This window comes from Pseudolysinimonas sp. (assembly GCF_044239695.1).
Classification (GTDB): domain Bacteria; phylum Actinomycetota; class Actinomycetes; order Actinomycetales; family Microbacteriaceae; genus Pseudolysinimonas_A.
This window is the reverse complement of the sequence record NZ_JBIIAW010000001.1, coordinates 1-56,377: the sequence shown is the minus strand read 5'-3', so window position 1 is coordinate 56,377 and position 56,377 is coordinate 1. Positions and strand designations below refer to the sequence as shown.

Annotated in this window: 58 protein-coding genes (1 of these 58 cut by a window edge); 35 read left to right on the top strand and 23 right to left on the bottom strand. The window is 71.2% G+C overall.

What is annotated here, in order from left to right; translation table 11 throughout:
• The 8 genes in view from ACILQS_RS00290 to ACILQS_RS00255 are tightly spaced (at most 36 nt apart) and all read left to right on the top strand, a layout consistent with a single transcriptional unit that may run on beyond the window.
• A protein-coding gene (locus tag ACILQS_RS00290; protein WP_395638093.1) for a serine hydrolase domain-containing protein crosses the window boundary here: on the top strand, positions 1-266 show its 3' end. The gene continues 853 nt to the left of window position 1, outside the view; 266 of the gene's 1,119 nt are visible here — the last part of the coding sequence; its start codon lies off the left edge, out of view; its stop codon occupies positions 264-266.
• Entirely contained in the window at positions 263-925 is a 663-nt protein-coding gene (locus ACILQS_RS00285) for an SGNH/GDSL hydrolase family protein (protein WP_395638092.1), read from the top strand. The genes ACILQS_RS00290 and ACILQS_RS00285 overlap by 4 nt, the downstream gene beginning before the upstream one ends.
• Positions 922-1,482: a nucleoside/nucleotide kinase family protein gene (locus tag ACILQS_RS00280; protein ID WP_395638091.1), complete on the top strand. Its 561-nt coding sequence runs from the start codon at positions 922-924 to the stop codon at positions 1,480-1,482. The genes ACILQS_RS00285 and ACILQS_RS00280 overlap by 4 nt, the downstream gene beginning before the upstream one ends.
• 36 nt (positions 1,483-1,518) lie before the next feature.
• On the top strand, positions 1,519-1,764 hold the full coding sequence (gene purS, locus ACILQS_RS00275; protein ID WP_395638090.1) for a phosphoribosylformylglycinamidine synthase subunit PurS: 246 nt from the start codon (positions 1,519-1,521) through the stop codon (positions 1,762-1,764).
• Complete coding sequence (gene purQ / locus ACILQS_RS00270; RefSeq protein WP_395638089.1) at positions 1,765-2,463, top strand: phosphoribosylformylglycinamidine synthase subunit PurQ; 699 nt, start codon at positions 1,765-1,767, stop codon at positions 2,461-2,463. It begins immediately after the preceding gene.
• Positions 2,460-2,915 (top strand): DUF3817 domain-containing protein, encoded by a 456-nt coding sequence (locus ACILQS_RS00265; RefSeq protein WP_395638088.1) that lies wholly within the window; start codon positions 2,460-2,462, stop codon positions 2,913-2,915. Before purQ ends, ACILQS_RS00265 begins: the two co-directional genes overlap by 4 nt.
• A gap of 11 nt (positions 2,916-2,926) precedes the next feature.
• Positions 2,927-3,532 (top strand): dihydrofolate reductase family protein, encoded by a 606-nt coding sequence (locus ACILQS_RS00260; RefSeq protein ID WP_395638087.1) that lies wholly within the window; start codon positions 2,927-2,929, stop codon positions 3,530-3,532.
• 9 nt (positions 3,533-3,541) lie between these two features.
• On the top strand, positions 3,542-4,714 hold the full coding sequence (locus ACILQS_RS00255; RefSeq protein ID WP_395638086.1) for an MFS transporter: 1,173 nt from the start codon (positions 3,542-3,544) through the stop codon (positions 4,712-4,714).
• Positions 4,715-4,744: 30 nt separating this feature from the next.
• On the opposite strand, the gene ACILQS_RS00250 is transcribed toward ACILQS_RS00255, so the two are convergent.
• From ACILQS_RS00250 to ACILQS_RS00240, 3 genes are read right to left on the bottom strand one after another with little or no spacing between them, the layout of a single operon-like run.
• Positions 4,745-5,554, bottom strand: a complete 810-nt coding sequence (locus tag ACILQS_RS00250; RefSeq protein WP_395638085.1) for an ABC transporter permease — start codon at positions 5,552-5,554, stop codon at positions 4,745-4,747.
• Entirely contained in the window at positions 5,554-6,468 is a 915-nt protein-coding gene (locus ACILQS_RS00245) for an ATP-binding cassette domain-containing protein (RefSeq protein WP_395638084.1), read from the bottom strand. Before ACILQS_RS00245 ends, ACILQS_RS00250 begins: the two co-directional genes overlap by 1 nt.
• Before the next feature lie 41 nt (positions 6,469-6,509).
• Entirely contained in the window at positions 6,510-7,739 is a 1,230-nt protein-coding gene (locus ACILQS_RS00240) for a mechanosensitive ion channel family protein (protein ID WP_395638083.1), read from the bottom strand.
• A gap of 70 nt (positions 7,740-7,809) precedes the next feature.
• On the opposite strand from ACILQS_RS00240, the gene ACILQS_RS00235 reads away from it, so the two are divergent.
• A complete protein-coding gene (locus tag ACILQS_RS00235) occupies positions 7,810-9,192 on the top strand; it encodes a DUF2254 domain-containing protein (RefSeq protein ID WP_395638082.1) in 1,383 nt (460 codons plus the stop codon).
• 6 nt (positions 9,193-9,198) lie between these two features.
• Here the strand turns inward: ACILQS_RS00235 and ACILQS_RS00230 are convergent, their stop codons facing one another.
• Entirely contained in the window at positions 9,199-9,597 is a 399-nt protein-coding gene (locus ACILQS_RS00230; protein WP_395638081.1) for a hypothetical protein, read from the bottom strand.
• 44 nt (positions 9,598-9,641) lie between these two features.
• Between ACILQS_RS00230 and purL the strand changes: the two genes are divergently transcribed.
• A complete protein-coding gene (gene purL, locus ACILQS_RS00225) occupies positions 9,642-11,927 on the top strand; it encodes a phosphoribosylformylglycinamidine synthase subunit PurL (protein ID WP_395638080.1) in 2,286 nt (761 codons plus the stop codon).
• 104 nt (positions 11,928-12,031) lie between these two features.
• Here purL and ACILQS_RS00220 read toward each other — a convergent pair whose 3' ends face one another.
• The 3 genes from ACILQS_RS00220 to ACILQS_RS00210 are packed head-to-tail and all read right to left on the bottom strand — an operon-like array spanning position 12,032 to position 13,930.
• Positions 12,032-12,976 (bottom strand): SDR family NAD(P)-dependent oxidoreductase, encoded by a 945-nt coding sequence (locus ACILQS_RS00220; protein ID WP_395638079.1) that lies wholly within the window; start codon positions 12,974-12,976, stop codon positions 12,032-12,034.
• Positions 12,973-13,293, bottom strand: a complete 321-nt coding sequence (locus ACILQS_RS00215; protein WP_395638078.1) for a chorismate mutase — start codon at positions 13,291-13,293, stop codon at positions 12,973-12,975. The genes ACILQS_RS00220 and ACILQS_RS00215 overlap by 4 nt, the downstream gene beginning before the upstream one ends.
• Before the next feature lie 10 nt (positions 13,294-13,303).
• The gene (locus tag ACILQS_RS00210; RefSeq protein WP_395638077.1) at positions 13,304-13,930 is read right to left on the bottom strand and encodes a GNAT family N-acetyltransferase; all 627 of its coding nucleotides are present in this window, start codon (positions 13,928-13,930) and stop codon (positions 13,304-13,306) included.
• A 32-nt stretch (positions 13,931-13,962) separates the two neighbouring features.
• Between ACILQS_RS00210 and ACILQS_RS00205 the strand changes: the two genes are divergently transcribed.
• From ACILQS_RS00205 to ACILQS_RS00185, 5 genes are all read left to right on the top strand, one after another.
• The gene (locus ACILQS_RS00205) at positions 13,963-14,601 is read left to right on the top strand and encodes a hypothetical protein (protein WP_395638076.1); all 639 of its coding nucleotides are present in this window, start codon (positions 13,963-13,965) and stop codon (positions 14,599-14,601) included.
• A 14-nt stretch (positions 14,602-14,615) separates the two neighbouring features.
• The gene (locus ACILQS_RS00200; RefSeq protein ID WP_395638075.1) at positions 14,616-15,050 is read left to right on the top strand and encodes a helix-turn-helix domain-containing protein; all 435 of its coding nucleotides are present in this window, start codon (positions 14,616-14,618) and stop codon (positions 15,048-15,050) included.
• A gap of 13 nt (positions 15,051-15,063) precedes the next feature.
• On the top strand, positions 15,064-15,477 hold the full coding sequence (locus ACILQS_RS00195; protein WP_395638074.1) for a VOC family protein: 414 nt from the start codon (positions 15,064-15,066) through the stop codon (positions 15,475-15,477).
• A 79-nt stretch (positions 15,478-15,556) separates the two neighbouring features.
• Positions 15,557-16,303 (top strand): sugar phosphate isomerase/epimerase family protein, encoded by a 747-nt coding sequence (locus ACILQS_RS00190; RefSeq protein ID WP_395638073.1) that lies wholly within the window; start codon positions 15,557-15,559, stop codon positions 16,301-16,303.
• Positions 16,300-17,397 (top strand): Gfo/Idh/MocA family protein, encoded by a 1,098-nt coding sequence (locus ACILQS_RS00185; protein WP_395638072.1) that lies wholly within the window; start codon positions 16,300-16,302, stop codon positions 17,395-17,397. Before ACILQS_RS00190 ends, ACILQS_RS00185 begins: the two co-directional genes overlap by 4 nt.
• A gap of 21 nt (positions 17,398-17,418) precedes the next feature.
• Here ACILQS_RS00185 and ACILQS_RS00180 read toward each other — a convergent pair whose 3' ends face one another.
• From ACILQS_RS00180 to ACILQS_RS00165, 4 genes are read right to left on the bottom strand one after another with little or no spacing between them, the layout of a single operon-like run.
• Entirely contained in the window at positions 17,419-18,678 is a 1,260-nt protein-coding gene (locus ACILQS_RS00180; RefSeq protein WP_395638071.1) for a hypothetical protein, read from the bottom strand.
• Positions 18,675-21,590: a glycoside hydrolase family 2 TIM barrel-domain containing protein gene (locus tag ACILQS_RS00175; protein ID WP_395638070.1), complete on the bottom strand. Its 2,916-nt coding sequence runs from the start codon at positions 21,588-21,590 to the stop codon at positions 18,675-18,677. Before ACILQS_RS00175 ends, ACILQS_RS00180 begins: the two co-directional genes overlap by 4 nt.
• On the bottom strand, positions 21,587-24,604 hold the full coding sequence (locus ACILQS_RS00170) for an alpha-mannosidase (RefSeq protein WP_395638069.1): 3,018 nt from the start codon (positions 24,602-24,604) through the stop codon (positions 21,587-21,589). Before ACILQS_RS00170 ends, ACILQS_RS00175 begins: the two co-directional genes overlap by 4 nt.
• A gap of 9 nt (positions 24,605-24,613) precedes the next feature.
• Positions 24,614-26,614: an alpha-galactosidase gene (locus tag ACILQS_RS00165; RefSeq protein ID WP_395638068.1), complete on the bottom strand. Its 2,001-nt coding sequence runs from the start codon at positions 26,612-26,614 to the stop codon at positions 24,614-24,616.
• A 79-nt stretch (positions 26,615-26,693) separates the two neighbouring features.
• Here ACILQS_RS00165 and ACILQS_RS00160 point away from each other — a divergent pair, with 79 nt between their 5' ends.
• A complete protein-coding gene (locus ACILQS_RS00160) occupies positions 26,694-27,776 on the top strand; it encodes a Gfo/Idh/MocA family protein (RefSeq protein WP_395638067.1) in 1,083 nt (360 codons plus the stop codon).
• Positions 27,773-28,531, top strand: coding sequence for a ThuA domain-containing protein (locus ACILQS_RS00155; protein WP_395638066.1), 759 nt, complete (start codon positions 27,773-27,775; stop codon positions 28,529-28,531). The genes ACILQS_RS00160 and ACILQS_RS00155 overlap by 4 nt, the downstream gene beginning before the upstream one ends.
• 7 nt (positions 28,532-28,538) lie before the next feature.
• Here ACILQS_RS00155 and ACILQS_RS00150 read toward each other — a convergent pair whose 3' ends face one another.
• The 3 genes from ACILQS_RS00150 to ACILQS_RS00140 are packed head-to-tail and all read right to left on the bottom strand — an operon-like array spanning position 28,539 to position 31,647.
• Positions 28,539-29,384 carry a carbohydrate ABC transporter permease gene (locus ACILQS_RS00150; RefSeq protein ID WP_395638065.1) on the bottom strand — a complete coding sequence of 282 codons (846 nt, stop codon included), beginning with the start codon at positions 29,382-29,384 and terminating at the stop codon, positions 28,539-28,541.
• Positions 29,384-30,286 carry a carbohydrate ABC transporter permease gene (locus ACILQS_RS00145; RefSeq protein WP_395638064.1) on the bottom strand — a complete coding sequence of 301 codons (903 nt, stop codon included), beginning with the start codon at positions 30,284-30,286 and terminating at the stop codon, positions 29,384-29,386. The genes ACILQS_RS00150 and ACILQS_RS00145 overlap by 1 nt, the downstream gene beginning before the upstream one ends.
• Before the next feature lie 35 nt (positions 30,287-30,321).
• A complete protein-coding gene (locus ACILQS_RS00140; protein WP_395638063.1) occupies positions 30,322-31,647 on the bottom strand; it encodes an ABC transporter substrate-binding protein in 1,326 nt (441 codons plus the stop codon).
• A 418-nt stretch (positions 31,648-32,065) separates the two neighbouring features.
• Here ACILQS_RS00140 and ACILQS_RS00135 point away from each other — a divergent pair, with 418 nt between their 5' ends.
• From ACILQS_RS00135 to ACILQS_RS00115, 5 genes are read left to right on the top strand one after another with little or no spacing between them, the layout of a single operon-like run.
• Positions 32,066-33,268, top strand: a complete 1,203-nt coding sequence (locus ACILQS_RS00135) for a mandelate racemase/muconate lactonizing enzyme family protein (RefSeq protein ID WP_395638062.1) — start codon at positions 32,066-32,068, stop codon at positions 33,266-33,268.
• A 19-nt stretch (positions 33,269-33,287) separates the two neighbouring features.
• Positions 33,288-34,058, top strand: a complete 771-nt coding sequence (locus tag ACILQS_RS00130; RefSeq protein ID WP_395638061.1) for a FadR/GntR family transcriptional regulator — start codon at positions 33,288-33,290, stop codon at positions 34,056-34,058.
• Positions 34,042-34,935, top strand: a complete 894-nt coding sequence (locus tag ACILQS_RS00125) for a hypothetical protein (RefSeq protein WP_395638060.1) — start codon at positions 34,042-34,044, stop codon at positions 34,933-34,935. Before ACILQS_RS00130 ends, ACILQS_RS00125 begins: the two co-directional genes overlap by 17 nt.
• A complete protein-coding gene (locus tag ACILQS_RS00120) occupies positions 34,932-35,654 on the top strand; it encodes an SDR family NAD(P)-dependent oxidoreductase (RefSeq protein WP_395638059.1) in 723 nt (240 codons plus the stop codon). Before ACILQS_RS00125 ends, ACILQS_RS00120 begins: the two co-directional genes overlap by 4 nt.
• The gene (locus ACILQS_RS00115) at positions 35,654-36,514 is read left to right on the top strand and encodes an SMP-30/gluconolactonase/LRE family protein (protein ID WP_395638058.1); all 861 of its coding nucleotides are present in this window, start codon (positions 35,654-35,656) and stop codon (positions 36,512-36,514) included. Before ACILQS_RS00120 ends, ACILQS_RS00115 begins: the two co-directional genes overlap by 1 nt.
• Here ACILQS_RS00115 and ACILQS_RS00110 read toward each other — a convergent pair.
• From ACILQS_RS00110 to ACILQS_RS00095, 4 genes are read right to left on the bottom strand one after another with little or no spacing between them, the layout of a single operon-like run.
• Positions 36,486-36,854, bottom strand: a complete 369-nt coding sequence (locus ACILQS_RS00110) for a hypothetical protein (RefSeq protein ID WP_395638057.1) — start codon at positions 36,852-36,854, stop codon at positions 36,486-36,488. The two genes, ACILQS_RS00115 and ACILQS_RS00110, sit on opposite strands and share 29 nt — an antisense overlap.
• Before the next feature lie 5 nt (positions 36,855-36,859).
• Positions 36,860-38,146 carry an adenylosuccinate synthase gene (locus tag ACILQS_RS00105; RefSeq protein ID WP_395638056.1) on the bottom strand — a complete coding sequence of 429 codons (1,287 nt, stop codon included), beginning with the start codon at positions 38,144-38,146 and terminating at the stop codon, positions 36,860-36,862.
• A gap of 43 nt (positions 38,147-38,189) precedes the next feature.
• On the bottom strand, positions 38,190-38,822 hold the full coding sequence (locus tag ACILQS_RS00100; protein ID WP_395638055.1) for a TrmH family RNA methyltransferase: 633 nt from the start codon (positions 38,820-38,822) through the stop codon (positions 38,190-38,192).
• Positions 38,823-38,841: 19 nt separating this feature from the next.
• Positions 38,842-39,504: an SDR family oxidoreductase gene (locus tag ACILQS_RS00095; RefSeq protein WP_395638054.1), complete on the bottom strand. Its 663-nt coding sequence runs from the start codon at positions 39,502-39,504 to the stop codon at positions 38,842-38,844.
• 65 nt (positions 39,505-39,569) lie between these two features.
• Between ACILQS_RS00095 and ACILQS_RS00090 the strand changes: the two genes are divergently transcribed.
• Both ACILQS_RS00090 and ACILQS_RS00085 read left to right on the top strand, forming a co-directional pair.
• Positions 39,570-40,343, top strand: coding sequence for an HAD-IIA family hydrolase (locus ACILQS_RS00090; RefSeq protein ID WP_395638053.1), 774 nt, complete (start codon positions 39,570-39,572; stop codon positions 40,341-40,343).
• Complete coding sequence (locus ACILQS_RS00085; RefSeq protein ID WP_395638052.1) at positions 40,340-41,194, top strand: DNA-methyltransferase; 855 nt, start codon at positions 40,340-40,342, stop codon at positions 41,192-41,194. The genes ACILQS_RS00090 and ACILQS_RS00085 overlap by 4 nt, the downstream gene beginning before the upstream one ends.
• Before the next feature lie 93 nt (positions 41,195-41,287).
• On the opposite strand, the gene ACILQS_RS00080 is transcribed toward ACILQS_RS00085, so the two are convergent.
• Both ACILQS_RS00080 and pyrE read right to left on the bottom strand, forming a co-directional pair.
• Positions 41,288-42,400: a hypothetical protein gene (locus tag ACILQS_RS00080; RefSeq protein WP_395638051.1), complete on the bottom strand. Its 1,113-nt coding sequence runs from the start codon at positions 42,398-42,400 to the stop codon at positions 41,288-41,290.
• Positions 42,397-42,951, bottom strand: coding sequence for an orotate phosphoribosyltransferase (gene pyrE / locus ACILQS_RS00075; protein ID WP_395638050.1), 555 nt, complete (start codon positions 42,949-42,951; stop codon positions 42,397-42,399). Before pyrE ends, ACILQS_RS00080 begins: the two co-directional genes overlap by 4 nt.
• A gap of 18 nt (positions 42,952-42,969) precedes the next feature.
• On the opposite strand from pyrE, the gene ACILQS_RS00070 reads away from it, so the two are divergent.
• From ACILQS_RS00070 to ACILQS_RS00060, 3 genes are all read left to right on the top strand, one after another.
• A complete protein-coding gene (locus tag ACILQS_RS00070) occupies positions 42,970-43,806 on the top strand; it encodes an exodeoxyribonuclease III (RefSeq protein WP_395638049.1) in 837 nt (278 codons plus the stop codon).
• Between the two features lie 118 nt (positions 43,807-43,924).
• Positions 43,925-44,296 carry an ArsR/SmtB family transcription factor gene (locus ACILQS_RS00065; RefSeq protein ID WP_395638048.1) on the top strand — a complete coding sequence of 124 codons (372 nt, stop codon included), beginning with the start codon at positions 43,925-43,927 and terminating at the stop codon, positions 44,294-44,296.
• Between the two features lie 3 nt (positions 44,297-44,299).
• The gene (locus tag ACILQS_RS00060) at positions 44,300-44,974 is read left to right on the top strand and encodes an SRPBCC domain-containing protein (RefSeq protein WP_395638047.1); all 675 of its coding nucleotides are present in this window, start codon (positions 44,300-44,302) and stop codon (positions 44,972-44,974) included.
• On the opposite strand, the gene ACILQS_RS00055 is transcribed toward ACILQS_RS00060, so the two are convergent.
• The gene (locus tag ACILQS_RS00055; protein ID WP_395638046.1) at positions 44,971-45,894 is read right to left on the bottom strand and encodes an AEC family transporter; all 924 of its coding nucleotides are present in this window, start codon (positions 45,892-45,894) and stop codon (positions 44,971-44,973) included. The two genes, ACILQS_RS00060 and ACILQS_RS00055, sit on opposite strands and share 4 nt — an antisense overlap.
• 4 nt (positions 45,895-45,898) lie before the next feature.
• Positions 45,899-46,609 carry a DNA alkylation repair protein gene (locus ACILQS_RS00050; RefSeq protein ID WP_395638045.1) on the bottom strand — a complete coding sequence of 237 codons (711 nt, stop codon included), beginning with the start codon at positions 46,607-46,609 and terminating at the stop codon, positions 45,899-45,901.
• 58 nt (positions 46,610-46,667) lie between these two features.
• Here ACILQS_RS00050 and ACILQS_RS00045 point away from each other — a divergent pair, with 58 nt between their 5' ends.
• Entirely contained in the window at positions 46,668-48,026 is a 1,359-nt protein-coding gene (locus ACILQS_RS00045) for a DUF6421 family protein (protein WP_395638044.1), read from the top strand.
• Here ACILQS_RS00045 and secA2 read toward each other — a convergent pair whose 3' ends face one another.
• Positions 48,027-50,327, bottom strand: a complete 2,301-nt coding sequence (gene secA2, locus ACILQS_RS00040; protein ID WP_395638043.1) for an accessory Sec system translocase SecA2 — start codon at positions 50,325-50,327, stop codon at positions 48,027-48,029.
• A 109-nt stretch (positions 50,328-50,436) separates the two neighbouring features.
• Here secA2 and ACILQS_RS00035 point away from each other — a divergent pair, with 109 nt between their 5' ends.
• The 7 genes from ACILQS_RS00035 to ACILQS_RS00005 all read left to right on the top strand — a co-directional run.
• Positions 50,437-51,678, top strand: coding sequence for a sensor histidine kinase (locus ACILQS_RS00035; protein ID WP_395638042.1), 1,242 nt, complete (start codon positions 50,437-50,439; stop codon positions 51,676-51,678).
• Complete coding sequence (locus tag ACILQS_RS00030) at positions 51,675-52,337, top strand: response regulator (protein WP_395638041.1); 663 nt, start codon at positions 51,675-51,677, stop codon at positions 52,335-52,337. The genes ACILQS_RS00035 and ACILQS_RS00030 overlap by 4 nt, the downstream gene beginning before the upstream one ends.
• An 87-nt stretch (positions 52,338-52,424) precedes the next feature.
• The gene (locus ACILQS_RS00025) at positions 52,425-53,327 is read left to right on the top strand and encodes an ABC transporter ATP-binding protein (RefSeq protein ID WP_395638040.1); all 903 of its coding nucleotides are present in this window, start codon (positions 52,425-52,427) and stop codon (positions 53,325-53,327) included.
• The gene (locus ACILQS_RS00020) at positions 53,324-54,415 is read left to right on the top strand and encodes an ABC transporter permease (protein ID WP_395638039.1); all 1,092 of its coding nucleotides are present in this window, start codon (positions 53,324-53,326) and stop codon (positions 54,413-54,415) included. The genes ACILQS_RS00025 and ACILQS_RS00020 overlap by 4 nt, the downstream gene beginning before the upstream one ends.
• An 8-nt stretch (positions 54,416-54,423) precedes the next feature.
• The gene (locus ACILQS_RS00015; protein WP_395638038.1) at positions 54,424-55,452 is read left to right on the top strand and encodes an LLM class F420-dependent oxidoreductase; all 1,029 of its coding nucleotides are present in this window, start codon (positions 54,424-54,426) and stop codon (positions 55,450-55,452) included.
• A gap of 56 nt (positions 55,453-55,508) precedes the next feature.
• Entirely contained in the window at positions 55,509-55,721 is a 213-nt protein-coding gene (locus ACILQS_RS00010; protein WP_395638037.1) for a DUF1232 domain-containing protein, read from the top strand.
• On the top strand, positions 55,718-56,377 hold a 660-nt coding region (locus ACILQS_RS00005), incomplete at its 3' end, for a threonine aldolase family protein (RefSeq protein WP_395638036.1). The genes ACILQS_RS00010 and ACILQS_RS00005, both read left to right, overlap by 4 nt.

Genomic DNA, 56,377 nt, shown 5'->3' with positions numbered 1-56,377 from the left:
ATTTCGCGGTCGGCGCCGCCGACGAGGGCACGGGCGAGTTCTACGCCGCCGGGATGGACATCGAGGTCGACGGCGACCTCAACCACAACGGCCGATTCGGCGGGTACACCTCGACCTTCACGATCTCCGCCGACCGCGAGACGACGATCGCCGTGATGTGCAACGGACACGCCGCCGACCGCTTCGGGCTCGATGCCGCGCTCTGGGAGATCTGGGATCCGGCCGAAGCCGCGACCCCCGCGCCGACCGAGGAGGTCGCTCCGTGAGCCGCGCCCGCGCCCTCCTGTTCGCCCCGGTGATCCTCGCGCAGGCGTCGCGTCTGCGCCGCACGACCCCGCTGCTCGCGGCACCCGACGGCGACCGCACGGGCGGCAAGGGCAAGCTGCGTCTCGTGGTCGTCGGCGACTCGACCGCGGTCGGCACCGGAGCGGACAGTCTTGATGACGCCCTGCCCGGACGCCTCGGGAAGCTGCTCGGCGCGCGGTGGCGGGCGGTGGGACGCAACGGCGCCACCGCCGCCGACGTGCTGCGCGACCACATCGACGACGCCGCGGGCGGTCCGGCCGACGTCGCCGTCGTCGTCGTCGGCTGGAACGACGCGATGAAGCTCCGCTCCGGCCGGGCCTTCGCGCGTGATCTCGGCCTGCTCATCGATCGGCTGGTCGCGGCGAGCCCGAGGGGACGGGTCGTCGTCGTCGCCCCGCCCGCGTTCGAAGCCTTCGAGGTTCTTCCCCGGCCGCTTCGTACGGCGCTCGGCGCCCACGCGGCCGGCCTCACGAGAATCGCCGCCCGCGTCGCCGACGAGCACGAGGTCGACTTCGCCCCCGGCTTCGACGGGGTCTCCGTCTCGTCCGACCGCTTCCATCCCGATCGCGCCGGATACACGGCGATGGCCGCCGGCATCGCCGCCGCCCTCCAGGCGTGACCCGCACCCTTCTCGGCATCACCGGCGCCCCGGGCGCGGGGAAGAGCACGTACGCCGACGCCGAACGGAGTCGCCTCGGGCCCACCGCCGCGATCTTGCCGATGGACGGCTTCCACCTGCCGCAGGCCGAGCTGGTGCGACTCGGGCGCCGCGACCGCATGGGCGCTCCCGACACGTTCGACGTCGACGGATTCGTCGCGACGCTGGAGGCCCTGCGGCGACCGGGCGTCGTGCGCGCACCCGGGTTCGACCGCGCGATCGAGGAACCCGTGCCCGGCGCGGTCGTGATCGGCGCCGACATCCAGGTCGTTCTCGTCGAGGGCAACTACCTGCTGCACGACCGCGACGGCTGGGAACGCGTGCGACCGCTGCTCGACCGGGTGGTGTTCCTCGCCCCCGACGACGCCGTGCGGCGCGAGCGGCTGATCGCCCGGCACATCGCCTTCGGCAAGTCGCGCGCCGAGGCGGAGACGTGGGTCGCACGCTCCGACGACCCGAACGCCGAACTCGTCGCCGTGACCGCCGCCCGTGCCGACGAGGTGCTGCGCGTAAGCTGAACCCGCATCCCACCCGTCTTGTTGCGAGGAGTTCCGTTGCCCACGATCGTCGTCGAGGTCATGCCCAAGGCGGAGCTTCTCGACCCGGCGGGCAAGGCCGTCGCCGGAGCCCTGCGCCGCGAAGGCGGCCACCCGTTCAGCGACGTGCGCATCGGCAAGCGCTTCGAGCTCACGGTCGACGGCGAGGTGACGGATGCCGTGCTCGCCCACGCGCAGAAGCTCGCCGACGAGATGCTCAGCAACTCCGTCATCGAAGACGTCGTCAAGGTCACGGTGGCCTGAGTGAAGATCGGCGTCGTCACCTTCCCCGGTTCGCTCGACGACCGCGACGCCCAGCGCGCGGCGCGCATCGCCGGTGCCGAGCCGGTCGCCCTGTGGCACGGCGACCACGACCTCCAGGGCGTCGACGCGATCGTGCTCCCGGGCGGCTTCTCGTACGGCGACTACCTGCGCTGCGGGGCCATCGCCGCCCGCAGCCCGATCATGCGCGAGGTCGTCGAGGCGGCGAACTCCGGCATGCCCGTGCTCGGTATCTGCAACGGATTCCAGGTTCTCGTCGAGGCCCACCTCCTGCCGGGCGGGCTCATCCGCAACGACCACGGCGACTTCGTCTGCCGTGATCAGGGCCTCCGGGTCGAGAACGCCGAGACCGCGTGGACGAACGGGTTCCAGCAGGGTCAAGAGATCACGGTCCCGCTGAAGAATGGCGAGGGCGGATTCATCGCCGACGCCGAGACGCTCGCGCGGCTCGAGGGCGACGGCCTGGTCGCCTTCCGGTACACCGGACTCAACCCGAACGGCTCGCTCAACGACATCGCGGGGCTGACGAACGAGCGCGGCAACGTCGTCGGGCTCATGCCCCACCCCGAGCACGCCGTCGAGCCGGGCTTCGGCCCCGACACCGACGTCGCGATGCGCTCCGGGGTCGACGGTCTCACCTTCTTCACGAGCGTCCTCCAGCACGCCCTCGCCCGCGCATGACCCCGAAGCTGCTCTTCCGCCTCGTCGCCGTCGCCGAGGCGATCACCTGGACGCTCCTCATCGCCGGGCTCGTGCTGCGCGCCACCACCGGCTGGGCGCTCGGCGTGACGATCGGCGGCGGCATCCACGGGTTCGTCTTCCTCGCCTACGCGGGGGTCGCCCTGCTCGTCGGGATCGACCGGCGGTGGAGCCCGGGGCTCGTGGTGCTCGCGGTGGCGAGCGCGATCGTGCCCTACGCGACCATCCCGATGGATGTCGTCCTCGACCGTCGCGGCAAGCTCGACGGCGCGTGGCGTACCGACGCGGATGCGGCTCACCCCGATCGCACTCCGCTCGACGCGATCGCACGCTGGTTCGTGCGACGGCCGGCCGTGCTCGTGGCGGTCTTCGCCGTGCTGCTCGTCGCGATCTTCGTGGCCCTGCTCGCCGCAGGCCCACCCGGCGGGCGCTAGGAGAAGCACCCGTGGGACGCCTCGCGGTCACCATGTTCTCGACGCTCGACGGCGTCATGCAGGCTCCCGGCCAGCTGACCGAGGACCCGTCGGGCGGCTTCCCGTTCGGCGGCTGGCAGGCCCCGTACGCGGAAGCGGAATCCGGCGGCGTGATCCTCGAGCAGATCCTGGGGGCGGATGCGCTCCTCCTCGGCCGCACGACCTACGACATCTGGGTGCGGCACTGGCCGAACGCCGCCGAAGGCGACCCGGTCGGGGCGCACTTCAACGGCATCCCGAAGTTCGTCGCCTCCCACACCCTCCCCGACGAGACGGCGTGGCGGGGGACGACGGTCGTGCGCGACGTGCCGCGCGAGGTCGCCGCCCTGAAGCAGAACTTCGGTGAGATCCGGGTGTGGGGCAGCGGGGAGCTGCTGACGACGCTGTTGGCGCACGGCCTCGTCGACGTCCTCGACCTCTGGATCTACCCGGTCGTGCTCGGATCGGGCCGGCGGGTGTTCCGGGATGGTGTCGTGCCCGCCGCATTCGACGCCGTCGCGCCGCCACGCGGGTTCGCCAACGGCAGCGTGCTGCTCAGCTACCGGAACGCGAAACCGCCGCGGTTCGGGAACATGTAGCTTCGTCCCGTGACCGACGACTCCCGCGCGACGCGGGGGTGGCGTCTCGCGGCCCTGTCGGTCGGTCAGGTCGTCAGCTGGGGCGTGCTCTACTACGCACTGATCGTCGCATCGCCGGTGATCGCCCGCGACACCGGATGGCCCGTCGCCCTCGTCACGGCTCTCTTCTCGGCGGGGCTCGTCGTCTCCGCTCTCACCGGCGTGGTCACCGGACGCCTACTGGATGCCCGCGGCCCCCGGTCGGTGATGACCCTCGGGTCGGTCGTCGGGGTCGCCGGGTTCGTCGTCGTCGCACTCGCGCCGAACCCGGTCGCATTCGGCCTCGGCTGGCTCGTCGTCGGAACCGCGCAGTCGGCGATCCTCTACCAGGCGGCGTTCACCGTCATCACCCGCCGCTACGGGGCACGGCGTCAGGGTCCGATGACGATCCTCACCCTCGCCGGGGGACTCGCCTCGACGGTGTTCGCTCCCGTCGTCGCCGGGCTGCTGACGGTGCTCGACTGGCGGGCGACGTTCCTCGTGCTCGCCGGCATCCTCGCCGTCGTCACGATCCCGCTGCACGCGCTGTCGCTCGAGCGATCGTGGCCGGTGCACGGCCCGCACCACCACGTCGGCGACGAGCACTCGGTGCGCTCGGTGCTGCGCACGCGCTCGTTCTGGTTCCTCGAGGTGAGCATGATCGCCGTGACGGTCGCGCTGTACAGCGTGACGTTGGCCGCCATCCCGCTGTTCACCGAGAAGGGGATGTCGTTCGAGCTCGCGGCCGTCGGCCTCGGGCTGCTCGGTGCGGGGCAGGTGATCGGGCGCCTGCTGTTCGTGCTGCTGCCGACGGCCTCGCGGGCCTGGGTTCCGGTGGCGATCGTCGCCGCGCTGTCCGCCCTGCTGCTCGTCGTCCTCGCGCTGACCCCGGGTCCGGCCGCGGTGCTGATCGGCGTCGGCGTTCTCGCCGGAGCGGTGCGGGGTGCCCAGACCCTCGTGCAGGGTTCGGCGGTCGCCGACCGCTGGGGCACCCGCAACTACGGGGCCATCAACGGGGTGTTCGCCGCCCCGATCACGATCACCGCCGCGCTGACTCCCGCAATCGGGCCCCTGGTCGCAACCGGCCTGGGGAGTTACGCGGCCATGGCGCTCGTCATGGCCGCGGTCGCGGGCGTCGCGGTGCTCGCCTCCCGCTGGTCATGAGGCGCGCACCCAGGCCTGACGCACGAGGGTCTAGGTGAGATCCCGGCGCCAGGTCGTGACCGCGCCGATCGCGCCGAACAGCACCGCGTAGGCCGCGAGCACGAGCCCGCCCTGCCACCACTCCAGCGGAGCGGGGCCCGCACCGGCACCCGAGAACACCGTGAAGAAGCTCGCCCCGACCAGGGCGTCCCCCGCCGCGCCGGGCAGGAAACGGCCGATCTCGCCGAGCCAGTCGGCGAACGCCGCCGCCGTGCGCAGGATCGGCTCGACGAACTGGGTGAAGGCGAGGATCGTGATGATCGACCCGATCTGGCTCGGGATGAGCACCCCGAGTCCGACGCCGACGAGACCCCAGAGCGCCATCGCCAGCACGATCCGGCCGAGCAGCAGCCAGGTGTCGCCGTCGTCGAGCAAGGTCTGCTGGCCGCTCGCGGCGAGCACCGGTGCGCCGACACCGACGGATCCCAACAGGCCGACGACGCCGTAGAAGGCACCGACGAGCAGACCGGCGACGGCCTTCGCCGCGAGCACGACCGCCCGGTGGGGGGTCGCGAGGAACGCCGTCGCGAGGGTGCGGTGGCGCACCTCCGCCGTGATCGACAGTGCGCCGAAGATGATCGGGAAGACGTACCCGGTCGCGGTGGTCATGCCGTAGACCAGCGGGGCGAGGAAGTCGTCGGGGATCGGCAGGCCGGCCTCTTCGGGACTGATGCTCAGGAAGAAGCCGATCGCCGCCGCGGCGAGGGCGACGTAGCCGAACAGGATGATCGCGAGCACCCACCACAGACGGGTGGAGACGATCTTGCCGACCTCCGACGAGAGTGCGTTGAAGAAGCTCATCAGGCCCGCCCTCCTTCGACGCCGCGATCCGGATCGGCGACGAGCGCGAGGAACTCGTCCTCGAGTCCGGCGCCCGACGCCGCGAGGGCGCTCAGCGCGACCCCGGCGGCGAGGGCGATACGACCCACCTCGACGGGTTCGATCGCCACCATGAGACCCTCGGCGTTCGCCTGCCAGGTGAGACCCGCTTTCGCGAGAGCGTCGGCGAGAGCGGCCCGGTCGGGAGCGTCGACGACGCTGCCCGTGGTCGCGGCGCCTTCGAGTGCCGCGAGCCCGCCCACGTAGCGCAGCCGGCCGCCGGCGATGACGACCACGTCATCCACCGTCTGCCGCACTTCGCTCAGCAGGTGCGAGCTGACCAGGATGGTGCGGCCCTCGTCGGCGAGCGCGCGCAGGAAGGAACGGATCCAGCGGATGCCCTCGGGGTCGAGTCCGTTGATGGGCTCGTCGAGCACGAGCACGCCGGGATCGCCGAGGAGGGCCGTGGCGAGCCCTAGTCGCTGGCGCATGCCGAGCGAGTAGCCGCCCACCCGGCGGTCGGCGTACGGGGTCATGCCGGTCTGCTCGAGCACCGCCCCCACGCGCTCGCGCGGGATGCCCGCGGCCTTCGCGACGACGGAGAGGTGAGCGCGTCCGGATCGTCCGGGGTGGAACGAGGCCTCGAGCGAGGCCCCGACGCTGAGCATCGGCTGCCGGATGTCGGCGTACGCCTGACCGCCGATCGTCGCGCGGCCGCTCGTGGCACTGACCAGGCCGAGCAACATGCGCAGCGTCGTCGTCTTGCCGGCGCCGTTCGGGCCGAGGAATCCGGTGACCCGTCCCGGTGCGACGGTGAAGTCCAGGTCGGAGACGGCGGCGACGGCGCCGAAGCGCTTCGTCACCCCGTCGAAGACGAGTGTCTGTCCCTGCGTCATCTCTCAACTCCCAGATGGTCGGTGGCGCGTTCCTCTCGACGCTACCGAGCCTGGTCGCGCGGCGACTCCCCCTCAGGGAGGAGTTCCGGGGCGACCGCGACCGCGCCGGTGTCCGCCGGCCGCTGGATCGGCACCGACTGCGTGAAGCTCTGCCCGCGTCGCTCGGCGCCCTCCGACCCGCTGAACACGCCTTCGTGCGGCTCCGTCGTCGCGCGCCGCCGGGTGCGCGCCGCGGGGTCGATCATCGAGACGCGCGTGCGCGGCAGGGCGTCCTGGTGCGTGTCGTGCAACCACTCGACCATCGCCTCGCGCACGTTGCAACGCAGGTCCCAGAGGGCTCCCGCGTTCTGGGCGGTGACCAGGATGCGCACCCGTACGAGCCCGCCGGTCGCGTCGGTGATCTGCAGCACCGACGAGCGGCGGTCCCAGAGCGGATCGGCGTCGAGCACCTCGGCCAGGTGCTCCCTCATCTTCGACGGGCTGACGGTCCAGTCCAGGTCGAGTTCGACGCTGCCGAGCAGCTCGCTCCCGCGGCGCGTCCAGTTCTGGAACGGGGTGGAGGTGAAATAGGTCGACGGCAGCACGAGCCGGCGGTCGTCCCAGACGTGCACGACGACGTAGGTGAGGGTGATCTCCTCGATGCGACCCCATTCGCCATCGGCGATCACGACGTCGTCGACCCGGATCGCGTCGGAGAACGCGAGCTGCAGTCCGGCGAAGACGTTCGCGAGGGTGCCCTGCGCCGCGATGCCCGCGACGACGCTCAGCACTCCCGCCGAGGCGAGCAGACTCGCGCCCACCGCCTGCACTTCGGGGAAGGTCAGCAGGATGGCGCCGATCGCCAGGATGCCGATCACCACGTAGATGACGCGCCTCAGGATGCCGACCTGCGTGTGCACGCGGCGGGCGACGCGGTTGTCGGCGACGTCGGTGCGATAGCCCGCGAGGACCCGGGCGAACAGCACGCCGACGATTCCGGCCAGCAGCCAGGCGCCAGCCGCGATCAGCGCGACCGCGAGCACGTGCAGGATGCCGCCCCGCCAGTCCGCGAGATCCGTGGGCAGCCACAGCACGACCACGATCGCGAGGGCGCCGAGCAGCACGAGCGCCCGGAACGGACGCCGCATCCGTCCCAGTAGCTTCGGCTCCCAGCCGCGTCGGCGGGCGACGAGCCGGATCGGGATCGCCACGATCGCGACAGCGACGACGGCGACCACGAGGGCGGCCGCGGTTCCCAGGGCGAATTCGCCCCACTCGTTCAGTTCGGGCACGTCGGGCTCCCTCTGCTCCCTCACCACGCTAGCTCGGGGCCCGCTGAGAGCGCGCGGCTAGCATTGCCCGATGGCTCACAGCGACCGGCGTGCCCGTGGCGACCGGCTCCGGTTCGCCTCGCTGCGGGAGAGCCTCGCCGCCCGACTGTGGCCGACCCCGGTCGCCGCGATCGTGGTCGCGGTCGCACTCGGCGTCGTGGTCCCGATCGCTGACGCAGCCCTCGACGACCGCATCCCCGGCTGGTTCGCGGCGCTCCTGTTCTCCGGCGGCCCCGACGCGGCACGCGCCGTTCTCGCCGCGATCGCCGGGTCCCTCGTGTCGGCGACGACCCTCACCTTCTCGCTGACCGTGGTCGCCCTGCAGCTCGCGAGCAGCCAGGCTTCGCCCCGGGTTCTCCGGCTCTTCGCGCGCGATCGTGTCGTGCACCGCACGCTCGCCGTCTTCCTGGCGACCTTCGCTTTCGCGCTCACGGTGCTGCGCACGGTGCGCGACGCCGACGACGAGGGCGACGCCGCCGTGCCGCGGTTCGCGATCACCCTCGCGTTCCTGCTGACCGTCGCGAGCGTCATCATGCTGGTGCTGTTCCTCGCCCACCTCGCCCGGCAGCTGCGCATCGAGACGGTGATGCGCGACGTGCACCGCGAGACGAGCGCGACGATCGATCTGCTCCGTGGCACCGGGGAGACCCCGGAGGACGACGCCGGCGCGGAGCCCCCGCCGCGGCCGGAGTCGGCGAGATCCGCCGACGCGACCGCCTCCGGCTTCCTCACCGGCACCGACCGGGAGCGGCTCGTCGACCTCGCCGTCGAGCACGATCTCGTGATCGAGGAGGTGCGTGCCGTCGGCACCAACGTCGTGGCCGGCACGCCGCTCGCCTTCTGGTGGTTCCGCGATCCACTCCGGCGGGGCGGCGTCGCGGACGCCGAAGCGCGAGACCTGGCTCGGGCGATCACGTTGGCGTTCGGGATCGCCTACGAACGCACCCCCACGCAGGACATCGGCTTCGGGCTGCGCCAGTTGCTCGACATCGCCACGCGGGCCGTGTCGCCGGGCATCAACGATCCGACCACGGCGGTGCACGCACTCGGACACGTCGCGGCCGTGCTGAGCGACCTCGCGCGGCTCCCCGAGCAGGCGCCCGTGCTCGTCGACGACGACGGCATCACCCGCCTGCTCGTGCAGCGCCATGAGTTCGCCGCACTGCTGGAAACCGGCATCGCCCAGCTGCGGCATTACGGGGCGGCGGATCCGGATGTCGCCGCACGGCTGTACGGCGCCCTGCGCGAGGTCGGCTATGCCTGCCGACGCGACGCCGACCGTTCCGCCGTCGAGGAGCAGCTCAGCCGTCTCGACGCGACCGTCGCCGCGCGGGACTTCGACTCCGTCGAGCGGGAGCGGTTCGCTCGCATGTCGGCGGATGCCCGGAGCGCGCTCGCGGGCATCTGGCGCTGAACGCCCTTAGACGACCGCCGTCAGCGCGACCGTCAGGGTCGCCGCGAGCAGCACGATCGTCGTCGGCAGCCAGATCGCCCGCTCGATGCGGCTGCGCGTGATCGTGTTGAGCACGACGGCGATCGCGAGCAGACCCACGACCACCCAGACGGCGACGGGCAACCAGGAATCCGGCAGCGGCGCCCACACCGGGATGCCGCCGTGCCGGGCGACGACGAGCGCGACCCCCGACCACACCACGGCGGCCACGACGCTGGAGAGGCGGAACTGCCGGGGCAGCACGCCCGGCGCCTGACCCCCGTACGCCGCTCGACCCCACGGGGCGCCTGCGGCGAGCGCGAGCTGGAAGACGACCAGCCCGGCGAAGAGGACGAGCGCGACGATGGCGGCGGCGAGGGTGAGCACGCTTGATCCTGCCAGCCTTTCGCGCGCCGGTAAGCTCATCCCCGATGATCGACTCGGTTGAGAACGCCGCCACCACTCCCGAGCGCGAGCAGCCCTACGCCGCTCTCGGACTCAAAGCCGACGAGTACCAGCGGATCCGCGACATCCTCGGCCGCCGCCCCACGTCGGGCGAGCTCGCCATGTACTCCGTGATGTGGAGCGAGCACTGCTCCTACAAGTCGAGCAAGGTGCACCTGCGCCAGTTCGGGGCGAAGGTCTCCGACGAGATGACGAAGAACCTCATGGTCGGCATGGGCGAGAACGCCGGCGTCGTCGACATCGGCGAGGGCTGGGCCGTCACTTTCAAGATCGAGTCCCACAACCACCCGTCGTACATCGAGCCCTTCCAGGGTGCGGCGACCGGCGTCGGTGGGATCGTGCGCGACATCATCTCGATGGGCGCGCGCCCGGTTGCGGTCATGGACGCCCTCCGCTTCGGCGCGATCGACCATCGCGACACCGCCCGCGTCGTGCCCGGCGTCGTCAGCGGCATCTCGTTCTACGCCAACTGCCTCGGCCTGCCGAACATCGGCGGCGAGACCTGGTTCGACCCGGTGTACCAGGCGAACCCCCTCGTCAACGCCCTCGCGGTCGGGGTGCTCCGCCACGAGGACCTGCACCTCGCCAACGCTCGCGGTGCGGGCAACAAGGTCGTGCTGTTCGGTGCCCGCACCGGCGGCGACGGCATCGGCGGCGCCTCCATCCTCGCCTCCGACACGTTCGCCGAGGGCGGCCCCACGAAGCGCCCTGCCGTGCAGGTCGGCGACCCGTTCGCCGAGAAGGTGCTCATCGAGTGCTGCCTCGAACTGTTCGCGGGCGACCTCGTCGAAGGCATCCAGGATCTGGGCGCCGCCGGCATCTCGTGCGCCACCTCCGAGCTCGCCAGCAACGGCGACGGCGGCATGGCGATCGAGCTGGATGCCGTGCTCCTGCGCGATTCGACGCTCACCGCCGAGGAGATCCTCATGTCGGAGAGCCAGGAGCGCATGATGGCGATCGTCACGCCGGAGAAGCTCGCGGGCTTCCTCGCCGTGACCGCCAAGTGGGATGTCGAGACGAGCGTGCTCGGCGAGGTCAACGACTCCGGACGCCTCACCATCACCTGGCGCGGCGAGACGATCGTGGATGTCGACCCCCGCACCGTCGCCGTCGACGGCCCCGTCTACGAGCGGCCGATCGTGCGGCCGACCTGGATCGACGCGCTCAACGCGGACACGGCATCCATGCTCCCCCGCCCCGCCTCGGGCGATGCGCTCCGGGCCGACCTGCTTCGCCTGGTGGGAAGTGCCAACCTCGCCGACAAGAGCTGGATCACCAACCAGTACGACAAGTACGTGCTCGGCAACACCGCGCTCTCCTACCCCGACGACGGGGGCATGGTGCGGGTCGACGAGACGAGCGGCCTCGGCTTCGCCGTCGCGACGGATGCCAACGGCCGCTACTGCTACCTCGACCCGTACCAGGGCGCGCAGCTCGCCCTCGCCGAGGCGTACCGCAACGTCGCCGTCACCGGAGCGACCCCGGTCGCGGTCTCGGACTGTCTGAACTTCGGCAGCCCCGAGAACCCCGAGGTGATGTGGCAGTTCGAGCGCGCGGTCACCGGTCTCGCCGACGGCTGCCTCGAAATCGGCATCCCGGTCACCGGCGGCAACGTCTCGTTCTACAACCAGACGGGCGACGTGCCGATCCACCCGACGCCTGTGGTCGCCGTGCTCGGCGTCATCGACGACGTCGCCCGCCGCGTGCCGTCGGGCTGGCAGGACGCCGGCGACAACCTCTACCTGCTCGGCACGACCGCGCTCGAGCTGGACGGCTCCGCCTGGGCCGGAGTCGTGCACGGCCACCTCGGCGGGCGCCCGCCGACCGTCGACCTGACCCGCGAGCGGGAACTGGGCTCGCTGCTGGCCGCCGCCGCGCACGAGGGCCTGCTCAACGCGGCGCACGACCTGGCCGACGGCGGTCTCGCGACGGCGCTGACCGACGCCGTGCTGCGCTTCGGCGTCGGCGCCCGGGTGTTCCTCGACGAACTCCGGGAGCGCGACGGGGTCGACCTCGCGACGGCACTGTTCTCGGAGTCGACCGGCCGCGTGCTCGTCGCGGTGCCGCGTGAGGAGGACGTCAAGTTCATGCGCCTCTGCGAGGGTCGCGGCTACCCGGTGTTGCGCATCGGCGTCACCGACACCGGTGGCGCGCTCGAACTGCAGGACCACTTCACGATCCCGCTCGACGAACTCCAGTCGTCCTCACGGTCGACCCTCGCCGACCACTTCGGCCCCGTCGTCGGCTACTGACCTTCACCGTGGGTTGAGTGCCGCGCGCAGCGCGGTGTATCGAAACCGTCGCCGAGTAGCCCGCGGGTGTGGTTTCGATACACCGGACGCAGTGCGTCCGGCACTCAACCCGCGGTGGGGACAGGGAACTCGACGCCCGACCACTCTTCGGCGAGCGTCCACAGCTTCGCGCCGAACTCCGGCGACGACGACGACGTGACGGGCGCCTGCACGACGGGGGTGCCCCGCATCCCGAGCATCTGCCCGGGGCCGTAGAACTCGCCCGAGTCCGCCGCCGGATCGATGGCAGCCCGCACGACGGGCCACGCCCCGTGGTCCTTGCCCTGGGCGACCGGCGCCGACAGGTAGCCGCCGAGACGCTGCCAGCCCTTCGAGTTGGTGATGACACCCGGGCGCTTCTCGGAGAGTTCGTTGACCGCGTACCCCGGATGCGCGAGCAGCGACTTTCGGGCATCCCCGGCGGCCCGCAGGCGCCGGTCGAGTTCGAACGCGAAACCGTGCACGGCGTGCTTGGAGAACGCGTACGCCCGGAACGGCCGGTACGTCCGTTCCGACATCAGGTCGTCGGCATCCAGCTTCGTCATCATCGTGGAGAGCGACCCGAGGCCGACGACGCGGTCCCGCAGCACCGGGAACAGCAGCGCGGTGAGCGCGAAGTGCCCGACGAAGTTGCCGCCGACCTCGAGTTCGAGCCCGTCCTTCGTCGTCTTGCGGCGCGCGGAGGCGACGACCAGTCCCGCGTTGTTGACCAGCACGTCGACGCCACCGAGACCCTGGATGTCGGCCGCCGTCTGCCGCACGGAGTCGAGCGACGTGAGGTCGAACGGCACGTGCAGCACCTCGGCGCCCGGCACCCGGGAGCGGATGGAGGCGATCGCCTCCTGCGCCTTCGGGGCGTAGCGGGCCGCGATCACCAGCCGGGCTCCGGTCGCGGCGAGCTGCTCGCAGGCCCAGTAGCCGATGCCGGTGCTGCCCCCGGTGACGACGATCGTGCGGCCGGCCTGCGAGGGCAGCTGCCGGGGATCCCAGGTCGCGATCGCGCCGCTCACGGCGTCGTCGAGATCGTGCCGGTGCTCGCGATCTGCTCGTGGTGATGGATGACCTCGGCCACGACGAAGTTGAACCACTTCTCGGCGAACGCGGGGTCGAGCTGGGCCTCGAGAGCGAGGGCCTTCAGCCGCGCGGTCTGCACGCGCTCGCGCTCCGGGTCCGACGGCGGGAGGCCGCGCTTCGCCTTGAGGCGCCCCACGCGCTGCGTCGCCTTGAACCGCTCCGCGAGCAGGTGGGTGAGCGCGGCGTCGATGTTGTCGATGCTCTGGCGCAGCTCGGCGAGTTCCGCGCGCGTCTCGTCGTCCATCTCGGCCATGCCCGAAATCCTACGCAAGCACGGGAGGCACGGCGTTCGCCAGCCGCGCCTCAAGTCCCGCGCGCACGGCCGGCCACTCGTCGATGAGGATCGAGTAGACCGCCGACCCGCGCCAGGTGCCGTCCGCGCGGCGGCGGTCGCGGCGCTGCACGCCCTCGAACGTCGCGCCGAGCTTCGTGATCGCCGCTCGGGACCGCTCGTTGCGGTCGTCGGCCTGCAGCTTCACCCGCCCGAACCCGTGGTCGAAGGCCCTGCCGAGCATCAGCAGCTTCGCTTCGGGATTGACCGGCCCCGCCCACACGCGCGGATCCCAGGCGGTCCACCCGATGTGCGCACTCTCGTTCTCGAGGTCGAGGTCGGCGAGACTCGACGCCCCGACGATCGTTCCGGCGTCGGGACCGGCCGCGAGACGCGCGACGTAGGTGACGCCTTGCTCGTGCGGGAAGTAGCGCGGCGCCCACTCGGCGAAGGCGGCCTCGTCGGCCGGCAGACCCGCCGGCCCGCCGCCGTACCCGCCGGCGAACACCTCGGGGCGCCCGAGCGCCGTCCAGAGGCCGGGGAGGTGCTCGACGGTGAAGGGTTCGAGGCGGATGAAGCGGCCGTCGAGGGGGCGACGATCGGGACGGGTGGCGCTCACCGTCCCATCCTTCCAGCCGCTACGGTGTGGCCATGTCCCGGTTCAACGCCCCCGCGTGGCGCGTCGTCGGCTCGTTCGTCTCCTGGTTCGCGTTCGCCTTCTTCTTCGGCGGGCTGTACCAGACGGCGGGGGTCGTCATCGGTCTCGGCGGGTACTGCGCGTCGGGCGGCCCGTACGTCATCGAGACCGAGTGCCCCGAGGCTGTCGTCGTCTTCGCCCCGGTCGGAATCTTCGGGATGCTGGCGGCCGCCGGCATCTCGGTGGTGATCGCCCGCGGGTTCGGCCTCTCGCTCCTGGCCTGGGCCTGGCCGATCCTCTTCGTCGGGCTCGGCGCTCAGTTCATCCTCGGTGCCGTCACCGGCGTCGGGGTCATCGGCAACATCCTCGTCGGGGTCATGTTCATCGTCATGGGGGTGGTGCCGGTGTGGTTCATCGTCAGCAGCAAAGCCCTCGTCGCGACGCTCGTCGGCTCGGTGAACGTCGCCGGGCAGCGTTTCGCGTACGACGGCACGCCCCGCCGCGTCTTCGGGCTCACCCCGGCGGCGCCCGACGAGGAGACGGTGCCGACGCCTGTCGACGGGGTCATCTCGCTGGGACTCTGGCTCGTCTCGGCCGGCCTCGGCGCGTGGCTGTCGGTGCTGGCGTTCACCGCCGTCGGCTCCGCCGGATAGCTACGCTTCCACGCATGACGCCAGAGGAGCTCGCCGACCTCGCGCATCTGCGTCGCGCCCGCGACCTCATCGATCGCGACTACGCCCGGCCGCTCGACGTCCCCGAGATGGCGCGGCGCGCGCTCATGTCGCCGTCTCACTTCGCCCGCCGCTTCCGCGCGGCCTACGGCGAATCGCCCTACTCGTATCTGATGACGCGACGCATCGAGCGTGCCCAGGAGCTTCTGCGCCGAGGGGGCCTGTCGGTGACCGAGGTCTGCCTCGCCGTCGGGGCCACCTCGCTCGGCTCGTTCAGCTCGCGGTTCACCGAGATCGTCGGGATGTCGCCCTCCGCCTACCGCGCGCTCGACCACGCGGGATGGAAGGCGCTCCCGCCGAAGACCGCCATGGTGATCTCACGGCCGAGCAGACTCAGCAGGATCCGAGAAGCGGCGGATGTCGCGCCCTGAGTAGCTTCGACCCATGACGATCACCATCTCGCATTTCCCGGTTCTCGCCCCCGACGTCGACGCCGCCGTCGCCTTCTACCGCGACGCGCTCGGCCTCGAGGTCGTGAACGACGTCCCCTACGGCGAGTTCCGCTGGGTCACCCTCGCGACCCCGGGCTCCACCGTCGGGCAGATCGTGATCAGCCAGCCGCATGCCGGACGCTCTCAGCAGGAGGGCGACCAGATCGCCGCACTTGTGAGCCTGGGCGCGTTCGGCCCGATCGTGTTCGATACCGACGATCTCGACGCCGCCTTCGAGAAGGCGCAGTCGTCGGGTCTCGGCGAGGTGCTGCAGGAGCCGATGGATCAGGGCTGGGGCGTGCGGGACTGCGCGTTCCGCGACCCCGCCGGCAACATGATCCGTCTCGGCGAGAAGCAGCCCGCCTGACCGCGGGGGCGGGTCAGGCTATTGGTATGATCTAAGGATCCACCCGGGCTGTCGAGCCGGGCCTGTCGACGGAGACGCCATGACGCGAATGCCCCTGTCTGTTCAGCTCTACACGCTGCGCGACGACCTGGCGGCCGATCCCGACGCGACGCTCGGCAAGGTGGCGGCGATCGGGCTGACGGCGGTCGAGCCGTTCGGGCTCGCCGAGTCGGTCGAGCTGCTCGCCGGGCCGCTCGCGCGCCACGGGCTCTCTGCCCCCACCGCCCACGCCGGCCTCGTCGACGGCGACCTCGACGCCGTCCTGACCGCCGCCGATCGCCTCGGCACCCGGCTCGTGATCGAACCGTTCATCCCGGTGGAGGAGTGGACCTCGCGCGACGACATCGCGCGTCTCGCTGACCGCCTCAACGCGGTGGCGGCCCGCTTCGCGCCGCACGGAATCGAGGTCGGCTACCACAACCACGCGTGGGAGCTCGAGCACCGTCTGGACGGCCAACCGGTGCTGCTGACCCTCGCCGAGCACCTCGACGACGCCGTGCGGATCGAACTCGACACCTACTGGGCCGCGGTCGGCGGCAGCGACCCCGTCGCCCTGCTCGAGCAGCTCGGCGCACGAGTGGCCGCCATCCACGTGAAGGACGGCCCGATCAGTCACGACACCCACGCCCAGCTGCCGGCGGGCGAGGGTGCGATGCCACTCGCGGCCGTTCTCGGTGCCGCCCCGGAGGCCCGCCGCATCCTCGAGTTCGACGAGTACGCCGGCGATCTCTACCAGGGTCTGGCGCTCGGCAAGGCGAACCTCGAGCGGATCGAGGGCGCGGCGTGAGCGGGCCGGTCGGCGTCGGCGTCATCGGAGCCGGCGTCATCAGCACGCAGTACCTGCCCAACCTCCGCGACGCGGCGGATGTCGACGTGCGCATGCTCGCGGACCTGGACGCCGACCGTGCCGCCGCGCGCGCCGCGGAGTTCGGTGTCCCGGAGAGCGGCACGGTGGAGCAGTTGCTGGCGCGGGACGACATCGACATCGTCGTCAATCTGACGATCCCGGCGGCGCACGTGCCGGTCGGGATCGCGGCGATCGCGGCCGGCAAGCACGTGTTCAGCGAGAAGCCGTTCGGTCTCGATCGCGATTCGGGGCGTGAGCTGCTCGCCGCCGCGGATGCTGCCGGGCTGCGGGCGGCCTGCGCACCCGACACGATCCTCGGTGCCGGGCTGCAGACCGCCCGTCGCCTGATCGAGTCGGGCGCGATCGGCACCCCGCTCACCGGGCTGAGCCTGTTCCAGGTCGCCGGGCCGGAGAGCTGGCACCCGAGCCCCGAGTTCCTCTACGCGCGGGGCGGCGGTCCGCTCTTCGACATGGGTCCCTACTACCTGAGCTGGCTCGTGCAGCTCTTCGGTCCGGCAACCCGGGTGATCGCCCGCGGCTCGCGCTCCCGCGCCGAACGCATCATCGGGTCGGGCCCGCGCGAAGGGACGGTGTTCCCGGTAGAGGTGCCGACGCACGTCGCGGGGATCGTCGACTTCGCGAGCGGGGCGAGCGCGCAGGTCACCTTCAGTTTCCAGTCGCCCCTGGAACGCGCGGGCGTGCTCGAGGTGTCGGGGACCGAAGGGGCGCTCGTGCTGCCCGACCCCAACAACTTCGACGGCGACTCGACGCTGTGGCGCGGCTCCGGCGAGTCGGCGCCGGTCCCGTCGACGGGAGCGACCATGACGCGCGGACACGGGGTGGTCGAACTGGCCCGGGCCATCCGCGCCGGTCGGCCGGAGCGCGCCTCCGGGCTCCTCGCCTTCCACGTGCTCGACCTCATGTGCGCACTCGAGGAGTCCGCCGCGCACGGGGAGGCCGTCGACATCCCGAGCACTGTCGAGGTGCCGCCGGCGCTGCCCGAGGACTGGGACCCGTTCGCCGCGACCCTCTGAGCGCCGGCTGACCCCGGCGGTCTACGGGCGCCGGTCGAACTCGACGCGGAAGTCGCTCACGTACACGTGGTCGTCACCGGCCATGTCCTTGAAGAACAGGCGCGCGTCGCGACCGAGCCGCAGTGAGGTGCGCCGCGCCGCGAGATCCTCCGGGCTGTCGGTCGGCTGCAGCGACGGGTACCAGAGGGTGTGACCGGGGCGGTGCACGATGCGCACCGGGGTCGACCAGTCCTGAGCGTTCGCCCCGTCGCCGAGGTGGCGGTTCGGGTTGATCGAGAGGTAGAGGCTGTCGCCCACCCAGAACGGGCCGTCGACCCGTCCCATGAGCATCACCCAGACGCCGAGGTGCTCGTTCCAGCTCACCGACGGACCCCAGTAGTACAGCTCGTCCCCCTGCGACACGGCCCCACCGCCCTCGCCGGTCGGGATGCGCAGACTCGCGATGGGCTGCCCGACCCCGTCCCAGGCGGCGGCGAAGGCGGTGCCGTCCCAGCGCCGCGCCGCGCCGGTGGGGTCGTCCAGTTCGGCGAGCGGGATCCGCGCCACCGAGATGCACTGCGCGGCAGCCTCGGCATCCCGATCCCAGGTGTCGGCCGACCAGGCCGTCGGGTAGGCGTACTCGCCGAAGAAGACGTAGAGGTGGTCGCCGTCGGCCACCGCGCTCGGGTCGCCCACCCCGCCAGGGAAGCAGTAGTTGCGATTGACGGGAAGGCGGATCATCCGCTCGTCGCGGTCCTCGAGCAGGATGCCGCGATCGGCCCAGCTCTCGCCGCCGTCGGTCGAGTGCATGATGCCGATGCGCGGCGCCGCCTGAACCGAGCCGTCGCCCTGGAGACCGGGCGGCCAGTCGGTGTCGCTCAGGCCTTCGCCGGTCTCCGGGTCGAACGGCAACGTCTCGGGGTAGTTCTCGTTGTGGTACAGCGCGTAGAGGGTGCGGCCGGAGGCGTCGGCGGGATCCTGGTAGACCGTCTCGAACCACACCGCGCCGTGCAGGCCCGGCGTCCCCCGAGGCGCGTTCGGCGGAAGCTCCGGGGTGCGGAACTCATCCGGACGCCGCTCGAACGCCTCGGCCACGGTCGCCCCGTCGGCGTACTTCAGGTGCGATCCGTCACCCCACACCGGATCCTCGCCGTACTTGCCCGGAAAGATGCGGAAGGTCTCGCCGATCCAGGCGGTCGCCATGTTGCAGTCGACGAAGGAGCCGAAGGTGAGCCGGTCGACGGGATGCAGGCGCACCACGATGCCGTCGACGCCGGTATCGATCTCGGTGGGTTCGGTCACTCGGGGCTCCTCGGGTCGGACAGCGAGAACAGCAGCGACCCGGTGACGCGCCGAGCCCGCAACCGGTACGGCGGCAGGACGCCCGGCCCGCACGCGGCCGTACCGACCCCGGCCTGCACGAGGTCGACGGTGACGTGCGTCCGGCCGTCGCCACGGAGCTGATCGTCGTGGTCGGCCGCCGCGAGTTCGGCCGCCGACCACGGTCGAGCGGTGATCGCCACGGGGTCGAGCGGACGCACCTCGAGGGCGGGTCCCGACGATCCCGAGAGGCGGGCCCAGTGGATGCCGCCGCGCGATCCGCTCTCCTGCGGGCGCACCGTGCGCTCGGGGAGGTCGGCGACCGCGGCGGTGTACCACCCCGCGGTCGCCGCCTGGCCGGTGTCGGGGTAGGCGGCACCGGGGCCGAGGCCGCACCAGTCGAGCGTGCGGCCGTCACCGCGGAGGGCGAAGGCGAGGCCCACGCGCGCCCAATGCGAACTCCAGCGCGGCCACGTCCCGCGCGGGTCGACGTCGAGGACGAGACGGATGCCGTCGCGGTGCGGGCTCCACGTCCAACGGGCCTCGACCCGGGCATCCGTAGCGGGCCCGCCGATGACGGTCTCGACGACGATGCGGTCGTCGCTGCGCTCCAGCCGGGTCAGTCGCGACCGGAGATCGTGCAGCCCGAGCCGCTCCCAGCGTTCGGCGTACGACGGGGCGTTGGGCTCCTCCCAGCCGCGGTGCCGGTCGTTGTCGGTGGGCACCCGGGCGAGTTCGAGCCGCCAGTCCTCGAGGGCGAGATCGCCGAAGGCCCGCGGGGCACCTGTCGCGGGATCGAGGTCCAGGTCACCGAGAGCCGTCGCGCGACGCGGAGCGGGCCGTCGCACGGCCTCGCCATCCTCGCAGCGCGCCTCGGTGACCCTCGCCACCACCCATCCGGCGTCGGCCCAGGGCTCGTCGCGGGCGAGCGTCGCGTCGACGACGAGCACCTCGCCGGCACCCGGCCGCTCCGGGAGGGCGATCTCGCCCTCTCCGCGCGCGGCGAGGGGCGCGAAGTCGAGGGCTCCGGACGCGCGCGTCCCGCCGGCGGTCTCGATGCGCCAGGCCAGCCCGAAGCGGGAGGAGTCGGCGTGGTCGAGGCGGGAGCGCACCTGCAGCATCCCCCCGGCGATCCGCAGGTCGAGGGGGGCGAAGACCGCGGCGAGGTCGGCGAGTTGCGGGCGCGGCGTGCGATCGGCGGCGACGAGTCCGTCGATCACGAAGTTGCCGTCGTGCACCGTCTCGCCGAAGTCGCCGCCGTATCGGGTGGCGACACCACCATCGGGGGTGTCGATGTGGATGCCGTGCTCGAGCCACTCCCAGACGAAGCCGCCCATCAGCCGGGGGTGCGCGTCGAACAGCCGCTGGTACTCGGAGAGACCTCCGGGGCCGGTGCCCATCGCGTGCGCGTACTCGCAGAGCACGAACGGCATCGCGCGACGCCGCGCATCCAGCTCGGGATCGCCGAGGGCGGGCTCCGTTCCGGCTCCGATCGCCGCGACCTCGTCGGGGTGCGCGTACATCCGCGACCAGACGTCGACGTGGGCGCAGGCCTGGTCGCCCTCGTAGTGCAGCAACCGGGTCGCGTCGCGCCCGCGGATCTCGTCCGCCATCGCCGCGAGGTTGCGTCCGACGCCCGCCTCGTTGCCGAGCGACCAGAGGACGATGCTCGGGTGGTTCTTGTCGCGCTCGACCATGCGTGCGGCACGGTCGCGGATCGCGGCTTCCCAGGCCGGGTCGTCGGTCGGGTTGCGGCGCCAGGCGACCTCTCCGAAGCCGTGCGTCTCGAGGTCGCACTCGTCGATGACCCAGAACCCGAGCTCGTCGGCCAGGTCGAGCAGCAGCGGGTCGGGCGGGTAGTGGGAGGTGCGGATGGCGTTGATGTTGGAGCGCTTCATCAGGGCGAGCTCGGCCTCGACGACGTCGCGCGGCACGTGCCGTCCGAAGCGCGGGTGGTGCTCGTGACGGTTGACGCCGCGCAGCTGCACGGGCATCCCGTTCACTTCGAAGACGCCGTCGCGGATGCCGACGGTGCGGAAGCCGGTGCGGGTCTGCACCGTCTCGCCGGGCGTCGTGACCCGCACCGTGTAGAGCACGGGATCCTCGGCCGACCACGCCGCCGCGCCCGGTACGGGAACTCTCACACCGGCCGGGATGTCGAGCCCTGTCTCGACGATCCGCACGCTCACCTCGGCGGATGCCGTGGTGACGTCGACGCGGATCGTCGCGACCCCGTCGAGCCACTCGGCGACCACGCGCACGTCGTCGACGGCGCCGTCAGGTCGTTCGCGCAGGGTCACCGAGCGGATGATGCCGGGCGCCCACCATTCGTCCTGGTCCTCGAGGTACGAGGCGGCGCTGAAGGTGTGCACCCGCACCGCGAGCAGATTCTCGGCGGCGAGCAGACCCGACACGTCGAAGGTCGTCGGCAACCGGCTGCCCCGGGTGGAGCCGAGCAGCGTTCCGTTGAGCCAGACGTCGCCCGCTCCTTCGACGCCGCCGAAGGTCAGGTGAGCCCGGGCGGGTGGGGCGTCGAGGGCGACGTGCAGCCGATACTCACCGACCGGGTTCGCGTCGGGCGGGAAGGGCGGATCGATCGGAAAGGGGTAACGCACGTTCGTGTAGGCCGGCGCGCCGTGCTCCCCCGCCACGAGTCCGGGCATGACGAAACTCGCCGGCACGCGAATGTCGACCCAGTCGGCGTCGTCGAGCTGCGGGTCGGCGAGGTCGGGGGTGGCCTCGGCCGCCGTCGCCGCGAACCGGAACCGCCAGGTGCCGTCGAGCACGACCTCACGCGCGTCGGTCGTCAGACTCGCCGCGGGTGCGACAGCACCGGGCGCGGGCCGGGGATCGGCGAGCGGATGGGGCGCGACCGGGCGCCCGTCGGCGGTCATCGGGCCACCACGCCGCGGAAGCGCACCGTGCGGATCTGGAACGCGCGGAAGTCCAGGTCGAGCGCGGCGCCGGCCGCGGTGGGCTCGCCCTCGAGCGGGCGCTCGAGCAGGTCGGTCACCTCAGCCAGGTCGGCCGATCCGTCGAAGGCCAGGGTCGTGCGGGCCCGCCCGCCGAGCGACTCGTAGAGCCGCACGACGAGGTCGCCGCTGCCGTCTTCCGCGAGCTTGACCGTCTCGACGACGACCGCCTGGTGGCTCGACGTGACGATCGGCAGCACCGGGGCGGTCGCGCGCACGGCGCGCACCGGGTTCGCCAGGTCGTACCCGAGGGCGACGGCATCCGCGATCGCCGAGCCGGGCCGCAGCCGGAAGCGCAGCCGGTGCTCACCCTGGTCGGATTCCGGGTCGGGGAAGCGCGGTGCCCGGATGACCGAGAACCGCACCGTCGTCGTCGTGCCGCCTCCGGACCGCGTGCGCCGGTCGACGTCGTAGCCGTAGGTGGAGTCGTTGGCGATCGCGACGCCGTAGCCCGGCTCGCCGACGTGCAGGAACCGATGCTGACAGGCCTCGAAGCGCGCGGCATCCCAGCTGGTGTTGACGTGCGTGGAGCGGAACAGGTGCCCGAACTGGGTCTCGGCGGCCACGCGGTCGGCGTGCACGTCGAGCGGCACCGCGAGCTTCAGGATGCGCTCCTGCTCCCGCCAATCCACGGCGACGTCGAGTTCGACGGCATCCGCTGCCGGCCGCAGGACCACGGCGAGCTCGATCGTCGAGTCGCCGAACCGGCGGATGCTGACGACCCGGGCCGTGCCGTCGGCATCCCGGTCGAGGCGCACCTCGTCGGCGATGTCGAGTTCGGTCACGGTGCGGCGGTAGTGGGCGTCGAGGTCCCAGGCATCCCAGAGGTTGGGCAGGTCGCGGTGCACCCGCAGCGCGGCCGCCGGGTCGCCCACCGGGATCGCCTCGCGGCCGTCGGCGTGCGCGACGAGCGAGGTCACGCGGCCCCCGGCGTCGACGACGACGCGCACGACGCCGTTGTCGAGGACGTGCCCCCCGTCGGCCTCCGTGGAATCGACCGCATTGCCGGCCACCGCCGACCCGGCGCCGAGCGCGGGCACACCGGCCCGGGCGAACGGCGCGGAGTTGACGGCGAGGAGGTCGCCGTCGGCCGAACCCAGCACCGCGAGGGCATCCGTGATGATCCGCTCGAGCGTCGCCGAGACTGCGGCGTGCCGGCGCTCGGCTTCGCGGTGCACCCAGGCGATCGCCGAGCCGGGCAGGATGTCGTGGAACTGCAGCAGCAGCACGTCCTGCCAGGCCGCTTCGAGCTCCGCCCGCGGGTACGCCGCGCCGGTGCGGAGGGTCGCGGTCGCGGCCCAGAGTTCCGCTTCGCGCAACAGCCCCTCGTTGCGCCGGTTGCCCTGCTTCGTGCGCAGTTGCGACGTGAAGACGCCGCGGTGCAGCTCGAGGTACATCTCGCCCGACCAGACCGGCGCGTCGGGATACTCGGCCTCGGCCTGCTCGAAGAACGACCGGGGCGATCCGATCGTCACCTTGGGCGAGCCTTCGAGGTCGGCGGTGCGGTGCGCGGCGGCGATCATCTCGCGCGTCGGGCCGCCGCCGCCGTCACCCCAGCCGAACGGCACGAGCGAGATGCCCGCCCGGCCCTTCTCCGAGAAGTTGCGCTCGGCGTGCGCGAGTTCCGCACCGGAGATCTCGCTGATGTAGGTGTCGGCCGGCGGGAAGTGCGTGAACACGCGGGTGCCGTCGATGCCCTCCCACCAGAAGGTGTGGTGCGGCATGCGGTTGACCTGGTTCCACGAGATCTTCTGGGTGAGGAACCACTTCTCCCCGGCGAGCGCGACGATCTGCGGCAGCGCCGCCGAGTAGCCGAACGAGTCGGGCAGCCAGGCCTCCTCGCACTCGACGCCGAACTCCTCGAGGAAGAACCGCTTGCCCGCGATGAACTGCCGGGCCATCGCCTCCGAGCCGGGCATGTTGGTGTCGGATTCGACCCACATCCCGCCGACCGGCACGAACCGGCCCTCGGCCACCTTGATCGTGATGCGCTCCCAGACCGCGGGGTGGTGCTCCTTCATCCAGAGGTACTGCTGCGCCGACGAGCAGGCGAAGACGAAGTCGGGATGCTCGTCCATCAGCGTCATCACATTCGTGAAGGTGCGCGCGCACTTGCGCACCGTCTCGCGCAGCGGCCAGAGCCACGCGGAGTCGATGTGCGCGTGCCCGGTCGCGACGATGCGGTGGGCGGAGGCGTTCGCCGGGGCGGCGAGCGCCGGCGCGAGCGCCGCCCGTCCGGCGGCGGCGGTGCCCGAGACGTCGGTCGGGTCGACGACATCCAGCATGTCCTCGAGGGCGCGCAGCACGACATGGCGTCGGGTCGAGTCGGCGGGCAGCTCGGCCATGAGCCCGCGAAGCGTCCACACGTCGCGGCTCAACTCCCACACGGCGACGTCGAGCAGGGCGATCTCGAGCTGGGCGAGCGAGTACAGCGGGTCCTCGGGCGAGGTCTCCCACTCCCCGTACGGCGTCGGCTCGAACGTGTAGTCCCCCGCGACGTCGGGGTTCGCGGCGGCCTCGAGGTAGAGGTCGATCGGCCCTCCGGCCCACGGCAGGTACGAGTTCAACGGTGCGATCGACTTGATCGGCGTGCCGTCCGGCCGGTAGGCGAACGCCTCCGCCTGGAATCCGGAGCGCGACCGGTTGTACCCGAAGTCGACGAGGATCTCGGCGCGCGTCCCCTCCGGCGGCCCGTCGGCCCAGGGCGAGGTGCCCGTCACATGGAACCACACCGTCGACCACGCGCGGCCCCACCGCCAGCCGAGCGGCACGGGGTCGAACGGCTGCGCGATGGCCTCGGCGAACGGCACCGGCTCGCCGGGGGCGACCCAGGCGGTCGCTGTCAGCGGGTGGGCGTCACGATAGACGGCGGGCTCGAGCTTGTCGCGCACGAAACGGGCGAGGCGGGCCTCGACGAGGGCGGTGTCGGTGTGCATGGGGCTCCGTCAGAGTCGGTCGACGGCGACGAGCCAGGACGAGACCGCCGGCTCGCCGACGAGCGGGATGCCGTCGGCGAGGAGGTCGGCCCCCGTCGCCTCGGTCGCGGCGTCGGTCGCGAGATCGGTGACGCGGTAGCGGGACCCCGGGTCGAGCTCGACCGGACGCACCACGGGTCGGCGTTCGCCCCCCTCGAGCGTGAGCGCGAGCACGACGTGCCGGTCGTCGGCTCCCGTGAGCTGGATCGCGGGAGCCCGCTCCCCGCGACCGCCCCGCTCCGGGCTCTCGGTGAGCGGCCGCAGGACGCCGTCGCGGATGACGGGCGTGAGAACGTCGCGGTAGAGGGCGAGGTGCACGCGGAGGCGCTCGAGCAGGTCGGGCCGCAGTTCGGGGAGTCGCAGGCTCGCGCCGAAGCGATGCACCATCGCGGCGCGGAGCATCCGATCGAACTCGGCGGTCGACAGGTTCGCCCAGTCGCGCTGCGACGGGGGATGCTCGCCGCGCCACTGCGACCACGACCAGTGCAGGATGCCGACCGGCGGCAGCACGCGCCGTGCCCCCCACAGCACCTGGAGGTGGTGCTCGGTGTAGTCCGGGTCGCTCAGGAAGAACGCGTGGACGTGCCGCGCGAGGCCGAGGTCGATGCGCAGGCCGCCCGAAGCACAGGACTCGAGCACGATCCCGGGGTGACGGGCGCGCACTTCGTCGAGGACGGCGTACAGCCCCAGGTAGTGCCGGTAGAGCCCGTCGCCTTCCCCGTGTCCGTGGTCGGTGCGGCGGCAGCCGGCGTCGGGGTCGATGTTGAAGTCGAGCTTGATCCAGCGCGATCCGGTGCGCTCGATGAGCCGCGAGATCGACGAGAGCACGTGGTCGCGACCGGCTTCGGACCCGAGGCAGACGTACCCGAGGAAGGCCGGGTCGTCGGCGTCGACGGAGACCGTCATGAACCGGTAGGACGGGTCGGGACGCGTGCCGTCGGAGAGTGCGAGCAGCTCGGGTCGCTCGGCTCGTAGCTTCGAGGACCGACCGACGGCCTCCGCCTCGATCCACATCCCCGCGGCCAGGCCCGCGGCGCGGATGCTGTCGCCGAGCGCCTCGAGGCCCGAAGGGAATCGCGCTGAGTTGACCGAACCCCAGTCGCCGCGCTGCTCCTGCCAGTCGCTTCCCGCGTCGGCCGCTCCGAACCAGCCGGCGTCGACGGTGACGACGTCGAAACCCAGGTCGGCGGCGAGCGCCGCGTTCTCGGCGATGATCTGCTCGGTGACCTCGACGTCTTCGTAGGGCCACCAGTGGTTCCACTCGCGCGGGAGCTCGTCCGTCCACGACGTGCGCGGAAGCCACTCGGCCGCCACGGCGCGTTGCACGGCGACGGCCGCCTCGTCGAGATCGTCGGCGACCGCGACGACGACACTCGGTGCCTCGAGCTCGTCGCCGGGCGCGAGGTCGACTCGGAATCGCCACGGTGAGATGCCCGCGGTGACGTGGCCTTCGGCGAGCGCGTGGATGTGCCAGTTGCCGCTCCACGCGGGAAGCACGGCGATCGCGGCTCCGTCGCGCTCGAGTCCGAGGTAGGGGTCGTGACCGTTGCTCGAGCGACCGGCGCGCGCCTCGAGCACCAGGTCGTGCGACGTCCACCCGGTCACCGGGCGGAACTCGTCGCCCCACGCAGAGCGGTAGCCGAGCGTGCTCCACTCGCCCTCGACGTGGAGCCGGAGCGGGTCCATCCGGGTGATGACGACGGGAGCATCGCCGTCGTTGCGCAGCCGCAGCGTGAACTCCCACACGGCCTGTTCGCCGATCCGGCGGGCACGCCACTCGGCGTGGACGCGCGTGCCGGCGAGGTGGCCCGAAATCGTGCCGTCTCCGGAGCGAGGTGCGTCCCACGCGGAGATCGCACGCCCGTCGACTTCGACCAGGACGGCCTCGGAATCGCTGAGCGGGCTGCCGGCCAGCGCCACCGTCACCCGTCCACCGTCATCGGCCCGGGCACGCACCATCGCGTCGTTCATCGTCGATCCTCCGTTAGAGTTCTTACATCATACCTAAAGGCCCGCGGGACTCCCAGGGTCCGATCACGATGAGGTGAGCATGACCACTCCCACCCCGCTCCGCGTCGGCGTCGTCGGCCTCGGCTACGCCGGCACGACCCACCTCGAGTCATTCGCCGGCATCCCCGGCGTCGAGGTGGTCGCCCTCGCCGGCAAGGAAGCCCCGCGCCTGGCGGAGCTCGGCGCGACGCACGGCATCCCGTCATTGCACGCCGACTGGGAAGAGCTCGTCGACCTGCCCGACCTCGACATCGTGAGCATCGCCACCCCGAACGTGCTGCACGGGCCGATCGCCCTCGCGGCCCTCGCGAGCGGCAAGCACGTCTTCTGCGAGAAGCCCCTCGCCCTGACGGCGGCGGAGGCGCGCGCCATGGTCGCCGCCGCGCACGAGAACGATCGCGTGCTCGAGGTCGCCTTCAACCACCGCCGCCGGGCCGACGTGCAGTTCGCCCGCCGCTACCTCGACGAGACCGGCATCGGCCGGATCTATCACGTGCGCGCCTCGTGGAAACGGCGCTCCGGTATCCCCGGGCTCACCTCCTGGTTCACGAGCAAGACGATGGCCGGGGGCGGCGCGCTCATCGACCTCGGCCCGCACGTGCTGGACTCGGTGCTCTTCCTGCTCGGCGAACCGCGGGTCACCGCCGTGAGCGCCGTCACCCACGGCGAACTCGGCCGCGCCGGCTACGGCGCGATGAACCGACAGGAGCAGATGGCGAGCGAATCGGGTCTGTTCGAAGTCGAGGATCTCGCCAGCGCCTTGCTGCGGCTCGACGACGGGGCGAGCATCGCGTTCGAGATCAGCTGGGCGGGACACACCGTCGACGACGAGGACATCTCGATCGAGCTGCTCGGTGTCGACGCCGGCATCCGCATCTTCGTGCCGCGCTACCGCGGCGAGGACACCGTGCGCATCTACCGCGACGTCGACGGCGAGGAGGTGACCCTCGCGCCCGAGGTGATCGTGCCGGGGGGCGAGCATCCTCTGGTCATCGCCGAGTTCGTCGACGTGGTGCGATCCGGTGACTGGGCCGCGCACCACGGCGACTTCGCCCTGCACCGCACCGAGGTGCTCGACGCCTGCTACCGTTCGGCCGCCGAAGGACGGGAGGTCACGCTGTGACGACGACGCCGATCCGGGTGACGGTCTGGAATGAGAACATCCACGAGCGCCGAGTGGGCTCGCACCCCGCGGAGCTCTACCCCGCCGGCATCCACGGCGCGATCGCCGACGGGCTGCGCGAGCTGCTCGGCTCCTCGGTGGAGGTGCGCACGGCGACGATGGAGCAACCCGAGCACGGGCTGCCGCAGGAGGTCGTGGATACCACCGACGTGCTGCTCTGGTGGGGCCATGAGGACCACCCCGGTGTCGCCGACGAGGTCGTCGACCGCGTGCACGACGCCGTGCTCGGCGGCATGGGCCTGCTCGTGCTGCACTCCGGCCACTACTCGAAGATCTTCAGGCGCCTGATGGGCACCACCTGCTCCCTGCGCTGGAGTCCGGATGTCGCGCGCGAGGTCGTCTGGACGGTCGCGCCGACGCATCCGATCGCCGTCGGCGTTCCCGATCCCCTCGTCATCGACGAGCAGGAGATGTACGGCGAGTTCTTCGACATCCCCGTGCCCGAGGAGCTGATCTTCCTCTCGACGTTCTCCGGCGGCGAGGTGTTCCGCTCGGGCGCGACCTGGACCCGCGGGTTCGGCAAGGTGTTCTACTTCTCGCCCGGCGATCAGGAGTACCCCGTCTACCGGCACCACGGCATCCGTCGCGTGCTCGCCAACGGCGTGCGCTGGGCCGCGCCGGTGCGCCGTGGGCCGCGGCTCGACGCCACGATGCACCGCCGCGGCTGGGTCGACGGGACGCCGCTCAGCGACTGACTCCTGCTCAGCGGTTCACACCGACCGCGAGCCCCTGCATGATGTAGCGCGACGCGAAGCCGAGCAGGATCAGCGGCACCGACGCCGAGATGAACAGGCCCGCCGAGACGAGCGGCTGATCGGTCAGGAAGCGGCTGCCGATGTCGGCGAGCGCGGGCGTGAGCAATTCCATCGAGTCGCTCTGGATCAGGATGACCGCCCAGATGAGCTCGTTCCAAGCGCCGAGGAACTGCAACACCGCCACCGTCGCGATCCCGCTCGCGCCCATCGGCCGGATGATCGACCACACCGTGCGGAAGAACCCGGCGCCGTCGATGCGCGCCGCTTCGATGACCTCCTGCGGGATGGAGCGGAAGGTCACGGTGAGGAAGAACGTCGCGAACGGCAGACCGGTCGCGATGTAGACGAGGATGAGCCCCCCGTAGCCGCCGACGAGGTCGAGCCGCGCGAGCATCAGGTACACGGGAATGATCAGCACGGGCGCCGGGATGAGCATCACCGAGACGAACGTCGTCGTGATGTACTTCGCCCCCGGCACCGGCAGCTTGGCGAGCGCGTAGCCGGCGAGGATCGCGAGGGTGAGCTCGATCACTACGGCCACCGACGTGACGAACAGGCTGTTGAGGAACGCCTGGCCCGCGCCGTAGTAGTTCACGAGTGCCAGGAAGTTGTCGAGCGTCCACGTCCCCGGCAGCCCGAACGGGTTCTGCAGGTAGTCGGCGTTCGGGCGCAGTGCGGTCACGATCACGAAGTACAGCGGGTAGATGATCGACGCTGCGACGATGCAGAGCGCGATGAAGATCGGCCACTGCGTACGGCGGCTCGAGATACGGGCGCTGGGAGCGTCGCTCATCAGTCGTCCTCCTGCAGTCGGAACACGCGGTTCTGGATGAGCGTCAGCACGCCGATGAAAAGGAAGAGGAGGACGGCGAGCGCGGCTCCCGAGCCCAGGTTGGTGCTCGAGAACGCGCGGAGGTAGACGAGGTAGTCGATCGTCGTGGTCTCGTAGCCGGGTCCCCCGGCGGTCATCACGTAGACGAACCCGAAGAGCGAGGTGAACGTGTAGAGCACGTTGATGATGAAGACGAAGCCGAGAACCCGACGAATGTTGGGCAGGGTGATGAACCACAGCCGCTGCCACCAGCCGGCGCCGTCGAGCGCCGCAGCCTCGTAGACCGAGGGCGGGATCGACGTCAGGCCGGCCAGCAGCAGGAGCGACTGGTAGCCGAAGCCCGACCAGACGAGGGCGAGGATGATGATCGAGATCGAGAAGGTCGCGTTCGTGAAGAACTGGATCGGCTCGATGCCGAACAGCCCGAGCAACTGGTTGACGGCGCCGTAGTAGCCGAACGCGTTGCGGAACATGATGCCGATGACGGCGACGGAGAGCACGTTCGGCAGGAAGAAGATGACGCGGAAGAAGCGCCATCCGCGCACCCGCTCGAACAGCAGCACCGAGACGATGAGGGCCGTGAAGATCACGAGCGGCACCGAGATGAGGAACTTCAGGTTGTTGAAGAACACCTGGTGCACCACCGGGTCGGTCAGCAACCCGATGTAGTTGTCCAGACCGCGGAACTCGAAACTGCGGCCGTTGGTCTTGGTGAACGAGATGAAGAGGGCGAACCCGACGGGGAACGCCATGAACCCCACGACGACGACGAGGGCCGGAAGGACGGCGAGCAGCCCGATCAGGCGGTCTCGCTTGCCGAGGCCACCGGGGCGGCGCGGGGGCCCCCCGGCCGTGGACGCCACTGCTGCGTCCACGGCCGAGGGGCTGACGGCGGAGGTCACTGGTTCGCGATCTCCTGCTCGTACGACGCCTGGAGCTGGGCCACGGCGTCCTCCGGGGTGATGCTGCCCAGGAACACCCCGGCGTTCAGCCGGTAGAACAGGTCGATCGTCGCTTGCGGCATGACGCTGTCGAAGGCGAAGACGACGCCGTCGGTGGCCGCCTGAAGCTCCTCGAACTCCGCCTTGAGCAGCGGGTTCTGGATCTTCGACGGGTCGCCGTCGACGTGGTTCGAGGCCTGCGTTTGACGCAGCTCGACGAACAGGTCCTGGTTCTCCGCGCTCGAGATGAACTCGAGGAACTGCGCCGCGAGCTCCTGCTTCTCGGAGTACTCGGTGATCGACAGCGCGATCTCCGGGCCGCCAGCACCCATGTTCGGGTACTCGGCGCCCTCGAGCATCGGGATGAAGAAGGTGCTCACACCGTCCTCGCCGAACGCGTCCAGCATGTTCTGGTTCTCCCAGCTGCCGACGAGGTAGTAGGCGGCAGCACCGGAGACGAAGCCCGCGGTCGAGTCGCCGTTGGAGACCTGCCCGGCGTCGGGGTTGGTCAGCCCACTCGCACCCCACTCGGCGAACGTCTCGTAGGCCTTGAGCATCGCGGGGTCGTCGACATCGATCGTGCCCGCGTACATCTCGGTGAACGCGGTCTCGCCCAGCTCGCCGCCGACGAGGGCGCTGATCATCCAGGCGCCCACGTAGCCCTCGAGGTTGGCGGCCCAGAAGCCGGCGGCGTCGGTGTTGTCGACGACCTGCTGGCCGTTCTCGAGCAGCTCCTCCCACGTCTCGGGGACGTCGGCCGGATCGAGACCGGCCTCCTCGAGGATCGCGTTGTTGGCGAAGATGGTGAAGAGGTTGCCCGCGCCGAACGGCATGCCGAGGATGCGGCCGTCGGGCGCGTAGCCCTCGCGGTTGACGTTGAAGCCGGCGAGCGAGTCGATCGTCTCCTGGCTGAGGAGCGGCTCGAGGTCGGCGAAGAACTCGCCGTACGAGATGGTCGGGCCTCCGGCGTACTGGATGCGGATGTCCGGACCGTTGCCCGCGATCGAGGCGGCTTGGAACTCCGCGGCGGCCGAGGTGATGTCGCCGCCCTGCTGGATGACCTCGACGGTGACGCCGGGGTTGGCCTCCTCGAACGCGACCGCCATGCGGTCGAGGAACGACTTGTCCATGTCGGGGTCGCCGTTCTCGAGCGTGGTGCCGAGGAGCCCCGTGTCCCAGACGACGAGGTTCTGGTCGCCGGAGTCGCCTCCGGTGGAGCAGGCGGCGAGGCCCGCGACGACGCTCACCGCGAGGGCGAGCGCACCGATTCGACGCAACTTCATTGCTGTGTCCTTCCTATCGGAACAACGACCGGGTGCCCGGCCGATTCGGGTTCGCGCGCTCGGCGGCGGCACGTCGGACGGCCGTCGGGTGAGCGGCGAGCTTCGCACGGGCAGGGTGGCCCGCGGAAGAACCGGTGGAGATGAGGGACGGCAGGAGGGACCCGGGTGCGGCGTTCGCCGGGAGGGTCATCATCGACTGCGACATCATCGTCCCATTTCGTGTGCGCTCGATAGCGCGGCTGATTGGATTAGATCATACCTAGCCGTCCTTGGCGAGCGAACTTTCGCCATCGAATCATTCAGGTCTAGGCAGTGGGGCGATTTCACGTATGATCTATCCGCATCGCGAGGTGGCGATTCTCCGTGATCCCCGTCACCCCGCGCGATCCCGGCCCCACCACGCGAAGGCGGCACCTGCATGATCCTCGACAGCGTCGACTTCTTCTACGCGTCGATGCCTGACGTCACCCTCGAGGCCGATGGATCGCAAGACGCGCTGCTGGTGCGCGTGGTCACCGATGACGGCCACTTCGGCTGGGGCGAATGCGAGGCATCACCCCTCACGTCGATCGCGGCCTTCGTCACCCCCCGCTCTCACGGCGTGTGCCAGCCGGTCTCGGCCTCCGTCATCGGGGAGCGCCTCGACTCGCCGGCCGACATCGCGCGTATCGCGCAGCTCGTCGCGCGCAACAGCATGGACCTGCTCCAAGCCGCCCACACCTGGTCGGGCATCGAGATCGCGCTCTGGGATCTGCTCGGCACCGTGCGGGAGGAGCCCGTCTGGCGCCTCCTCGGCTACTCCGAGAACCATGCGAAGGTGCCTTACGCCTCGATGCTGATGGGCGACACCCCCCAGGCGACGCTCGACCGGGCGCGGGCCGCCCGCGAGAACGGCTTCCACGCCGTCAAGTTCGGCTGGGGGGCCTACGGCACCGGCACGGCTGCGGCGGATGCCGATCACGTCGCGGCCGCCCGCGAAGGTCTCGGCGGCGACGCGAAGCTGCTCATCGACGCGGGTCAGATCTGGGGGAGCGACGTCGACGCCGCGAGTGCCCGGCTCGACGCCCTCGAGGCGGCGGGGGCCACCTGGCTCGAGGAGCCGTTCGAACCGCACGCCTATGTGGCGCACGCCCGCCTCGCCGAACGCGCCCGCACCGTCGGGATCGCCGGAGGCGAGGGGGCGCACACGGTGCACATGGCCACCAACCTGATCGATTTCGGTCGCGTCTCCTTCATCCAGGTCGATGCCGCGCGCATCGGCGGAATCGGGCCGGCGAAGACCGTCGCCGACCACGCCGTCCGGTCAGGGATCACCTACGTCAACCACACCTTCACCTCGCACCTCGCCCTGTCGGCGTCGCTCCAGCCCTACGCCGGGCTCGCCGACCACCGGCTCTGCGAGTACCCGGTGGAACCCAAGCAGGTCGCGCTCGACCTGTCGACCACCCACATCCGGCCCGACGCCAACGGCGAGATCCGAGCGCCCGACGCGCCCGGCCTCGGGATCGACGTCGACCTCGACGGACTCGCCCCCTACCTGCGGCGGGTGGAGATCTCGATCGACGACGAGGTCGTCTACGCCAGCCCGCGGGTGGCGTCTAGGGTGAGGGATGCCGTTTAGCACGTCCGAGGGAGCAGCCGTGGCCGACATCGCTGCCGATGCGGAACGCAACAGCGAGCGCGGCTCCGGGTACGCGATGCGCGGGCTCCAGGCGAAGGTCATCGACGGCATCGGGCGTCAGATCGTCGGCGGCACGTACAGCACGGGAGAATTGCTTCCCAAGGAGGCCGAGCTCACGATCGAGTACGGCGTCTCCCGCACGTCGGTGCGCGAGGGCATGAGGGTGCTCGCGGCGAAGGGTCTCGTCGACATCCGCCAGAAGATCGGAACGCGCGTGCGCCCGACCGAGGCCTGGAACGTGTTCGACTCCGACATCCTGCGCTGGCACACCGAAGTCGGACGCGGCGACGTCATCATGCGCAATCTCGTCGAGGTGCGCCAGATCCTCGAACCGGCCGCCGCGCGTCTCGCCGCGGGACGGGCGTCGATGGACGACCTGCGCCGCATGGATGATGCGCTCCAATCGATGAACCGCCACCCGGGCGACCGCGAGGAGTACGCGCACGCCGACGTCGACTTCCACCTCGCGGTCTACGCCGCCTCCCACAACGTGCTGCTGCGGCAGTTCGGCTCGGTCGTCGCCGACTTCATGTACGCGTCGTTCAACGTGCAGCAAGCCGCGTCCGACGAGGACCTCCGGGTCGATGCCGAGACCCACGCCGCCGTCTACCACGCGATCGACCGCGGGAGCGGCGAAGCCGCGGCGGAAGCGATGCTGCGGGTCGTGCTCGACGGCAAGAGCGCGCTCATCAAGGCACTCGGCGGATCGCGCGATGCCGGCGCGCGCTGACGCCCCTCTCGCCCTCGCCGCCGGCGGCCTGACCGCGACGGTGCTGCCGGCGGAGGGCGGAGTCATCGTCGACGCACGCCTCGGCGGCCGGCCGTTCCTCGCCGCGACCCCCTGGGCCTCGTCGGTCACGGCCGAGCCCGAGCCCGCACCCGACGAGCAGACCTGGGTGGCGCGGTGGCGCGGCGGCTGGCAGGTGTGCCTGCCGAGCGCCGGGCAGCCCGACCCCACCGACCCGCGACAGGGCTTCCACGGCGCGGCGTCCCAGGCGCGGTGGGCCGTCGTCGAGAGTTCGGAGGCGCACGTCGCGCTGTCATGGCGGGATGCCGACCTCGTTGCCGAGCGCGCCATCGTGCTCGGCAACGGTCGGCTGACGGTCCGCACGCTGCTGCGCAACGACGGCCCGGCCGCGCGCCAGGTGCTCGTCGCGGAGCACCTCGTCCTCGGCGGTGACGTGCTCACTGCCCCGCTGGAGCTGGCCACGAACGCCGGCGCGCTTCAGCCCCTCGACTACTCCGGGGTGCCCGACGGGATTCCCGTGCCCTGGCCGGGCGAGCGCGCGGAGCGCTGGGACATCGTCGATGTCGCGACCCCCGCGCGGGTCGCGGGGCTTGTCGATGTTCGCCGGGTCACCGCGACGGGCGACCACGTCGAGGTCGTCGTCGCCTGGCACGGACTACCCCACGCCCTGCTCTGGGAGGAGCTCGGGGTCTCGACCGAGCCTCCGTGGAACGGCGACGTCGTCGCGCTCGGCATCGAGCCGTCGTCGGTGCCGCACGGGGCGGGCACCGCGCACGGTGACGCCCAGACACTCGCCCCCGGCGAGAGTCTGGCCTGGGAGGCCGCGCTCGAGGTCCGCTTCGCGGAGGGAGTCGCATGACCGGTCTGAACGCCCTCGTCACCGGAGCCGCCAACGGGATCGGGGCCGCCGTGGCCGCGGCATTGCGCGATCGCGGCGACCGCGTCGTCGGGATCGACCGCGAACCGGGGGACGGCATCCTCGTCGCCGACCTCGCCGACCCCGCCGCGCGGGCCGCCGCCGTGGCGGAGGCGCTCGGCGCGCTCGGGAGCATCGACGTGCTCGTCGCCGTCGCCGGCGTCTATCGGGAGGGCAGCATCCACGACAGCGGCTTCGACGACTGGCGCCCGGTCTGGGCGGTCAACCTCGACGCTCCACTCGACCTGATGCGACTGGTCACGGCGGGGATGAGGGAGCGCGGATTCGGTCGCATCGTCACCATCACGAGCGTCCACGCCCGACAGGCTCAGGCCGCGAGCTTGGCCTATGACGTGTCGAAAGCCGGACTCGAAGCCGCCACCCGCTCGGCCGCCCTCGATCTGGCCCGGTACGGGGTGCTCGCGAACGCGGTGGCGCCGGGCTTCGTCCGCACGAGGATGAGCCTGCTGCCCGACGGGCGCGACGAGACCGACACCGACGAGTTCCGCGCCACCTACGTCGAGGGCGGCAAGCTTCCCCTGGGCAGGGCCGCGACCCCCGCGGAGGTCGCCCACGCCGTCGCCTTCCTCGCGGCCCGAGAGAACACCTACATCACCGGGCAGGTGCTGACCGTCGACGGCGGCCTCACCATGACGTTCTGATGAGCGCGACGGTCGAGCTGGCGGGGCTCGGATTCCCGGAAGCCCTGCGCTGGCGCGACGGCGCCGTGTGGTTCAGCGATATGTTCCGCGGCCGGGTGGTGCGCTGGGTTCCCGAGACCGCTGCCGAGACCGTGCTCGACCTCGACCACGGCGGGCCCGAGATGCCGGGCGGACTCGGCTGGCTGCCCGACGGGGATCTCCTGGTCGTCGACTGCCTCGACCGGCGGTTGCTGCGGGTGACCGGAACCGGCGGATCGGCGGCCGTGAGCGTGCACGCCGATCTCGCCCCGTGGTTCGGACACCCCGCCAACGACCTGCACGTGGATGCCGACGGCACCGCGTGGGTCGGCGGCTACGGTTTCGATCCCGAGGGCGAGGAGCCGCGCGCCTCCCGGCTGCTGCGGGTCGATCCCGACGGCACCGTGACCGAGACCGGGACCGACCTGGTCTTCCCCAACGGCTGCGAGCGGCGCAGCGACGGCGCCCTCGTCGTCGCGGAGACCTTCGCCGATCGGGTGAGCGTGCTGAGTTCCGACGCGTCGACGTCCCTCGACAGCATCGAGCTGCCGGACGGGAGCGGACCGGACGGGCTGGCGCTGGACGGCGACGACATCCTCGTCGCCCTCGCCTTCGCGGCTGCTGTCGCGCGCCTGCGTGGCGACGAAGTCGAGACGCTCTACCGGGCCGAGCCGATCGCCGACGGACCCGGCGCCGGTCCGGCCGGCTGTTACGACGTGGCCGTGCACCCGACCGACGGCCGGATCGCCGTCGCGATCGCGAGCCTCGACGAAGAGCTCGCGATGCGCGTCGACACCGGGCGCATCGTGCTGCTCAGCCGAGCAGCACGACCACGACGCTGAGGGTCACGAGGCCGACCAGCACCACGGCGCTGCCGACCACCACCGCCAACCGCGCGGGCATGAGGTACCGGCGTCCGAGCGCGCGCATCACGACGGCGGCGACCCCGAGCACGAGCAGCGCCGACCCGATCCCGACGGCGGTGCCGACGAGCTCCTCGCCGCCTTGGGCGTCGGGGTCACCCGCCCACCAGCCGAGACTCGCGCCGACCGCCTGCACCCCGGTCGCCAGGAAGAATCCGGGGACCACGAGCACCGCGCAGGCCACCACGTAGACGAGCACCGAGACGGCCGCGAACTCCCTCGCCGCGCGGCGGCGGAACTCCCGGGTCTCGAGAGGCATCGTGACTATCCGATCAGGTCGTGCCGCACGACGATCGCGTCGCGGGCGGGGCCCACGCCGATCGCCGAGATGCGCGACCCCGACATCGCCTCGAGCGCGAGCACGTACTCCTGCGCCGTCTTCGGCAGATCCTCGAACGTGCGCACGCCGGTGAGGTCCTCGGTCCAGCCCGGGAACTCCTCGTAGATCGGGGTGGCGTGGTGGAAGTCGCTCTGGTTGACCGGCAGTTCGTCGAACCTGACCCCGTCGACGTCGTAGGCGACGCAGACCGGGATCGTCGGCAAGCCGGTGAGCACGTCGAGCTTGGTGAGCACGAAGTCGGTGACGCCGTTGATGCGCGCCGCGTACCGGGCGATCGGGGCGTCGTACCAGCCGACCCGGCGGGGACGGCCGGTCGTCGTCCCGAACTCGTGCCCGGTGGCGCGCAGGAAGTCGCCGTTCTCGTCGAACAGCTCGGTCGGGAACGGACCCGACCCGACGCGCGTCGTGTACGCCTTGACGATGCCGATGATGCGCTCGAGCCGCGCCGGGCCGATGCCCGACCCGGTCGCCGCACCGCCGGCCGTCGCCGACGACGAGGTGACGAACGGGTAGGTGCCGTGGTCGACATCCAGCATCGTCGCCTGGCCGCCCTCGAACAGCACGGTCTTGCCGGCTTCGAGCGCCTGGTGCAACAGCAGCGACGTGTCGGCGACCATCGGGCGCAGCCGCTCGGCGTGCTTGAGCAGCTCGTCGACGACCTCGTTCACGGCGATCGCTCGGCGGTTGTAGACCTTCACCAGCAGGTGGTTCTTCTGGTCGAGGGCGCCTTCGACCTTCTGGCGCAGGATGTTCTCGTCGAACAGATCCTGGATGCGGATGCCGACCCGGTTGATCTTGTCGGCGTACGCCGGACCGATGCCGCGGCCGGTCGTGCCGATCTGCCGCTTGCCGAGGAAGCGCTCCGTCACCTTGTCGAGGGTGCGGTGGTACGAGGTGATCACGTGCGCGTTCGCACTGACGAGCAGCTTCGACACGTCGAGGCCGCGGGCGGTGAGGGCGTCGAGCTCCTCGAACAGCACGTCGATGTCGACGACGACGCCGTTGGCGATGACCGGCGTCACCCCGGGGGTGAGGATGCCGGACGGCAGCAGGTGCAGCGCGTACTTCTCGTCGCCGATGACGACCGTGTGGCCGGCGTTGTTGCCGCCGTTGAACTTGACCACGTAGTCGAGCCGGCTGCTGAGCAGGTCGGTGGCCTTGCCCTTGCCTTCGTCACCCCACTGGGCGCCGACGATCACGAGTGCGGGCATGCGGGGACTCCCTGATTCGATAACGGAGGGATTACACCCCAGCCTAACGGGGCGCGTGCCTCCGCACCCATTCGTGCATCACGATCGCCGCCGCCGCACCCGCGTTGATCGAGCGGGTCGACCCCGCCTGAGCGATCTCCACGACGACATCGGCGGCGGCGAGCGCCTCGCCCGTGAGCCCCGGACCCTCCTGCCCGAACAGCAGCACGCAGCGCTCCGGGATGTCGGCGTCCCGCACGTCGACGGAGCCTTCGACGTTGTCCACCGCGACGATCGGCAGGCCCTGCTCGCGCGCCCAGGTCACCAGATCATCGACCGACGGATGCTCGCGGATGTGCTGGTAGCGGTCGGTCACCATGGCGCCCCGTCGGTTCCAGCGGCGGCGGCCGACGATGTGCACCTCGGCGGCGAGGAACGCGTTCGCGGTGCGCACGATCGAGCCGATGTTGGAGTCGTGCTGCCAGTTCTCGATCGCGACGTGGAAGCCGCGGCGGCGGGTGTCGAGGTCGGCGACGATCGCGTCCATCGACCAGTACCGGTAGTCGTCGACGACGTTGCGTGCGTCGCCGTGCTCGAGCAGCTCCGGGTCGTACCGGTCGTCGGCGGGCCACGCCTCGCGGCCGCCGGGCCACGGCCCGACGCCGATCGGTCGCTCGGATCCCGGCTCGTCCGTCACGCGACCGACCCTAGTCAGGTCAGAAGCGGGCGGAGAACCCGCCGTCGGTGTGGATCAGCTGACCCGAGACCCACCGCCCCGCGGGAGAGAGGAGGAACGCCACGATGCCGGCGATGTCCGCCGGGGTGCCGAGGCGCCCGAGCGGATGGTCCGGCAGGAGTGCGGTGCGGGTCGGGTCGTCCATCCAGCCGGTGTCGATCGGCCCCGGGTTGACGACGTTCGCCGAGATCCCGGCGGGGCCCAGCTCTCGCGCCGCGGAGATCACGATCCGGTCGAGCGCACCCTTGGAGGCGCCGTAGGGGAGGTTGCCCGTCGTGTGGTCGCTCGTGAAGGCGACGACGACACCCCCGTCGACCGCCTGCCGCGCGAACGCTGCGATCAGCAGGAGCGACGCACGGGCGTTGACGGCGAAGTGCCGGTCGAGGCTCTCGGCCGTCGTGTCGAGCACTCCCGACAGCACGTCGTGCGCGTGACTCAGCACGAGGGCCTCGATCGGGCCGTGGTCCGCGACGACCGAGTCGATCAGTTCGCCCGGCGCGGCGGGGTCGGCGAGATCGCACGGGTAGTCGGCATCCCGCAGGTCGCTCGTGACCACCGTGTAGCCCTCGGCCACCAGACGGGGCACCACGCCGGCAGCGATGCTGTCGGCTCGCGCGGCTCCGGTGATCAGGACGACGGGCATGCCGCCGATGGTAGCCGCCCACCGCGATTCGCCCACGGCATCCCGGGTGTCCGTACCATCGTGACATGCGCGACCGCAGCGAGATCCGATCCTGGCTCACCGACATGGACGGGGTGCTCGTCCACGAGAACACCCCGCTGCCGGGGGCTGCCGACCTCATCAAGCAGTGGACGGACTCCGACACCCCGTTCCTCGTGCTCACCAACAACTCGATCTTCACCCCGCGCGACCTCGCGGCCCGTCTCCGGGCGTCGGGCCTCCACGTGCCCGAGGACCGCATCTGGACCTCGGCTCTCGCCACCGCCGACTTCTGCGCCTCGCAGATCCCGGGCGGGTCGGCGTTCGTCATCGGCGAGTCGGGGATGACGAACGCGCTGCACGAGGTCGGCTTCATCCTCACCGAGACCGCCCCCGACTACGTCGTCGTGGGCGAGACCCGCAACTACTCGTTCGAGGCGATCACCCGCGCCATCCGGCTCATCAACAACGGGTCGCGGTTCATCGCGACGAACCCGGATGCCACCGGGCCTTCCGCGGACGGCGTGCTGCCCGCGACGGGCGCGGTCACCGCCCTCATCTCGAAGGCCACCGGCAAGGAGCCCTACGTCGTCGGCAAGCCCAACCCGATGATGTTCCGCTCGGCGATGAACCGCATCGGCGCGCACAGCGAGTCGACCGCGATGATCGGCGACCGCATGGACACCGACATCGTCGCCGGGATCGAGGCGGGGCTGCACACCGTGCTCGTGCTCACCGGCATCGCCGATCAGACCGAGATCGAGAAGTACCCGTTCCGGCCCGACGAGATCCTCGCGGGCGTGCACGAGCTGCTGGAGTGATCTGGAGTCCCGGCGACCCCGACACGATCGTCCACGGCGACAACCTCGAGGTCGCGCAGACGCTGCCCGACGGCGCGTTCCAGCTGATCTACCTCGATCCGCCCTTCAACACCGGCAAGACGCAACGCCGGCAGCGCACCACGGTGACCCGCACCGACAGCGGGGAGGGGCGCGTGGGCTTCGGCGGGCGCACCTACGTCTCCGAGCTGGGATCGGTGTCGCACTACGCCGACACGTTCGACGACTACTGGGCCTTTCTGGAACCCCGGCTCGTCGAGGCGCGGCGACTGCTGGATGCCACCGGCACCCTCTATCTGCACCTCGACTACCGCGAAGCCCACTACGCGAAGGTCGCCCTCGACCGACTGTTCGGGCGGGAGTGCTTCCTCAACGAGATCATCTGGGCGTACGACTACGGCGGCAAGTCGACGCGGCGCTGGCCGTCGAAGCACGACACGATCCTGGTCTACGTGAAGGATCCCGACCGGTACTACTTCGATTCCGCGACCGTCGACCGGGAGCCGTACATGGCGCCGGGACTCGTCACGCCCGAGAAGGCGGAACGCGGCAAACTGCCGACGGATGTCTGGTGGCACACGATCGTGCCCACCAACGGCCGCGAGCGCACCGGATACGCGACCCAGAAGCCGGAGGGCATCCTGCGCCGCATCGTGCAGGCCTCGAGCGCTCCGGGGGATGCGGTGCTCGACCTGTTCGCCGGGTCGGGAACGACCGGAGCCGTCGCCGCCGCCCTCGGACGCCGCTCCCTGCTCGTGGACTCCAGCCCCGACGCGATCGCCGTCATGCGCGCCCGGCTGCCCGACGCACGAGTGGTCTCGACCGCGGGTTGAGTGCCCGCGGAGCGGGTGTATCGAAACCCACCCCGAGTAACCCGGAACGGGGGTTTCGATACACCGAGCGCTGCGCGCTCGGCACTCAACCCGCTACGGGGCGGGCTGCTCCACGACCGGCGCCACCTGGGGGATCGCGACGCTGCCGGTCAGGGGTTCGCCCGAGGAGCGGCTGACGAAGCAGTAGTACGAGGGGTCGGCATCCCACTGCTCCTCGGTCACGGGATACGAGCCCTGGATCTGCACATCGCTGTAGGCGCCCGCGGCGGCGAGGTTCACCACGCCGGGCGCGGAGCACAGCAGCGAGATCTGCGCGGCGAGCTCCTCGACACCCGGGAAGTCGGGTCGCTCCGGCTCCGCCTCGGGGTCGAGCGGGTCGACCTCGGCGGGGAACCAGGCGCGGAACACCATCTGCGCGGCGTGCGGCTCGGCGCAGTCGACGACGGTGTACTCCTCGCCCCAGGCGCCCGCCACGGAGTCGTACGGTTCGAGGCACTCGCCGCCGAGCAGCTCGTCCCAGTCGTAGGTGCCGGGTTCGACCGGCCCGATCGGCAGCGCCGTCAAGGTCGGCGTCGGGGTGGGAGTCGGAGTGGCGACGGCCGGGGCCGGGCCGAGGAGGTCGGGCAGCCGCGTGCCGAGTAGGAACAGGCCGATGATCGCAATGATCGCGAGCAGTCCGCCGCCGACGCCGGCGAGGATCTTCTGCGGTCGCCCGAAGCCGCGCGGCGGCGGCGGGGTGCCCTCGCCGGGCACGTGCACAAGCTCCTTCGAGCGACCGCGGTTCTGGAACGGCGCGTTGCTCGGATCGGGGCCGAGCGTCGACTCGTACTCGCGGAAGGCGCTGTCGCCGAAGAGGGAGTCGAGCGCCGACCCGGGCTCCGGCTCCCCGGGCGGGCGCAGCGGGGCCGGCACGAGAGCCTGCGTCGGCTCGTCGGGCTGCGTCGGCATCGCCTGCGTGGCCTCGGGATCCTGCCGGGGAACGGCCTGCGTCGGAACATCCCACGCCGACGGGTAGGTCGTCTGGGCCGGGGGTGCGGCGGGCGGCGCGTCGAAGGGGTTCGCGATCTGGGGCCCCACGGGAGGGGGAGAGGATGCCGCGGGGGCGGCCGCATCCGGATCCTGCTCGCGCTTCTGCGCGGCCTCGCGGGCCTCGCGCTCGAACTTCGCGAACCAGTCCTCGGCATCCTCGCCGGTGTCGGGGTTCATTGCTTCGCGAGCCCGAGGTCCTGCAGCGAGATCGCCGCGTAGTACGGATACCCGGCGGCTTCGATGATCTCCTGCGCACCGGTGTCGCGGTCGACCACCACGGCGACGGCCACGATCTCGGCGCCCACCTCCAGCAGCGCCTCGATCGCCTTCAGGGGTGACCCGCCCGTCGTGGAGGTGTCCTCGACCACGACGACGCGCTTGCCCGCGAGGTCGGGGCCCTCGACCTGACGTCCGCGGCCGTGGTCCTTCGGCTCTTTGCGCACGACGAACGCGTGATACCCGCGCCCGATCGCCGCGCCCCGGTGCAGCACGGCGGCCGCGATCGGGTCGGCGCCCATCGTGAGGCCGCCGACGGCGTAGACATCCGGGATGTCCGCGATCAGGTCGGCCATCACCTCGCCGATCAGCGGGGCGACGCGCCCGTCGAGGCTGACCCGGCGGAGGTCGATGTAATACGTCGCCTTCTTGCCGCTGGTCAGGGTGAAGTCGCCGTGGAAGACCGCGTCGTCCTTGATGAACTGGATGAGCTTGTCCCGGGCGTCGGTCACACCGATAAGACTATGGTCATGCGCCTCGCGACCTGGAACGTGAACTCCGTCCGCAGCCGGGTGGCTCGCGTCACCGACTGGCTCCAGCGCGAGAGCGTCGACGTGCTGGCGATGCAGGAGATCAAGTGCACGGGGGCGCAGTTCCCGCTGCAGGCGTTCGAAGACGCCGGCTACGAGGTCGCCCTGCACGGGCTCAACCAGTGGAACGGGGTCGCGATCGCGAGCCGGCATCCGCTCGAGGACGTCGAGGTGGGCTTCCCTGGGATGCCGGGGTTCCTCAAGGGTGCGGAGGGTCCCGACCTGCCGCAGGAGGCCCGTGCGATCGGGGCGACGACCGGGGGCGTCCGGGTGTGGTCGCTCTACGTGCCGAACGGCCGGGGGCTCGACGACCCGCATTACGTCTACAAGCTCGACTGGCTCGCGCGGCTGACCGCCGCCACGGAATCCTGGGCCGCGTCGGACCTGCCGTTCGCGCTGACGGGTGACTTCAACATCGCGCCGCTCGACGGGGATGTCGGCGACCCCTCGCTCATCCCAGGACTCTCGACGCACATCTCGCCGCCCGAGCGTCTCGCCTTCGAGAAGCTGCTGGATGCCGGCCTCACCGACGTCGTGCGCCCCCTCGTGCCGACCGGCTACACCTACTGGGACTACAAGCAGCTGCGCTTCCCGCGCAACGAGGGCCTGCGGATCGACTTCGTGCTCGGCTCGCCGTCCTTCGCCGCCGCGGTCACCGGGGCGGCGATCCACCGCGACGAGCGCAAGGGCGACGCACCCTCCGATCACGTGCCCGTCGTCGTCGACCTCGACCTGCACCCGATCGAGGACGACGACGACCGCCCGATGATCTTCTGATCGCGTTGGGCCGCCGTCTGCGAATCGCGCCTGCCAGAATCTCGCGGCCCCTTACGCAAACGGCGGCCCAACTGGATCAGACTTGACTTATATAAGTAGGGGCTGATTTAATCGGGGCGTGCACGCACTCGACGTCCTCGGAGATCCGGTCCGCCGGCGACTCCTCGAGCTGCTCGCCGCGGGCGAGACGCCGGCGGGCGACCTCGGGCGCGTCATCCAGCACGAGTTCGGGATCACCCAGCCCGCCGTGTCGCAGCACCTCCGCGTGCTCCGCGAGTCGGGCTTCGCGACCGTGCGCCCCGACGGCACCCGACGGCTCTACGCCCTCGACCCCGCCCCGCTCGCGGCGGCCGACGCCTGGTTCGCGGAGTTCCGCCGCTTCTGGCAGCCGAAGCTCGACGCTCTCGGCACCGAGCTCGCCCGCGGCCGGCGCGAGCGGCGTCTCGCCGAGGCCGCCGACACCTCTGAAGAGAACGACGACAAGGAGTAACCCATGGTGGACATCGCCGCCCAGCTCGGAGCCGTCGACCGCGGCATCCGCACGACCGACGTCGACGGCGTCACCTCCTACGTGCAGACACTCGGCCAGACCTACCCGTCGCCGATCGACGACGTCTGGGATGCCCTCACCACCCGCGAGCGGGTCGGCCGCTGGTTCCTGCCGATGACGGGCGACCTGAAGCTCGGCGGGCACTACCAGTTCGAGGGCAACGCCGGCGGTGAGGTGCTCGCCTGCGAGCCGCCCACCGACGGCGCCGCGTCGTTCCGGGTGTCGTGGGGCATGGGCCCGGGCACCGAGACCTTCGTGACGGTGCGACTCGTCGCGGCCGGAGAGAGCACCCACCTCGAACTCGAGCACGTCGCCGCGGCCGACATCCTGCCGCCCGGCATGTGGGAGCAGTTCGGTCCGGCGGGCACCGGGATGGGCTGGGACTCCGGACTGCTCGGCCTCGCGCTGCACCTCGCGCACCCGGAGTTCCGCGACGAGTTCGACGCCGCGGCGTGGACCGCGAGCGGCGAGGGGATCGCCTTCTTCCGCGGCTCGGCCGACGCCTGGGCGCAGGCTCACACGGCCGACGGCGTCGAGCCCGCGACGGCGAAGGCCGCGGCCGACGCGACGTTCGGGATGTACACCAGGCAGGTGCCCGGCCCCGATCACTCCGCCTAGGTCGGCGCGAGCAGCGCCGCGACCACGAACAGCGCCGGCACCGAGAGGGCGCTCGTCACCAGCACGACGTCGCGCGCGAGCGGTTCCGCCACCGCGTAGCGCTGCGCGTAGTTGAACACGTTCTGGGCGGACGGAAGCGTCGCGAGCGCGACCGCGGCGAACAACGCCGAGCCCTCGAGCCCGAACACCAGCCACGCGAGCAGCCAGGCCACGACCGGCATCACGGCGACCTTGATCGCGGTGACGACGAGGATGTCGGCGCGCGGCGACTCGGCCGCGAGAACACGTCGCCCGTGCAGCGACATCCCGAAATTCAGCAGGATCACCGGAATCGCCGCGCCGGCGATGAGATGGATGGGGGCCAGCACCGGCTCGGGGATCTCCAGCCCGGAGGCGGCGACGGCGACCCCGAGCAGCGACGCGATGATCAACGGGTTGCGGACGGGTTGCAGCAGGACGCGCCCGAGGGAGGGGCTGCCGCTCGTGGCCAGATCGAGGATCGTCAACGCAACCGGGGCGAAGACGATCATCTGGAGCAGCACCACCGGGATCGACGCCGACGCGTCGCCGAGCACGTAGACCGAGACCGGGATGCCGATGTTGTTGCCGTTCACGTAGCCGGCCCCGAGGGCGGCGATCGTCGTCTCGGCGACCGTGCGGCGCCGCAGGATCGAGAACACGACGGCGACCGCGAAGCTCGCGACCGCCGCGAGTCCCGCGATCGGGAGTTGCGTCGAGAACAGTCGGGGCAGGTCGGCCTCGGCGAGCACCGTGAAGACCAGCGCCGGCGTGAGCACGAAGAACGCCAGCCGGCTGAGGGGGAAGTCGGCGTGCGGGCCGAGCATCCCGCTCCGCCCGATGAGGTAACCCAGGCCGATGACCACTCCGATGATCGCGAACCCGATGAGGACGCCGACCATCCCCTCAGCGTAGGGCGCGGTACGCCACCCGCTGCTCGGGCGTCAGGTGCTCGGTCGCGTACGACAGCATCGTGCGCGGCATCCGCGCGGCGTGCGCGTCGAGGAAGCCGAGCAGCGCGTCTCGCGACACGCGTTTGCCGACCTCGCGCAGCATCCAGCCGACCGCTTTGTGCATGAGGTCTTCGCGATCCTGCAGCAATCGAGCCGCGAGCGCGAGCGTGGTCGAGGCGTCGCCGCGGCGGATGAAGGCGAACGTCGCGAGAACCGCGACCCGGCGTTCCCAGAGCACCGGGGATGCCGCGAGGTCGTCGAGCACTCCCCTGTCGCCGTCGACGAGCGCCTCCCCGAGGGCCTCCGGAGCGCTGAGGTCGACGAGGTCCCAGTTGTCCACGCGCCCGCGCCGCACCGCCGCGAGGTAACGCTCGGCGACGAGTTCTGGCTGCTTCGGCGCGGCGGCGACGAGCAGCAGCAGTCCGGCGAGCCGGTGCTCATGCACCTCGTCATCGAGCAGGGCATCGATCTCGTCGACGGGCAGTCCGCGGAAGCGCGTCACGATGGCGCGCACCGCCGGAACACGCACGCCGAGGAAGACGTCGCCCTCGCCGTACTCGCCCGGTCCCGTCTTGAAGTAGCGCTGCAACTGGGCCGCGTCCGCAGGATTCGCGACCTCGGCGAGCGCCGCACGCACGCTCTGGGCCGTCGGAGATGTTTCCACGCAACGATCATGCGCCGTTCGCAACCCTTTCCGGAACCCCGGTTCCTAGGCTCGAAGCATGACGATCGCCCTTGCCGCCCAGGACGTCGCGACGTCTCCCGCCTGGCTCGACCTCAAGGCCGCGGTCGTCGCACTCCGCCCTCTCCAGGTGCACGACGGCAGCATCCCGGATGCCACCGACCACGCCGACGCTTCCCACTACTGTGCGCGGATCAGGACGGGCATCGCTGAACTCGCCCCGCTGTTCCCGCATGACGCCGATTACCTGAAAGCGACACGCTCCGACGTCGAGAAGTGGGAGGCGAGCGGATTCGGGGTTCCCGACTTCTACGACTCCCTCGTCGCCTTCCACCCCGAGTCGCACCGCGAGAACGGCCTGCGGCACCTCGTGGTCTTCCCGATGTACACGCAAAACGGCAGCGCCGACCGTCTCGTCGAGGCCGTGCTCGTCGAGGTCGTCTGGCCCGAGTTCATCGCCGCACTCGAGCAGACCTACACGAACGCGCTGTTCGTGCCGATCCGGTTCCTCGACTTCACGCCCGGCTACGACACCAACTCCGCGGTGCTGTTTCCGGAAACCGTCGCGATGCGGGCGATCCCGGCGTTCACCTGGGGCGCGATCTTCGCCGACCGCGAGGCCGCGCGCTTCCGCTCGGTGACCCGTCGCGCCGCGGAAGTCACCCGCCTCGAGCTGCCCGACGACGCCGCGCGGCTGCTCGAGGATCAGCGTCTCGCCGAGGAGACCTTCGTGCTGTGGGACCTCATCCACGACCGCACGCACATGCGCGGCGACCTGCCGTTCGACCCGTTCATGATCAAGCAACGGATGCCCTACTTCCTCTACTCGCTCGAGGAGCTGCGCTGCGACCTCACCGCGTTCCGCGCCGCGGTCGACCTCGTCCGCGCCGACGACACCGACGCCGTCACCCGCGAGCACGCCCAGCTCGCGCAATACGCGATCCTGTTCGACCGGATGTTCCGCTTCCCGCTGACCGGCGACCGCACCCGCAACTACGACGGCCTCGGCGGGCAGTTGCTCTTCGCCTGGCTGCACCAGAAGAACGTGCTGCACTGGACCGACACCGCCCTCGCGCTCGACTGGGCCGAGGTACCGGATGCCGTGGTCGCCCTGTCGGACGCGATCGACGACCTGTACTGGCGCAGCATCGACCGCCCGAAGATCGCCCACTGGCTCGCGGCCTACGAACTCGTGCGCGGCGTGCTCGACCCGCATCCCGCATCCGCCTGGGCCCGCGGCCTGCCCGACGAGGTCCTCTCGGGCGCGCCGAAGGGCATGACGGATGCCGTGCTCGACGACGAGTTCCCGTTGTCGATGTTCTACGAGGCCCTGAGCAAGAAGATGGGCGACGTGATCGAGTCGACGAAGGGCATCACGGGAGCCTCCACCGCCGCCTGATCAGGTGCGGCGCCCGCGGCTTCGGGCCGCGCGCGACATGGCGTCTCCCAGCGGGTTGTCCGACACCATGTACGTCCACGTCGCCGATGGCAGGCGGATCGTCTCGGGAAGCACCCCGCGCCTCAGGTCGTCCGCCGACATCGCTCGGACGGCGGCGAGCACCGACGCGTACATCCGCGCCTCCCATCCGTCGAACTCGGCGAGGGCGAGCGTATGGAACGCGTCGAGCGGATCCTCACCGGCGAGAGCGCGCAGGTGGATGCCGTCCCGCAGCTCCTGCAGGACGCCGAGGTGATCGGTCCACTGCTCGTCGCAGCTCAGCAGTGCGATGCGTCGGAGGGTGTCCCGCAGCGCGCGCTCAGGAACCGACGACAGAGGCGCGGAGAGATCGGGCGCCGCCTCCCTCACCCGCTCGGCGGCGACATCCGTGGCGGCGATGTCGTCCCGGAGCCTCAGCACGAACTCCCGTTGCCAGGCGATCGCGCGAGTGAACGCCCAGGTCGAACGATGACGCTCCCGACGGGACGCCTCGGCGGCTCTCTGAGCGGAGGACAGGAGGGCGCTCCGTCGCCGGGGTGAGAGTCGCTCGCGAGCCTCGCTCCCTCTCTTCGGCAGGCGGTCAGGGGGGTGGGCGATGAGGAGTTCGTCGTCGAGACTGCTGAAGCCGGCGGTCGACCCCGGGTCGCCCTGACGACCGCTCCGGCCGCGGAGTTGTGCGTCGAGACGACGAGAGGGATAGCGGCCGACGGCGACGACCGCGAGCCCGCCCAGGGCGACGATGCGTTCGCGATCCTCGCTGTCGACTCCGCCGAGCACGATGTCGGTGCCGCGGCCCGAGATCTGGGTCGAGATGGTCACGGCACCGTACTCTCCCGCCTGACTGACGACGGCAGCCTCGGCGGCGTCGTTCTTCGCGTTGAGAACCTGCGGATCGATGTTCCTCTCGCGGAGACGGCGCGCGAGGATTTCCGATTCAGCGACGCTCTGCGTGCCGACCAGCACGGGCTGACCGGTCGCATGCACCCGCTCGACCGCCGCGACCACGGCACTCATCGTCTCGGCCGCGGAGTCGAACACGACCGGCGGGTGGTCAACGCGGACGAGAGGCCGATGCCTCGGGATCGGGCCCGAGCGCAGGCGGAAGAACTCGAGCAGATCCTCGGCGACCGCGACGACCGTTGCGGACATGCCCGAGAGGCGGTCGTAGCGAAGCGCGAGATCCTGGATGGTGATCGTGTCGAGCACGATGCCCTGGGCGCTGATCGCCAGCCCCTCCTTCGCCTCGACGGCCGCGTGGAGTCCGTCCGGCCACCTCTGTAGCTGGGCGACCCGGCCGCGACTGGCGCTGATGAGCTGGATGGCGCCGTCTCTGACCAGGTAGTCCACGTCCCTGCGCAGGAGCGCGCGTGCTTGCAGGGCGAGGTTGACGACCGTCAGCATTTCGGTGTTCTCGCCGGAGTACAGGTCGAGGCCGCCGAGCGCATTCTCGACCTGGTCGAGACCGGCCTCTGTGAACGAGACGGTCGCGCCGTCGGCATCGATCAGATAGTGGATGCCCTCCACCAAGGACTCGACGGCGCGTGCCCCCGTGAGGCTCTCGCCGGAGCGCTGCTCGAGGGTGCCGGCCAGCACCAGGGGAGCCATCGCCTCGTCGATGAGAACGGCGTCGGCCTCATCGACGATGGCGGTGTCGAACACCGGCGAAACCCGCTCGGCGTCGGTCATCGCGAACCGGTCGCGCAACACGTCGTAGCCCACCTCGGTGACGGCGGCGTAGACGACGTCGCGCGCGTAGACGTCCGCGCGGCGCGCGCGCGTGGCCGCCTGCGAGATCCAGCCGACCGTGACCCCCAGCGAGCGGTAGAGCCCGCTCATCCAGGTCGCGTCCCGTTCAGCCAGGAAGTCGTTGATCGACAGCACATGCACACGACGCCCGCCGCGCGCGAGATAGGCCGCTGCGATCGCGCCGGTGAGCGTCTTCCCTTCGCCGGTGTCCATCTCGATGGCATGCCCGGCGATGAGCGCGCAGGCCCCGAGGAGCTGCTCGCGATGCACCTCGAAGCCCAGGCTCCGGCGGGCGGCTTCGGCGATGAACGCAAGGGCCCTCGGGTCGACTCCGGAATCGGCGGCAGCCGTCCGGGACGAGGCGGCATGCCGGATCTCCGCGTCGGTCGACAGCGCGACCGTGGCTCGCAGGGCGAGCGCCTCCCCGACTACGGCGCCCAACTCGCGGAAACTCGTGGTTCCCGGTCGTCCGATCAGTCGGGCGAGGGATCCGGTGACGCGTGCCAGACCGATCACCCGACGCTCCTCGAATCCCGACGACGAGACGAGGGTACGTCGCGCCGGCGAGACCCGCCTCCGCCTGAGGACGGAGGCGTCTGCGGCACCGCATCCGTAGGCTCGCAGGGTGACCGCACTCGAGCGGCGCCCGGCACCGAGCCCCCGGGAGCTGCGCACCGACCTTCTCGTCGCGCTCGCGTTCGCCGTCGGCATCATGCTCAGCTCGGTGCTCTATCGCATCGCCGGCATCTTCGAGGAACCGGCGCCGGGCTGGGCGGCGCTCCCGTACGCGATGGGAATCTCGCTCCCCCTGATCTGGCGGCGCCGGTTCCCGAGCGTGACCGCCCTCGTCGTGGCGACGACGTTCCTCGTCGGCGGATCGTTCCTGGTGCCCGAAGTGCTCGTCGGCAACATCGCGCTGTTCCTGGCGTTCTACTCGGTCGGCGCGTGGGATGCGAACCGCACCCGTGCGCACATCGTGCGGCTCGTCATCACCGCGGCGATGATCATCTGGTTGTTCGCGTACATCTACATCGGCGCGGTCTCCGGTGAGCAGGACACGACGGGTGGGCCGTTCTCGCCGTACGTCGCCTTCGCCCTCATCCAGGTCATCACGAACCTGCTCTATTTCGGGGGCGCCTACTACTACGGCGAGCGCGCCTGGGCGTCGGCGCTCGAGCGTCAGACCCTCGCCGAGCGCACCGCGGAGCTGCAGTTCGAACGCGAGCGTCTCGCCGAACAGGCCGTCGCGCTGGACCGGGTGCGCATCGCCCGCGAGTTGCACGACTCGGTCGCGCACCACGTGTCGGTGATGGGCGTCCAGGCCGGGGCCGCCCGGTCGACCCTCGCGAGCGATCCCGAGGCGGCGAGTCAGGCACTGCGGCACGTGGAGGACACCGCCCGGTCGGCGATCGACGAGCTGCGCGGGCTGCTGACGACGCTGCGGGATGCCGGGGTCGCGGTCGATACGTCGCCTGCCTCGACCATCGGCGTGACCGCCCTTCCCGCGCTCGTACAGGCCTCCCAGGATGCCGGGCTGCCCACCGACCTCGAGATCGTCGGCGACCCCCGGCCGCTCCCGCCGGCCCTGAGTCTCAACGTCTACCGGATCGCGCAAGAGGCGCTCACCAACGCCCGCAAGCACGCGGGACCCGACGCCGCGGCCGAGGTGCGCCTGCGCTACCTGCCCGACGCGGTCGAACTCGAAGTCGCCAACACCGGCACGACACGGAGCCTGCGCGCCCCGGGCGGCCTCGGTCAGCTCGGGATGCGGGAGCGCGTCGCGACCGCCGGCGGCTCCCTCGAGATCGGTCCGCGATCGCGCGGCGGGTACCTCGTGCGCGCGCGCCTGCCCCTGGTGGGCGCATGACCTCCGCCATCCGGATCCTGCTCGTCGACGACCAGGAGCTCGTGCGCACGGGGTTCCGCGTCATCCTGGGCAGCGTTCCGGGGCTCGAGGTCGTCGGCGAGGCGAGCGACGGGGCCCGGGCGATCGAACTCGCGCGCGAGCTGCGCCCCGACGTGATCTGCATGGACGTGCAGATGCCCGTCCTCGACGGACTCGACGCCACGCGCCGCATCGTCGCCGATCCCGAGGCGACCGGCACCGTGCTCGTGCTGACGACGTTCGATGACGACGACTCGCTCTTCCGGGCGCTCGACGCGGGCGCGAGCGGGTTCCTGCTGAAGACCGCGAGCCCCGAGCAGCTCGTCGACGCCGTGCGCGTGCTCGCCGCCGGCGACGCCCTTCTCGCCCCCGAGGTGACCCGACGAGTCATCGAACGGTTCGGCGGGGTCACCGCCGCGCCGCGCGCGGCCGAACTCGATGCGCTCACCGAGCGCGAGGAGGAGGTCTTCCGCCTCGTCGCCCGCGGACTCTCCAACGCCGAGATCGCGACGGGGCTGCACGTCGGCGAGGCGACCGTGAAGACCCACGTCTCCAGCATCCTGCTGAAGCTCGGCGTGCGCGACCGGGTGCAGGCCGTCGTGCGCGCGTACGAGACCGGCTTCGCGGTTCCCGGAGCCTGACCCGTCTCCTCCTCACGGGGGAGGCCGCTCGGGGGAGGTGCGCCGCCCGCGCGCTCCGTAGCGTGGGTGCAGACAGAAGGAGGCACTGTGCCCACCACGAACGCAGCGCTCGAGATCCGCAACCTCGACAAGCGTTACGGCACCCGGCAGGTGCTCGACGACGTCAGCTTCGACGTGCACCCGGGTCGCATGACCGGGTTCGTCGGCGGCAACGGCGCCGGCAAGACCACGACGATGCGCATCATCCTCGGCGTGCTCGCGGCCGACCGCGGCACCGTGAGCCTCGGCGGTGCGGTCCTCGATACCGGGGGCCGCCGCCGCTTCGGCTACATGCCCGAGGAACGCGGCCTGTACCCGAAGATGAAGCTCCAGGAGCAGCTCGTCTACCTCGCCCGCCTGCACGGCCTGAGTTCGGCGGACGCCACCCGCAACGCGGGCACGCTGCTCGACCAGCTCGGCCTCGGCGAGCGCCGCGACGAGCCGATCGAGAAGCTGTCGCTCGGCAACCAGCAGCGCGCGCAGATCGCCGCAGCGCTCGTGCACGAGCCGTCGGTCCTGGTGCTCGACGAGCCGTTCTCCGGTCTCGACCCGATGGCGGTGGATGTCGTGGTCGGGGTGCTGCAGGACCGCGCCGCGGCGGGCATCCCGGTGCTGTTCTCGAGCCACCAGCTCGACATCGTCGAGCGGCTCTGCGACGACCTCGTCATCATCGCGGACGGTCGCATCCGCGCGGCGGGTCCGCGCACCGATCTGCGGGCCCAGCACGCGACCCTGCGCTACGAGCTGCTCGCCTCGGCCGACACCGCATGGCTGCGCGAGCAGCCCGGCATCGACGTCGTGGAGTTCGACGGCGGCTACGCGCTCTTCGACGCCGCCGACGAGGCCGCTGTGCAGGCCGTACTGCGCGCCGCCACCGCGAAGGGCGACGTGCTCACGTTCGCCCGCCAGCATCCCTCGCTCGCCCAGATCTTCAAGGAGGTCGTCCAGTGACCACGCCCGTTCTGAACACCGGCTCGACGCGACTCATCGGCCTCGTCGCCCAGCGCGAGATCAGCACGCGTTTGCGCAGCAAGTCGTTCCTGATCTCCACCGGCATCCTGCTGGCGCTCGTGCTCGGCGGGATCATCTTCGGCTCGATCACCGCCGCGACCCCCGAGAACCCGCGCGTCGCGGTGACCGACGCTTCTCTCGTCGCGTCGATCGGAGATCAGATCGAGGAGGTGCCGGTCGACAGCGTCGCAGATGCCGAACAGCTGGTCCGCGACGGCGATGTCGAAGCAGCCGTCGTGCCCGACGACTCGACTCCGATCGGCCTGCGCATCATCGCCGACAGTTCCGAGCCGGGCGGCCTCATCATGCTGCTCAGCCAGTCGCCGCCGGTCGAGCTCCTGAACCCCGACGCGATCCCCGGGGGACTCGCCTACCTCGTCGCCTTCGGCTTCGCCATCGTGTTCTTCGCCGCCGCGATGAACTTCGGCCCGACGATCGCGCAATCGGTGGTCGAGGAGAAACAGACCCGCGTCATCGAGATCCTGCTCGCGGCCGTGCCCACGCGGGTGCTGTTCACCGGCAAGGTGGTCGGCACCTCGGTGCTCGCCTTCGGCCAGATCGCGCTCATCGCCGCGACGGCGATCGTCGGGCTCACCGTCACCGGTCAGGATGCGCTCCTGGTCGGCCTCGGCTCGGCGGTCATCTGGTTCGTCGTCTTCTTCGTGATCGGATTCGTGATGCTCGCGTCGCTGTTCGCGGCGACGGGGGCGATGGTCTCCCGCCAGGAGGACATCGGCGCGACGACGACGCCGGTGATGATGCTGGTCATGGTGCCGTACTTCGCCGTGATCTTCTTCAACGACAACCCGCTCGTCGTCGCGATCATGTCGTACGTGCCGTTCTCGGCGCCGGTGGCGATGCCGTTGCGGCTCTTCCTCGGCACCGCCGAGTGGTGGGAGCCGCTGCTGTCGCTCGGCATCCTCGTCGTCACGACGATCGGGCTCATCGCGGTCGGGGTGCGCATCTACGAGAACTCGCTGCTCAAGCTCGGCGCCCGGGTGTCGTGGAAGGAAGCGCTCACGCGATGATGTGAGGTGTGAAGCTCTCGATGCCGCTGGACTACTCCGGCAACCCCGTCGAGTCGGCGACGCTCGTCGCCGAGCTGGAGCAGGCCGGACTCGACACCGTCTGGGTCGCCGAGCCCTACGGTTTCGACGCCCCGACACTGATGGGCTACCTCGCCGCGAAGACGCAGACGATCCGCATCGCCTCCGGCATCCTCAACATCTACTCGCGCACCCCCGGGGCGCTGTTGCAGACCATCGCCGGTCTCGACAGCGTCTCCGGGGGCCGGGCGGTGCTCGGGCTCGGCGCCTCCGGTCCGCAGGTGATCGAAGGGTTCCACGGCATCCCGTTCGATCGCCCGCTGGCACGCACGCGGGAGGTCGTGGACATCATCCGGATGGGCCTGCGCCGCGAGCCCCTCGTGCACACGGGCATCTACGACCTGCCGCTGCCCGCCGGTCAGGGGCTCGGGCTCGGCAAGCCGCTCAAGCTGCTGAACCGGCCGGTGCGGCCCGTGGTGCCGATCTGGCTCGCCGCGCTCGGGCAGAAGAGTGTCGCCCTCGCCGCCGAGATCGCGGACGGCTGGCTGCCGTTCCTGTTCGTGCCGGAGAAGGCCGCCGAGGTCTGGGGCTCGGCCCTCGCCGACGGGGCGGCGCGCCGCCCGTCCGACCTCGCGCCGCTCGAGATCAGTGCCGGAGGCCTCGTCGCGATCGGCGACGACGTGACCGCCGCGCTCGACTCCCTGCGCCCGCTCTACGCGCTCTACGTCGGCGGCATGGGCGCCCGCGGCAAGAACTTCTACTTCGACCTCGCCTGCAGCTACGGGTTCGAGCTGGAGGCTCAGGAGATCCAGGATCTCTACCTCGCCGGACGGCCGCGCGACGCCGAGGCGAAGGTCCCCGTCGCGTGGCTGGAGGCGTCGAACCTCGTCGGCCCCGCGTCGTACGTGCGAGAGCGGATCGAGGCCTTCCGCGCCGCCGGGGTCACCGACCTCCAGGTGCGCGTCGCGGGCGGCGACCCGGTGGCGACCGTCGCGAAGCTCGCGGAATGGGCGGCCTGACCCGGTGCCTGCCGACTCCCAGGCGCTCGTGATCCTCCGGGTCTAGCGTCGGATCCATGAAGAAGGATCACTCGACGCTCAAGGCGGTGCTGATCGGGCTCGGCGCCCTGCTCTACGGCGCCTCGCCGATCGACCTGATCCCCGAGATCCTCGCCGGCCCGCTCGGCTTCGGCGACGACGCCCTCGTGCTCATCGGCGCCGGGGTGGCGATCTACCGCATCATGAAGGGCCGCGCGACCCGCGCCCGCTCTGCAACGATGGGGTCGTGACCCCGCTCCACGATCCCGCTTGGCGCGGCTTCGCGTCCGACAACTACGCCGGCATCCATCCCGAGGTGCTCGCCGCGCTGGCCGCCGCCAACGAGGGCCACCAGGTGTCGTACGGCGAGGACGCCTACACCGCGCGCCTGGCGGAGGTCATGCGCGAGCAGTTCGGCGCGCAGGCCGAGGTCTTCCCGGTGTTCAACGGCACGGGCGCGAACGTCGTCGCGCTGACATCGCTGCTCCCTCGCTGGGGTGCCGTCGTCGCGGCGAAGACCGCGCACATCCACAACGACGAGGGCGGTGCGCCCGAGAAGGTCACCGGCATCAAGCTGTTCGTCGTGCCGACGCCCGACGGCAAGCTCACCCCGGAGCTCATCGCGACCGAGGCGTGGGGCTGGGGCGATGAGCACCGCGCCCAGCCGCTCGCGGTGAGCATCACGCAGACGACCGAGCTCGGCACGCTCTACACGCCGGCCGAGGTGCGGGCGATCGCCGACTGGGCGCACGAGCACGGCATGGCGCTGCACATGGACGGCGCCCGCATCTGGAACGCGGCCGCAGCCCTCGGCGTGCCGTTCCGCGAGTTCACGGTCGACGCCGGCGTCGACATCCTCAGCTTCGGCGGCACCAAGATCGGGCTGCTCGGCGCCGAAGCCGTCGTC

Coding starts and splice junctions, on each gene's coding strand:
- ACILQS_RS00115 (WP_395638058.1), top strand. CDS start 35,654: ATGAGCGCGACGGTCGAGCTGGCGGGGCTCGGATTCCCGGAAGCCCTG.
- ACILQS_RS00105 (WP_395638056.1), bottom strand. CDS start 38,146: ATGCCCGCACTCGTGATCGTCGGCGCCCAGTGGGGTGACGAAGGCAAG.
- ACILQS_RS00175 (WP_395638070.1), bottom strand. CDS start 21,590: ATGACCGCCGACGGGCGCCCGGTCGCGCCCCATCCGCTCGCCGATCCC.
- ACILQS_RS00170 (WP_395638069.1), bottom strand. CDS start 24,604: ATGCACACCGACACCGCCCTCGTCGAGGCCCGCCTCGCCCGTTTCGTG.
- ACILQS_RS00250 (WP_395638085.1), bottom strand. CDS start 5,554: ATGAGCTTCTTCAACGCACTCTCGTCGGAGGTCGGCAAGATCGTCTCC.
- ACILQS_RS00090 (WP_395638053.1), top strand. CDS start 39,570: ATGCGCGACCGCAGCGAGATCCGATCCTGGCTCACCGACATGGACGGG.
- ACILQS_RS00070 (WP_395638049.1), top strand. CDS start 42,970: ATGCGCCTCGCGACCTGGAACGTGAACTCCGTCCGCAGCCGGGTGGCT.
- ACILQS_RS00200 (WP_395638075.1), top strand. CDS start 14,616: ATGACGCCAGAGGAGCTCGCCGACCTCGCGCATCTGCGTCGCGCCCGC.
- ACILQS_RS00160 (WP_395638067.1), top strand. CDS start 26,694: ATGACCACTCCCACCCCGCTCCGCGTCGGCGTCGTCGGCCTCGGCTAC.
- ACILQS_RS00195 (WP_395638074.1), top strand. CDS start 15,064: ATGACGATCACCATCTCGCATTTCCCGGTTCTCGCCCCCGACGTCGAC.
- ACILQS_RS00205 (WP_395638076.1), top strand. CDS start 13,963: ATGTCCCGGTTCAACGCCCCCGCGTGGCGCGTCGTCGGCTCGTTCGTC.
- ACILQS_RS00010 (WP_395638037.1), top strand. CDS start 55,509: ATGAAGAAGGATCACTCGACGCTCAAGGCGGTGCTGATCGGGCTCGGC.
- ACILQS_RS00125 (WP_395638060.1), top strand. CDS start 34,042: ATGCCGGCGCGCGCTGACGCCCCTCTCGCCCTCGCCGCCGGCGGCCTG.
- ACILQS_RS00060 (WP_395638047.1), top strand. CDS start 44,300: ATGGTGGACATCGCCGCCCAGCTCGGAGCCGTCGACCGCGGCATCCGC.
- purL (WP_395638080.1), top strand. CDS start 9,642: ATGATCGACTCGGTTGAGAACGCCGCCACCACTCCCGAGCGCGAGCAG.
- ACILQS_RS00165 (WP_395638068.1), bottom strand. CDS start 26,614: ATGAACGACGCGATGGTGCGTGCCCGGGCCGATGACGGTGGACGGGTG.
- ACILQS_RS00265 (WP_395638088.1), top strand. CDS start 2,460: ATGACCCCGAAGCTGCTCTTCCGCCTCGTCGCCGTCGCCGAGGCGATC.
- ACILQS_RS00030 (WP_395638041.1), top strand. CDS start 51,675: ATGACCTCCGCCATCCGGATCCTGCTCGTCGACGACCAGGAGCTCGTG.
- ACILQS_RS00135 (WP_395638062.1), top strand. CDS start 32,066: ATGATCCTCGACAGCGTCGACTTCTTCTACGCGTCGATGCCTGACGTC.
- ACILQS_RS00150 (WP_395638065.1), bottom strand. CDS start 29,384: ATGAGCGACGCTCCCAGCGCCCGTATCTCGAGCCGCCGTACGCAGTGG.
- ACILQS_RS00120 (WP_395638059.1), top strand. CDS start 34,932: ATGACCGGTCTGAACGCCCTCGTCACCGGAGCCGCCAACGGGATCGGG.
- ACILQS_RS00080 (WP_395638051.1), bottom strand. CDS start 42,400: ATGAACCCCGACACCGGCGAGGATGCCGAGGACTGGTTCGCGAAGTTC.
- ACILQS_RS00190 (WP_395638073.1), top strand. CDS start 15,557: ATGACGCGAATGCCCCTGTCTGTTCAGCTCTACACGCTGCGCGACGAC.
- ACILQS_RS00055 (WP_395638046.1), bottom strand. CDS start 45,894: ATGGTCGGCGTCCTCATCGGGTTCGCGATCATCGGAGTGGTCATCGGC.
- ACILQS_RS00245 (WP_395638084.1), bottom strand. CDS start 6,468: ATGACGCAGGGACAGACACTCGTCTTCGACGGGGTGACGAAGCGCTTC.
- ACILQS_RS00140 (WP_395638063.1), bottom strand. CDS start 31,647: ATGAAGTTGCGTCGAATCGGTGCGCTCGCCCTCGCGGTGAGCGTCGTC.
- ACILQS_RS00215 (WP_395638078.1), bottom strand. CDS start 13,293: ATGGCCGAGATGGACGACGAGACGCGCGCGGAACTCGCCGAGCTGCGC.
- ACILQS_RS00095 (WP_395638054.1), bottom strand. CDS start 39,504: ATGCCCGTCGTCCTGATCACCGGAGCCGCGCGAGCCGACAGCATCGCT.
- ACILQS_RS00235 (WP_395638082.1), top strand. CDS start 7,810: ATGGCTCACAGCGACCGGCGTGCCCGTGGCGACCGGCTCCGGTTCGCC.
- ACILQS_RS00045 (WP_395638044.1), top strand. CDS start 46,668: ATGACGATCGCCCTTGCCGCCCAGGACGTCGCGACGTCTCCCGCCTGG.
- ACILQS_RS00110 (WP_395638057.1), bottom strand. CDS start 36,854: ATGCCTCTCGAGACCCGGGAGTTCCGCCGCCGCGCGGCGAGGGAGTTC.